The 57,671-nt window shown below is 72.4% G+C and carries 46 protein-coding genes and 1 pseudogene; 25 read left to right on the top strand and 22 right to left on the bottom strand.

Features of this window, described 5'->3' with window-relative positions; genetic code table 11:
- Nucleotides 1–23: 23 nt before the first annotated feature.
- The 4 genes from efeO to SGA01_RS33480 form a co-directional block, all read right to left on the bottom strand.
- Nucleotides 24–1,181 (bottom strand): iron uptake system protein EfeO, encoded by a 1,158-nt coding sequence (gene efeO / locus SGA01_RS33495; protein ID WP_141301392.1) that lies wholly within the window; start codon nt 1,179–1,181, stop codon nt 24–26.
- Between the two features lie 154 nt (nt 1,182–1,335).
- Entirely contained in the window at nt 1,336–2,253 is a 918-nt protein-coding gene (locus SGA01_RS33490; protein WP_141301390.1) for a heme ABC transporter ATP-binding protein, read from the bottom strand.
- Complete coding sequence (locus tag SGA01_RS33485) at nt 2,250–3,386, bottom strand: FecCD family ABC transporter permease (RefSeq protein WP_229917795.1); 1,137 nt, start codon at nt 3,384–3,386, stop codon at nt 2,250–2,252. The genes SGA01_RS33490 and SGA01_RS33485 overlap by 4 nt, the downstream gene beginning before the upstream one ends.
- Nucleotides 3,383–4,336: a heme/hemin ABC transporter substrate-binding protein gene (locus tag SGA01_RS33480; RefSeq protein ID WP_141301423.1), complete on the bottom strand. Its 954-nt coding sequence runs from the start codon at nt 4,334–4,336 to the stop codon at nt 3,383–3,385. The genes SGA01_RS33485 and SGA01_RS33480 overlap by 4 nt, the downstream gene beginning before the upstream one ends.
- A gap of 181 nt (nt 4,337–4,517) precedes the next feature.
- Between SGA01_RS33480 and SGA01_RS33475 the strand changes: the two genes are divergently transcribed.
- The 3 genes from SGA01_RS33475 (at nt 4,518) to SGA01_RS33465 (ending at nt 8,460) form a co-directional block, all read left to right on the top strand.
- A complete protein-coding gene (locus SGA01_RS33475; RefSeq protein WP_141301388.1) occupies nt 4,518–5,954 on the top strand; it encodes an HtaA domain-containing protein in 1,437 nt (478 codons plus the stop codon).
- A gap of 57 nt (nt 5,955–6,011) precedes the next feature.
- The gene (locus SGA01_RS33470) at nt 6,012–7,691 is read left to right on the top strand and encodes an HtaA domain-containing protein (protein ID WP_141301386.1); all 1,680 of its coding nucleotides are present in this window, start codon (nt 6,012–6,014) and stop codon (nt 7,689–7,691) included.
- Between the two features lie 97 nt (nt 7,692–7,788).
- Nucleotides 7,789–8,460: a PhzF family phenazine biosynthesis protein gene (locus tag SGA01_RS33465; RefSeq protein ID WP_141301384.1), complete on the top strand. Its 672-nt coding sequence runs from the start codon at nt 7,789–7,791 to the stop codon at nt 8,458–8,460.
- A 73-nt stretch (nt 8,461–8,533) separates the two neighbouring features.
- Here the strand turns inward: SGA01_RS33465 and SGA01_RS33460 are convergent, their stop codons facing one another.
- Nucleotides 8,534–9,184: a biliverdin-producing heme oxygenase gene (locus SGA01_RS33460; protein WP_055643906.1), complete on the bottom strand. Its 651-nt coding sequence runs from the start codon at nt 9,182–9,184 to the stop codon at nt 8,534–8,536.
- 114 nt (nt 9,185–9,298) lie between these two features.
- Nucleotides 9,299–10,156, bottom strand: a complete 858-nt coding sequence (gene map / locus SGA01_RS33455) for a type I methionyl aminopeptidase (RefSeq protein WP_055643907.1) — start codon at nt 10,154–10,156, stop codon at nt 9,299–9,301.
- A 61-nt stretch (nt 10,157–10,217) separates the two neighbouring features.
- On the opposite strand from map, the gene SGA01_RS33450 reads away from it, so the two are divergent.
- On the top strand, nt 10,218–10,451 hold the full coding sequence (locus SGA01_RS33450) for a hypothetical protein (RefSeq protein WP_141301382.1): 234 nt from the start codon (nt 10,218–10,220) through the stop codon (nt 10,449–10,451).
- A 24-nt stretch (nt 10,452–10,475) separates the two neighbouring features.
- On the opposite strand, the gene SGA01_RS33445 is transcribed toward SGA01_RS33450, so the two are convergent.
- The gene (locus SGA01_RS33445) at nt 10,476–11,828 is read right to left on the bottom strand and encodes an MFS transporter (protein WP_141301380.1); all 1,353 of its coding nucleotides are present in this window, start codon (nt 11,826–11,828) and stop codon (nt 10,476–10,478) included.
- A gap of 144 nt (nt 11,829–11,972) precedes the next feature.
- Nucleotides 11,973–12,575 carry a hypothetical protein gene (locus tag SGA01_RS33440; RefSeq protein WP_141301378.1) on the bottom strand — a complete coding sequence of 201 codons (603 nt, stop codon included), beginning with the start codon at nt 12,573–12,575 and terminating at the stop codon, nt 11,973–11,975.
- A 106-nt stretch (nt 12,576–12,681) separates the two neighbouring features.
- On the opposite strand from SGA01_RS33440, the gene npdG reads away from it, so the two are divergent.
- Both npdG and SGA01_RS33430 read left to right on the top strand, forming a co-directional pair.
- Entirely contained in the window at nt 12,682–13,404 is a 723-nt protein-coding gene (gene npdG / locus SGA01_RS33435; protein WP_141301376.1) for an NADPH-dependent F420 reductase, read from the top strand.
- Between the two features lie 39 nt (nt 13,405–13,443).
- Entirely contained in the window at nt 13,444–13,686 is a 243-nt protein-coding gene (locus tag SGA01_RS33430) for a hypothetical protein (RefSeq protein ID WP_174867596.1), read from the top strand.
- Nucleotides 13,687–13,725: 39 nt separating this feature from the next.
- Here the strand turns inward: SGA01_RS33430 and SGA01_RS33425 are convergent, their stop codons facing one another.
- Nucleotides 13,726–14,520: a site-2 protease family protein gene (locus tag SGA01_RS33425; protein ID WP_141301372.1), complete on the bottom strand. Its 795-nt coding sequence runs from the start codon at nt 14,518–14,520 to the stop codon at nt 13,726–13,728.
- Nucleotides 14,521–14,733: 213 nt separating this feature from the next.
- Here SGA01_RS33425 and SGA01_RS33420 point away from each other — a divergent pair, with 213 nt between their 5' ends.
- Nucleotides 14,734–18,096 (top strand): AfsR/SARP family transcriptional regulator, encoded by a 3,363-nt coding sequence (locus SGA01_RS33420; RefSeq protein ID WP_141301370.1) that lies wholly within the window; start codon nt 14,734–14,736, stop codon nt 18,094–18,096.
- A gap of 33 nt (nt 18,097–18,129) precedes the next feature.
- Here SGA01_RS33420 and SGA01_RS33415 read toward each other — a convergent pair whose 3' ends face one another.
- The 3 genes from SGA01_RS33415 to panB all read right to left on the bottom strand — a co-directional run bounded on the left by SGA01_RS33415 (nt 18,130) and on the right by panB (nt 20,972).
- Nucleotides 18,130–18,984, bottom strand: coding sequence for an ABC transporter permease (locus tag SGA01_RS33415; RefSeq protein ID WP_141301368.1), 855 nt, complete (start codon nt 18,982–18,984; stop codon nt 18,130–18,132).
- Nucleotides 18,981–19,976: an ATP-binding cassette domain-containing protein gene (locus SGA01_RS33410; RefSeq protein ID WP_141301366.1), complete on the bottom strand. Its 996-nt coding sequence runs from the start codon at nt 19,974–19,976 to the stop codon at nt 18,981–18,983. The genes SGA01_RS33415 and SGA01_RS33410 overlap by 4 nt, the downstream gene beginning before the upstream one ends.
- Before the next feature lie 132 nt (nt 19,977–20,108).
- Nucleotides 20,109–20,972 (bottom strand): 3-methyl-2-oxobutanoate hydroxymethyltransferase, encoded by an 864-nt coding sequence (gene panB, locus SGA01_RS33405; protein WP_055643917.1) that lies wholly within the window; start codon nt 20,970–20,972, stop codon nt 20,109–20,111.
- Between the two features lie 188 nt (nt 20,973–21,160).
- On the opposite strand from panB, the gene SGA01_RS33400 reads away from it, so the two are divergent.
- From SGA01_RS33400 to SGA01_RS33385, 4 genes and pseudogenes are all read left to right on the top strand, one after another.
- Complete coding sequence (locus tag SGA01_RS33400) at nt 21,161–22,867, top strand: DHA2 family efflux MFS transporter permease subunit (protein ID WP_141301364.1); 1,707 nt, start codon at nt 21,161–21,163, stop codon at nt 22,865–22,867.
- Nucleotides 22,868–22,904: 37 nt separating this feature from the next.
- Entirely contained in the window at nt 22,905–23,564 is a 660-nt protein-coding gene (locus tag SGA01_RS33395; protein ID WP_141301362.1) for a TetR/AcrR family transcriptional regulator, read from the top strand.
- Between the two features lie 273 nt (nt 23,565–23,837).
- Nucleotides 23,838–24,801: pseudogene (locus SGA01_RS33390) on the top strand (endonuclease/exonuclease/phosphatase family protein).
- Between the two features lie 120 nt (nt 24,802–24,921).
- Nucleotides 24,922–26,175 (top strand): MFS transporter, encoded by a 1,254-nt coding sequence (locus SGA01_RS33385; protein ID WP_141301358.1) that lies wholly within the window; start codon nt 24,922–24,924, stop codon nt 26,173–26,175.
- On the opposite strand, the gene SGA01_RS33380 is transcribed toward SGA01_RS33385, so the two are convergent.
- Entirely contained in the window at nt 26,141–27,901 is a 1,761-nt protein-coding gene (locus SGA01_RS33380) for an NAD+ synthase (protein ID WP_141301356.1), read from the bottom strand. The genes SGA01_RS33385 and SGA01_RS33380 overlap by 35 nt on opposite strands.
- 170 nt (nt 27,902–28,071) lie before the next feature.
- Between SGA01_RS33380 and SGA01_RS33375 the strand changes: the two genes are divergently transcribed.
- Both SGA01_RS33375 and SGA01_RS33370 read left to right on the top strand, forming a co-directional pair.
- A complete protein-coding gene (locus tag SGA01_RS33375; RefSeq protein WP_141301354.1) occupies nt 28,072–28,791 on the top strand; it encodes a DUF998 domain-containing protein in 720 nt (239 codons plus the stop codon).
- Nucleotides 28,788–29,594 (top strand): alpha/beta fold hydrolase, encoded by an 807-nt coding sequence (locus tag SGA01_RS33370; RefSeq protein WP_141301352.1) that lies wholly within the window; start codon nt 28,788–28,790, stop codon nt 29,592–29,594. The genes SGA01_RS33375 and SGA01_RS33370 overlap by 4 nt, the downstream gene beginning before the upstream one ends.
- Here the strand turns inward: SGA01_RS33370 and SGA01_RS33365 are convergent.
- The 4 genes from SGA01_RS33365 to SGA01_RS33350 form a co-directional block, all read right to left on the bottom strand.
- Entirely contained in the window at nt 29,579–29,998 is a 420-nt protein-coding gene (locus tag SGA01_RS33365) for a CBS domain-containing protein (RefSeq protein ID WP_055646350.1), read from the bottom strand. The two genes, SGA01_RS33370 and SGA01_RS33365, sit on opposite strands and share 16 nt — an antisense overlap.
- A 127-nt stretch (nt 29,999–30,125) precedes the next feature.
- On the bottom strand, nt 30,126–30,704 hold the full coding sequence (locus SGA01_RS33360) for a DUF305 domain-containing protein (protein WP_229917812.1): 579 nt from the start codon (nt 30,702–30,704) through the stop codon (nt 30,126–30,128).
- Between the two features lie 110 nt (nt 30,705–30,814).
- Nucleotides 30,815–31,462, bottom strand: a complete 648-nt coding sequence (locus SGA01_RS33355) for a thioredoxin-like domain-containing protein (protein WP_174867598.1) — start codon at nt 31,460–31,462, stop codon at nt 30,815–30,817.
- Between the two features lie 80 nt (nt 31,463–31,542).
- A complete protein-coding gene (locus SGA01_RS33350) occupies nt 31,543–31,884 on the bottom strand; it encodes a hypothetical protein (RefSeq protein ID WP_229917793.1) in 342 nt (113 codons plus the stop codon).
- Between the two features lie 278 nt (nt 31,885–32,162).
- Between SGA01_RS33350 and glnA2 the strand changes: the two genes are divergently transcribed.
- The 4 genes from glnA2 to SGA01_RS33330 all read left to right on the top strand — a co-directional run bounded on the left by glnA2 (nt 32,163) and on the right by SGA01_RS33330 (nt 35,464).
- Nucleotides 32,163–33,524: a gamma-glutamylpolyamine synthetase GlnA2 gene (gene glnA2, locus SGA01_RS33345; RefSeq protein WP_015033133.1), complete on the top strand. Its 1,362-nt coding sequence runs from the start codon at nt 32,163–32,165 to the stop codon at nt 33,522–33,524.
- Between the two features lie 122 nt (nt 33,525–33,646).
- The gene (locus SGA01_RS33340) at nt 33,647–34,186 is read left to right on the top strand and encodes an Imm21 family immunity protein (RefSeq protein ID WP_141301346.1); all 540 of its coding nucleotides are present in this window, start codon (nt 33,647–33,649) and stop codon (nt 34,184–34,186) included.
- Between the two features lie 42 nt (nt 34,187–34,228).
- On the top strand, nt 34,229–34,717 hold the full coding sequence (locus tag SGA01_RS33335; protein WP_174867594.1) for a GNAT family N-acetyltransferase: 489 nt from the start codon (nt 34,229–34,231) through the stop codon (nt 34,715–34,717).
- A gap of 33 nt (nt 34,718–34,750) precedes the next feature.
- The gene (locus tag SGA01_RS33330) at nt 34,751–35,464 is read left to right on the top strand and encodes a histone deacetylase (protein WP_229917790.1); all 714 of its coding nucleotides are present in this window, start codon (nt 34,751–34,753) and stop codon (nt 35,462–35,464) included.
- Here the strand turns inward: SGA01_RS33330 and SGA01_RS33325 are convergent.
- The 3 genes from SGA01_RS33325 to SGA01_RS33315 form a co-directional block, all read right to left on the bottom strand.
- Nucleotides 35,391–35,822 carry a VOC family protein gene (locus tag SGA01_RS33325; RefSeq protein WP_141301344.1) on the bottom strand — a complete coding sequence of 144 codons (432 nt, stop codon included), beginning with the start codon at nt 35,820–35,822 and terminating at the stop codon, nt 35,391–35,393. The genes SGA01_RS33330 and SGA01_RS33325 overlap by 74 nt on opposite strands.
- 19 nt (nt 35,823–35,841) lie before the next feature.
- Nucleotides 35,842–36,378: a pyridoxamine 5'-phosphate oxidase family protein gene (locus SGA01_RS33320; RefSeq protein WP_141301342.1), complete on the bottom strand. Its 537-nt coding sequence runs from the start codon at nt 36,376–36,378 to the stop codon at nt 35,842–35,844.
- 70 nt (nt 36,379–36,448) lie between these two features.
- Nucleotides 36,449–38,599, bottom strand: coding sequence for a PIG-L family deacetylase (locus SGA01_RS33315; protein ID WP_141301340.1), 2,151 nt, complete (start codon nt 38,597–38,599; stop codon nt 36,449–36,451).
- Between the two features lie 279 nt (nt 38,600–38,878).
- Here SGA01_RS33315 and SGA01_RS33310 point away from each other — a divergent pair, with 279 nt between their 5' ends.
- Nucleotides 38,879–41,881, top strand: a complete 3,003-nt coding sequence (locus tag SGA01_RS33310) for a bifunctional [glutamine synthetase] adenylyltransferase/[glutamine synthetase]-adenylyl-L-tyrosine phosphorylase (protein WP_141301338.1) — start codon at nt 38,879–38,881, stop codon at nt 41,879–41,881.
- Nucleotides 41,882–41,950: 69 nt separating this feature from the next.
- Here SGA01_RS33310 and SGA01_RS33305 read toward each other — a convergent pair whose 3' ends face one another.
- On the bottom strand, nt 41,951–42,871 hold the full coding sequence (locus tag SGA01_RS33305) for a phosphatase PAP2 family protein (protein ID WP_141301336.1): 921 nt from the start codon (nt 42,869–42,871) through the stop codon (nt 41,951–41,953).
- 108 nt (nt 42,872–42,979) lie between these two features.
- Nucleotides 42,980–44,002 carry a LacI family DNA-binding transcriptional regulator gene (locus SGA01_RS33300; protein ID WP_141301334.1) on the bottom strand — a complete coding sequence of 341 codons (1,023 nt, stop codon included), beginning with the start codon at nt 44,000–44,002 and terminating at the stop codon, nt 42,980–42,982.
- Nucleotides 44,003–44,380: 378 nt separating this feature from the next.
- Here SGA01_RS33300 and SGA01_RS33295 point away from each other — a divergent pair, with 378 nt between their 5' ends.
- From SGA01_RS33295 to pulA, 7 genes are all read left to right on the top strand, one after another.
- Nucleotides 44,381–45,658 (top strand): extracellular solute-binding protein, encoded by a 1,278-nt coding sequence (locus SGA01_RS33295; RefSeq protein ID WP_141301331.1) that lies wholly within the window; start codon nt 44,381–44,383, stop codon nt 45,656–45,658.
- A gap of 40 nt (nt 45,659–45,698) precedes the next feature.
- A complete protein-coding gene (locus SGA01_RS33290; protein WP_055643932.1) occupies nt 45,699–46,712 on the top strand; it encodes a carbohydrate ABC transporter permease in 1,014 nt (337 codons plus the stop codon).
- Entirely contained in the window at nt 46,709–47,605 is an 897-nt protein-coding gene (locus tag SGA01_RS33285; protein ID WP_371866251.1) for a sugar ABC transporter permease, read from the top strand. The genes SGA01_RS33290 and SGA01_RS33285 overlap by 4 nt, the downstream gene beginning before the upstream one ends.
- Before the next feature lie 50 nt (nt 47,606–47,655).
- Nucleotides 47,656–49,335 carry a glycoside hydrolase family 13 protein gene (locus SGA01_RS33280; protein ID WP_141301329.1) on the top strand — a complete coding sequence of 560 codons (1,680 nt, stop codon included), beginning with the start codon at nt 47,656–47,658 and terminating at the stop codon, nt 49,333–49,335.
- Nucleotides 49,323–50,402: a LacI family DNA-binding transcriptional regulator gene (locus SGA01_RS33275; RefSeq protein ID WP_141301327.1), complete on the top strand. Its 1,080-nt coding sequence runs from the start codon at nt 49,323–49,325 to the stop codon at nt 50,400–50,402. The genes SGA01_RS33280 and SGA01_RS33275 overlap by 13 nt, the downstream gene beginning before the upstream one ends.
- Nucleotides 50,403–50,537: 135 nt before the next feature.
- On the top strand, nt 50,538–52,253 hold the full coding sequence (locus tag SGA01_RS33270; protein ID WP_141301325.1) for a carbohydrate-binding module family 20 domain-containing protein: 1,716 nt from the start codon (nt 50,538–50,540) through the stop codon (nt 52,251–52,253).
- 80 nt (nt 52,254–52,333) lie between these two features.
- Nucleotides 52,334–57,628, top strand: a complete 5,295-nt coding sequence (pulA, locus tag SGA01_RS33265; RefSeq protein ID WP_141301323.1) for a pullulanase-type alpha-1,6-glucosidase — start codon at nt 52,334–52,336, stop codon at nt 57,626–57,628.
- The last annotated feature ends 43 nt before the right edge of the window (nt 57,629–57,671 follow it).

The raw sequence follows: 57,671 nt of genomic DNA, 5'->3' as shown, positions 1-57,671 counted from the left end.
CCGCGTCCCCGCTCTCTCGACCGTTACTTGACGACGGCGGCGGCGAGCTTGGAGAGCGGCTCGGCCAGCGCGTTGACGCCGTCCGAGAGCTCCTTGCGCGCCGGCGGACCGACCTTCTCGTAGGAGGTGAAGACGTAGCTGTTCTTGTCCGCGCGGTACTTGTCGAGCAGGGCGTTCAGCGAGGCGAACTGCTTGTCCAGCTCGGCGACCAGCTTCGGGTCGTTCTTCGTGGCGACCGGCTTGAGCAGGTCGAAGGACTTCTGCGCGCCCTCGACGTTCGCCTTGAAGTCGACGAGGTCGGTGTGGGAGTAGCGCTCCTCCTCGCCGGTGACCTTGCCGGTGGCGACCTCGTCCAGGAGCTCCTTGGCGCCGTTGGCCATCGAGGTCGGGGTGATCTCGGCCTTGCCGACCCGCTTCACCCAGTCCGCGAGGTCCTTGTCCAGGGTGTCCGCGAGCTGCTTCTCGGCGGCGCCGAGCTTCTTGTCCTTCCAGAGCGCCTTCTCCAGGCGGTGCCAGCCGGTCCAGTCCTTCGCCGGGTCCTGGCCCTCCTCCAGGCCGTCCTCGCGGACGTCGACCTTGGGGTCGATGTCACCGAAGGACTCGGCGACGGGCTCGGTGCGCTCCCAGCCGATGCGGGACTCGGCGTAGGCCTTCTTCGCGGCCTCGATGTTCCCGGCGCGGACGGCGTCGGTGAAGACCTTCACCTTGGGGAGGGTCGCGTCGGCCTGCGCCTGGACGTACTGGCGGTAGGCGGCGACGGCGGCGTCCATCTCCGGGGAGCGCTTGGCGCTCGCGGCGCCGGCGCCGGTGAGCTTGACCTGCTGGCGGATGCCGTCGCCGACCATGCCGGGCTTGCAGGCGATCGTGTAGTCGCCGGCCTTGATCTCGGCGGTGATCGTGGCCTTGGTGCCGGGGCCGATGTTCTCGCGCTCGGTGACGATCCGGTCGTCCGGGTGGAGGACGTAGACCTCGGTGACCTTGGAGCCGCGGTTCTCGACGGCGAGCGTCACGTGCCCGGCCGGGAACTCCTTCTTCGACACCTCGCAGGAGTCGTCCTTGGCGATCACGGTGACCGCGCCGTCCGCCCCCTTGGCGTCGCTCTTCTCGGCGCAGCCCGTGACGGCGGTCAGGGCGGCCGCGGTCGCGGCGGCGGTGACGACGGAGAAGCGGACGGCTCGCATGGGGACTCCAGGAAAGCGGGGACATGGGTGAGGCGGACCTAACTTAACCGAGGCTTACCTCAGCCATACCCACCCGTTCCGTGATTCAGCTCTCAGCTCCGCCGGGCCGGACACGGGCGGGTCACAGGCTCTCCATGGGGCTCTCATGGCGGGGTCAAGGACCGGTCAAGGAGGGTGAATTGTCCCTTTCGGGGAGTGGGGGCGACGCCGGACGCCGGTGCGGACCGGGCCGGACCGGTACGACGAGGGGGACCCCGGTCCGCGGGTGCGGGAAGACCTCCACCGGCTGCCGGTAGACCCGGCTCAGCACGTGAGCATCGAACACCTCGGAGGGCGGGCCCGCCGCCTCGATCCGACCGCCGTGCAGCACCGCGACCCGGTCCGCGTGGGCGGCGGCGAGCCCCAGGTCGTGCAGCACGACCACCACCGCGTCCCCGGCCGCCGCGCGCTCCCGGCAGACCCGGAGCACCAGTTCCTGGTGGCGCAGGTCGAGCGCGGCGGTCGGCTCGTCGAGCAGCAGGAGCCCGGTCCGCTGGGCCAGGACCCGGGCCAGCGCGACCCGGGCCCGCTCGCCGCCCGACAGCGCGGAGAACGGCCGCCCGGCGAAGGCCTCGACCTCGGTCGCCGCCATCGCGGCCGCGACCGCCGCCTCGTCCTCGTCCTCCCGCTCGGTGCCCGCCCAGGGCGCCCGGCCCATCCGTACGACCTCGGCGACAGGGAAGGGGAAGGTGAGCGCGGCGGCCTGCGGCAGCACCGCCCGGCGCAGGGCGAGTTCACCGGCCGACCAGTCGCCGGCGGGCCGCCCCCCGATCCGTACCTCCCCGGCGCTCGGGGCGAGATCGGCGGCGAGCGCGGCGAGCAGCGTCGACTTACCGGCGCCGTTGGGCCCCACCAGGGCCAGGACCTCCCCGGCCCGCACCCCGATCCCGACGCCGTCGAGCACCGCCCGGCCGCCGAGCGCGACCCGCAGCCCGACCGCCTTGGCGACGAGCTCGCCGGGCGCGGCGGGGGAGGGGAGCGTCCGGGCGCGCCGGTGCGGGAGCAGCCTGCGGAGGAGAACTGCCGATGTCATGCCCAACCACCTTGCCTGCGACGGGTCCTGCGGAGCAGCCAGAAGAAGAACGGGCTGCCGAGGAGGGCGGTGAGGACGCCCAGGGGGAGTTCGGCCGGGGCCGCGACCGTGCGGGCCGCCAGATCGCCGGCCGCGAGGACGACCGCGCCGCCCAGCGCGCTGCCCGGCACCAGGAAGCGGTGGCCGGGGCCGTTCGCCATCCGCAGCAGGTGCGGGACGAGCAGACCGACGAAGGTGATGATCCCGGCGACCGCCACCGCGGCCGCGGTGAGCAGCGCCACCACCAGGATCAGTGCGACCCGCAGCCGCTCCACGTCCACGCCCAGGTGCCGGGCGGGCCGTTCGCCGAGCGCGAGCAGGTCGAGCCTGCGGGAGTGGAAGGGGGCGACGGCCAGACCGAGGAGCGCGCAGGGCAGCACGGCGAGGACCTTGGGCCAGGTCGCCTGGGCGAGCGAGCCGAGCTGCCAGAAGGTGATCTGGGTGATCTGCGCGTTGTCGGCGAAGAAGAGGAAGAGGCCGATCAGCGCGCCCGCGAAGGCGTTCACCGCGATCCCGGTGAGGATCAGGGTCACCACCTCCGTACGGCCGCCCGAGCGGGACATCGCGTACACGAGCAGCACCGTCGCCAGACCGGCGACGAAGGCGCAGACGGTCACCGTCCAGTTCCCGAGGAAGGTGAGCCCGAGCGCGATGGCGCCGACCGCACCGACGGCCGCGCCCGCCGAGATGCCGATGACCCCCGGCTCGGCCAGCGGGTTGCCGAACACGCCCTGCATGAGGGCGCCCGCGCAGCCGAGCGAGGCGCCGACGAGGACGGCGAGGACGACCCGGGGGAGCCGGATGTTCCACAGGACGCTCTCGGCCGTGCGGTCGAGGGCGTGGCCGCCGAGCCCGATCCGGTGCTGGACGGAGGCGAGGACGTCACCGAGCGGGATCTCGTACGCGCCGATCCCGGCGGAGAGGAGGGAGAGGAGGAGCAGGGCGGCGAGGAGGGAGAGGGTGAGCACGGCGGACCGGCCGCGCCGCGGGGCGGGCGGTTCCGTCGCCGGGGGTTCGGCCGCCGGGGCTTTCGTCGTTGAGGGATCCGTCGCCGGGGGTTCCGGCGTGGTCGGGGCCTCCGGGAGCGCCGTCACTTCCGCTCCCCGTACATCTGGCGGACCAGGGACCTCAGGACCTGGTCGGTGCGCGGGCCGTAGTTGAGGAGGACGCCGTCGTCGACGGAGACGACCCGCCGGTCGGCGCCCGCCGGTGTCTGGGCGACGCCCGGGAGCTTCACCAGGCCGTCGACCCCGCCGACCGAGTCGAGTCCCTTGCGCATGACGAGGATCGCGTCGGGCGCGGCCTGCGCGAGGGCCTCGCTGGTGAGCGGGGTGAAGTCTTTGGTCAGGCCGGACTCCTTGCCCGCGTCGACCGCTCCGGCCGCTTCGAGCAGGGAGCTCGCGCCGGACTCGGCGCCGCCGAGCAGATAGACGGCGGCGGAGCCGCGGACGTAGAGGAAGGCGACCCGGGGCTTCTCCGCGTGGGCCGGGACGTCCTTCCGTACGGCGTCGATCCGCTCCCGGGTGCGTTCCTTGAGCGCGGTCCCCGAGTCGCGTACGCCGAGGGCGGCGGCGACCGCGTCGATGCGGGTGCCGACGTCCGCGAGCTCCTTGGCGGGCTTCACGACGACGAGAGGGATGCCCGCGTCCCGGATCTGGGCGACGGCCTCGGCCGGCCCGGTGGCGGACTCGGCGAGGACGAGGGTGGGCCGCAGCGAGAGCACGCTCTCGGCGGAGACGTCATGGGCGCGGGTCACCACCGGGAGGTCCGCGGCCTGTTCGAAGGTGGCGGTGATGTCGCGGGCGACGACCTTCCCGCCGAGGCCGAGGGTGAAGACGAGCTCGCTGAGGGAGCCGCTGAGCGGGACGATCCGCTCGGTCGAGGTGACGGTGACCGTGCGCCCGTCCGCCGAGGGGACGGTGACGGGCAGTCGGGGCGCGCCCGGGGCGGCGAGCGGCTCGACCCGGTCGGGGGCGGTGGAGGCCTCGGCGGCGGGCGCACCGCCGGTTCCGCTTCCGCCTCCGTCACCGCAGCCGGTCGCCATGAGGGCGAGGGCGAGCACTGCTGTCAGCGCTCCCGCGAGGCGAGTTCTGCGCACCGGACACCGTCCTGTCGTTCGTTCCGTCTGCCGCGTCCGGACCGGAGGGGTTCCGGCCGAAGCGCGATTCAGCTTAGGTTAGCCTTGCCTTACTTGCTAGCCCGCGACGCCCCCTGGAAGGGGTCCCATGCTGCTGTCCAGACCCGCCCGCGCGCTCGCCGTGGGCCTCTTCGCGGCCCTGCTCGCCGCCCTGATCCCGGCCCCGCCCGCCTACGCGGAGAGCCGCACGGTCCAGGGCGGGCGACTCGACTGGGGCATCAGGTCCTCCTTCCAGAGCTACGTCACCGGGCCCATCGCGCAGGGCAGTTGGGGCCTCGCCGGCGGCGCCGCCACGGTCGGCACCGGCCAGTTCCGCTTCCACTCCGCGCAGGGCTCGTACGACCCCGGGACCGGCGCCTTCGAAGCCGCCTTCTCCGGCGGCGTCCGCTTCACGGGCCACCGCAAGGCGGACGGCACGAACGAGCTCGACCTCACCATCAGCCGCCCCCGGGTCGTCGTCCAGGGCGGCCGCGGCACCCTCTACGCCGACATGGCGAGCAAGGCCAAGGGCAGCGGACGCGTGAGCGTCACGGCCCAGGTGCCGCTGGCCACCCTGGCCCTCGGCGGCATCGACATGCGCGGCGGCGGCAGCCCCGTCGCCCTCGGCGGCGTGCCCGCCACGCTCACCGCGCAGGGCGCCACGGCCTTCGCCGGCTACTACCCGGCGGGCACCCAGCTCGACCCCGTCAGCCTCACGGTCGACGTCCGGACCCCGCAGCGGACCGCGCCGACCACCGCGCCGGCCACACCGCCCGCCACCGAACCGACGACGACGCCCCCCACGAGCCCGTCGCCCACGGCGAGTTCCCCCACCGCGCCCGCGAGCACCGGCGCCCTCAGGACCGCCGCTGTCGACTGGGGTGTCCGTCGGACCTTCCGCGAGTACGTCACCGGGGCCATCGCCCAGGGGAAGTGGACCCTCGCCGGCGGCGCCCAGGACGGCGGCGCGCTCTTCCGCTTCCCGGCCGGCAAGGGCACGTACGACGCGCGGAAACAGACCCTCGACGCGGCCTTCGCGGGCAGCGTCCGCTTCACCGGCGCCCATCTCGACCTCACACTCGCCGGGGTCGCCGCGAAGGTGACCGGCGGCAAGGGCACGCTCAGCGCCGACGTCACCAGCGGCGGGACGACCACGAAGGCCGTGCCCCTCGTCACCTTCACCGCCGAGGACTTCGCCCCGAAGAACGGCCTCGCCGCCGTCACCGAGGCCCCCGCCACCCTCACCGAGGGCGGCGCCAAGGCCTTCGGCGGGATGTACAGGGCGGGGACCGCGATGGACCCCGTGTCGCTGGCCGTCACCGTCGACGCGACGGCGAAGCTGCCCGCGCTCCCGGACCTCGGCAGCGAGGCCACACCGTCCGCCGCCCCGGCGAAGGGATCCGGCCCGGCCGCCCCGGCCGCCGCCCCCGCCCCGGCGACCTCCACCGGCATGTACGCCGCGATCGGTGCGGGCGTGCTCCTCGCCGCCGCGCTCGCGGTCCTCGTCGCCGTACGCCGCCGCCGTACCGGCACCCCCGAGGCCTGACCCCCCGCGCCCCTCGGCTTCCCTCCCCCCCCCGCACCACCTAGGAGAACCCCCGACATGGCCACCCCCTTGCGCCGATCCGTCACCCTGGCCGCCGCCGTCGCCACGGCAGCCGCCCTCGGCACGGGTGCCGTCGCCCTGGCCCTGCCCGCCTCGGCGGCCGACGCCCCGCCCCCGATGGCGCTGAGCGACGGCACCCTGGACTGGGGCATCAAGCAGTCCTTCCGTACCTACCTGGCGCAGCCCTTCGCGCACGGGAAGACCACGCTCGAAGGCGGCGCGAAGCAGGCCTCCGGCAACGGCGTGTTCACCTTCGTCGAGGGCACCGGCACCTACGACACGGGCACGCACGCCACCGCCAACTCCTTCAAGGGCGGCGTCCGTTTCGAGGCCCACTCGGGCGCCCTCGACATCCGGATCTCGGACGTCAGGCTGACGACGAAGGGCTCGGCCGCGCCGACCGGCGAGATCCTCGCGGACGTCGTCACCAAGGAGAAGGACGGCACCGTCAGCACCCGCGACGACATCGCCTTCGCGGCGCTCGACATGAGCCGCGTCCGGCCGTCCCAGGGCGCGGGCGGCGCCATGGTGTTCAAGGACATACCGGCGAAGCTGACGAAGGACGGCGCCGCGGCCTTCGGCGGCTTCTACAAGGAGGGCGACGAACTCGACGCGGCCACGCTCACCATGAAGGCGGGCGCCCGGCCGACGACTACTCCGCCGACGACCCCGCCGCCGACCACCGAGCCCCCGACCACCCCGCCCGTCACGCCGCCGACCACGGCTCCGACGTCTCCCGCGCCCACCACCACGGCCCCGACGTCCCCTGCTCCGACCACCACCGCCCCGACGTCCCCGGCCCCCACCACCACGGCCCCGACCTCCCCGGCGCCGACGACCACCGCCCCCACGACGCAGCCGCCGACCGACCCGTCCGGCGTGGTCGACGGCCGGCTCACCTGGGGTGTGAAGCAGAGCTGGCAGCGGTACGTCGGCGAGATGTGCGGCGGCTCCGTCACCGCCTCCGGCGGGGCCGTGAAGCGGGGCTCCGCCTACGACTTCGGCTTCGTCAAGGCCGACCTCGACGCCGACGCCCGCAAGGCCGAGGCCGCCTTCTCCGGCAGGCTCGCCTTCGTCTGCGCCGCGCACGGCATCGACTGGACCGTCACCGACCTGAAGGTCGAGGCGACCGGCACCACCGGCACCCTGACCGCCGACGTCACCAGTGCGGTGGGCAAGCGGGACGACGTGGCCCTGGTCGACCTGGACCTGTCCAAGGCCGACTGGACCGTGGACAAGGGGCTCGTCACCCTCGCCGACATCCCGGCGAAGCTGACGGCGGCCGGCTCCGCGACGTTCTCGGCCCCGGGCGGCCAGGGCGGCTACCCCGCGGGCACCGCCATGGACCCGGTGACCGTGACCCTCGCGGCCGACAAGGGCGCCTCGCTGCCCTCGACCTCCGGCGGCTCCTCCACGACGGGCGGCTCCGGCACCACGGGCGGCTCGGGTTCGGCCGGCGGCTCGTCCACCACGGGCGGTGCGGGAACCGTCGGCGGCGCGGGCACGGCCGGGGGCGCGGGCACCGTCGGCGGCTCCGGTTCGGTCGGCGGCTCCGGCGCCCTCGCCGCCACCGGCTCGGGCACCCCGACCGGCCTCCTCCTCGCCGCCTCCGGCCTGATCGCCGGCGCGGGCGCGGCCGTCGTCATCACCGTCCGCCGCCGCACCACGGAGTCCTGAGCGACCCCCCTCCACCGCCACCCCCCTCAACAGGCAGGGCCGCACCCGATTCCCGGGTGCGGCCCTGCCCGCTGGGGCCGAGTGGTTGAATTCCGCCATGAACACGACCGCCACCACCGACATCGACGTCCTCCGGGTCTTCTGTGCGGGCGACGGCCGCCAGGGCAACGCCCTCGGAGTCGTACGGGATCCCCGCTACTACCCCGACGAGGCCTCCCGGCAGGCCCTCGCCAAGGAACTGGGCTTCAGCGAGACGGTGTTCGTGGACGACCCGGAGCGCGGGATCGTCGACATCTACACCCCCGGGACGCGGCTGCCGTTCGCCGGATACCCCCTCGTCGGCGCCGCCTGGCTGCTCGACCTGGAGGTCATCGTCCCGCCGGCGGGCGAGGTGTGGGTGCGCGGGGACGGGGAGTTCACCTGGATCGAGGCGCGCGCCGAGTGGGCGCCGCCGCGGACCCTGCGGCAGTACGGCTCCGCCGCCGAGGTGGACGCGCTGGAGGTGCCCGAGCCCGGTGAGTGGATCTACGCCTGGGCCTGGCAGGAGGAGGCCGCGGGCCGGGTCAGGGCGCGGGGCTTCCCGGGGCGCGGTGACGGCATCGACGAGGACGAGGCGACCGGCGCGGCGGCGCTGCTCCTGACGGCGGAGCTGGGACGCGCCCTGAACATCACTCAGGGCCGGGGGTCGCAGCTGCTCACCGCCCCCGGCCCTGACGGCATCGTGGAGTTGGGCGGACGAGTCCGCCTGGAGAGGACCTTCATGCTCTGAGCGCGCGTCCCGGACGCTCACGCTCCGAGCGCGGGGCCCGAGCGCACGGGCCCCGGGCGCGGGGTCCGGACGCTCACGCGCTCAGCGGGAACTCGCCCCCCAGCTGGTGGAAGACCGCGCTGTTGAAGTCGAAGGCGCGCTTGCACTCGTCGACGATCCGCTGCTTCTCCAGGTCGTCGGCGTTCACCCCGTCGAGCAGCTCCCGGTAGGTCCGCTTGAACGCGGCCGGGTTGCCGATCTCCTCGAAGACGTAGAAGCGCACGCCGTCGCCCTTGCGCGCGAAGCCCCAGGTCCGCTCCGCCTTGTCGCGGATGATCTGGCCGCCCGACAGGTCGCCCAGGTAGCGCGTGTAGTGGTGGGCCACGTAACCGGCGGGCCAGTCACGGGCGCACTCCGCGACCCGCTCGGCGTACGCGACGGTGGCGGGCAGCGGGGAGACCCCGGCACGCCAGTCGGGGCCCCGCAGATGGGCGAGGTCCTGCTCCAGGGCGGCCGTGCGGAACAGCTCGGCCTGTATGAACGGCCCGGCGACCGGGTCCTCGCGCAGCGCCTCCGCACCCTCCTCCAGGGCGCGGTACACGAACCACAGCTGCTCCGTGTAGCGGGCGTAGGCGTCGACGGCCAGGCGTCCGCCCAGGAGGTCGCCCATGAAGGACGAGGTCTCCGCCTCCGTGTGCTGCTCGTGCGAGGCCGTACGGATGAGCGTGGAGAAGGGCGTGTCCAAGGCGTGCCTCCGGGACCGATGGGACGGGAACCAGTGCAGATACTGCCAACTTAGGCTTACCTAAGTCAACTGGTTCCCGACGTCCTGTCGGTAAAGACGTACCCGTTCGAGGGCTCAGGGCAACGTCAGGATCTCGGCCCCGTTCTCGGTCACGACGAGCGTGTGCTCGAACTGCGCGGTCCGCTTCCGGTCCTTGGTCACCACGGTCCAGCCGTCGTCCCACATGTCGTAGTCGTGGGTGCCCAGCGTCAGCATCGGCTCGATCGTGAAGGTCATGCCGGTCTTGATCTCGGTGGTGTGGTGGGGGGAGTCGTAGTGCGGGACGATCAGGCCGGAGTGGAACGACGAGTTGATGCCGTGCCCGGTGAAGTCGCGCACGACCCCGTAACCGAAGCGCTTGGCGTACGACTCGATGACCCGCCCGATGATGTTGATCTGACGGCCCGGCCGGACGGCCTTGATGGCCCGGTTCAGGGACTCCCGGGTCCGCTCGACGAGCAGTCGCGACTCCTCGTCGACGTCGCCGCAGAGGTAGGTGGCGTTGTTGTCGCCGTGGACGCCGTTGATGTACGCCGTGACGTCCAGGTTCACGATGTCGCCGTCCCGCAGCACCGTGGAGTCCGGGATGCCGTGGCAGATGACCTCGTTGATCGAGGCGCACAGCGACTTCGGGAACCCGCGGTAGCCGAGGGTCGAGGGGTAGGCGCCGTGGTCGCACATGTACTCGTGGGCGACCCGGTCGAGCTCGTCGGTGGTGACACCCGGAGCGATGTGCTTGGCGGCCTCCTCCATCGCCTGTGCGGCGATGCGGCCGGCGATCCGCATCCGCTCGATGGTGTCGGAATCCTGCACCTCGGGCCCGCTGTACGGGGCCGGGGCGGGCTTCCCGACGTACTCGGGGCGGCGGATGGAGCCCGGGACGGAGCGGTGGGGGGAGAGCTCCCCCGGAACGAGAAGCGACTGGCCAGACATGTCAGCGAGTCTAACGACCGCGTCTGGGGCAGCATGGTCTCGGAGGAAGGAGCCGACGACGATGGCCCTGTTCAAGAAGCGCACGGCGGGCAAACCGGGCGAGTGGTACTACTGCCTGGAGCACAAGAAGGTCGAGGAGGGTCCGGAGTGTCCGGCGAAGAACCGATTCGGCCCGTACACCAGCCGTGAGGAGGCCTCCCACGCCATGGAGACCGCCCGCGAGCGGAACCTGGAGTGGGAGACGGACCCGCGCTGGCACGAGGGCAAGAGCCCGGACCAGAACCCCGAGGCGTGACCCCAGGGGGTGGCCGGGACCGGTTCAGACGGTGCCGGCCGACCCCTGGGACGCCCGGGCGACGGCCTCCTCCCGGGTGAGGGCCTCCTGCTGGGCCTTGCGGCGCAGCGAGTCCTCGTCCGTCTCGGAGTCGTACGTGAGCAGCTTCGGCAGCGCCAGGCAGAGCAGCCCCACCGAGGCGACACAGGCCACACCGCCCGACCAGACGGCCGCCCTGGTGCCGGTCCACCCGGCCATCACACCCGCCCGGACCTGGCCCAGCTGCGGGCCGACGCTGTAGGAGAGCACCTCGATGCCGGCGAGCCGCCCGCGCAGCTCCTCCGGGATCGTCTGGTTCCAGATCGTGGACCGGCCGAGACCGCTCAGCATGTCGCCGGCGCCCGCGAAGGCCAGGCAGAGCAGGACCAGCCAGATGTTCCCGAACCAGCCGGCCGCCGCGATGGCCAGACCCCAGCCGGCCGCGCCCCCGACCACGAGCAGCCCGTGCCGCCGGACCTTCGACGTCCAGCCGCTGGTCAGCCCGAGCACGAGCGAGCCGACCGAGCCGGCCGCGTACATCAGGCCGAGCGACCAGTCGGCGTCCAGCTCGTCCGCGAGGAACGGGAAGATCGTGTTCGGGAAGGCGAAGAACATCGCCGCGAGGTCGATCGCGTACGTGCCGAGCAGCACCGGCCGCGACCAGGCGTACCGCGCGCCCTCCGCGATGCCCCGCAGCGAGGGCTTCTCCGCGTCGTGCGCGGGCGGCGCGGGGGAGAGACGGCGGCACATCAGCACCGATGCCGCGAAGCCGACGATCGTCACCGCATAGGCCGGGGCGTGACCCGCGAACGCGACGACGAGTCCCGCGACCGAGGGGCCCGCGATCGAGCCGATCTGCCAGCGCAGCGAGTTGAGGGCCGCGGCGGCGGTCTGGTGCTCGTGCGGCACGATCCGGGCGAGCAGCGAGTCGAGCGCGGGACGCTGGAGCCCCGCGAGGGCGGAGACACCGGCCGCGACCACGTACAGCGGCCACAGCATCGGCTCCGGCAGCAGGGCGTTGAGCAGCAGGAGCAGGGCGAGCACGCCGAGCCCCGCCTCCGTCCCCACGATCACCTTCCGCCGGTCCACGGCGTCGGCGAGCGCGCCGCCGTACAGCCCGAAGACGACCAGCGGCACCAGCTCGACCGCGCCCATCGCCCCGACCGCGAGCGGCGAGTTGGTCAGCTCCTTGATCTGGAGCGGCAGGGCGATCATCGCCATCGCGCTGGCGAAGTAGGTCACGAGCCCCTGGCTCCACAGGAGCCGGAAGTCACGGGACGTACGCCAGGGCGCCAGATCGGGCAGCAGGGCGGAGATCTTGGCGGCGAGCGTGGAAGTGCGGGAAGAGGCGGAGGACACGAGGGGCCATGTTCCGGCCGAAGGACGCCCGGGGCAACCGAATAAGCCGGTCAGCGGGCCGCACAAGCCGGTCGGCGGGCCGTGCAGGCCGGTCGGCGGGGAGCGGAGAGTAGGGAGCCGGGGGCGGGCCGCCGGGACCCGCGCCTACCAGCGGGCCGGCGGCGGCGCCGTCAGGCGGTCGGCGAGGTCGGAGAGCCGGTCCCGGAAGCGGCGGCTCCCGCGCGGGGACGGCAGGCTGTTCTCGCCGGCCGCCGCGCTCACCAGGTGCTGCACCGTGTCCAGGTCGACCTCCGCCCCCTCCGCCACCGTGAGCGTCTCGTGGGCGAGCCCCCGCACCTCCGCGTCGCCGCCGTCGAGCGACAGCACCGTCGCCCCGGCCCGCCGGGCGTCGTGGACCCGCTGGAGCAGCCCCGCGTCCAGGCGCTCCGGCACCACCATCAGCAGCGTCGTCCCGCGCCCCGCCGCCGTCAGACGGCCGAGCCCGACCGCCAGATGCGCCGGATCGTCGGGCCGCGCCCGGTGCCGTACGAGCGTGGGCGCCAGCTCAGGGAGCCCCGACCAGGCCGCCTCGTCGACGAGGTGCGCCGCCAGGTGCCAGGGCTCGTACTCCTCCGTGCCGACGAGCAGCAGCCCGCCCCGGTGCGGCACGACCGAGGACCGGAGCGCCCCCGCGAAACGGCGGGCCGCCCCCGGCCACTCCGTCCCGGCGAGCACTTCCCGCAGCAACGCGACCCGTACGGCATCCATGGGGTGGCATCCTGCCCCAGCGGCGCCCCGCGTGTGGCCGGTTGTGGTCGGTTCCACCCGCACGGGACGGACCCCGGCGGCCCGACCGGTCGGTAATGTCGGGGCCATGACTTCCTCGACTGCCTCCACCGACTCCACCGCCGCCCCCAAGGCCGCCCCCAAGGACCCGTGGGACCTCCCCGACGTCTCCGGGCTCGTCGTCGGCGTCCTCGGCGGCACCGGCGAGCAGGGCCGCGGCCTCGCCTACCGGCTCGCCAAGGCCGGACAGAAGGTGATCCTCGGCTCCCGGGCCGCCGACCGCGCGCAGGCCGTCGCCGAGGAACTCGGCCACGGCGTCGAGGGCGCCGACAACGCCGAGTGCGCCCGCCGCAGCGACATCGTGATCATCGCGGTGCCGTGGGACGGGCACGCCAAGACCCTGGAGTCCCTGCGCGAGGAGCTCACGGGCAAGCTCGTCGTGGACTGCGTCAACCCGCTCGGCTTCGACAAGAAGGGCGCCTACGCCCTGAAGCCCGAGGAGGGCTCCGCCGCCGAGCAGGCCGCCGCGCTCCTCCCGGACTCCCGGGTGGCGGCCGCCTTCCACCACCTCTCCGCCGTGCTCCTCCAGGACACGTCCATCGAGGAGATCGACACGGACGTGATGGTCCTCGGCGAGGAGCGCGCCGACGTCGAGCTCGTCCAGGCCCTCGCCGGCCGCATCCCGGGCATGCGAGGGGTCTTCGCCGGCCGCCTGCGCAACGCCCACCAGGTCGAGTCGCTCGTCGCGAACCTGATCTCGGTCAACCGCCGCTACAAGGCCCACGCGGGACTCCGGGTCACCGACGTCTGAGCCCGGGCCACCGCCCCTAGGGAAGGACGGGTGGCGGGCATGGGGGACACTGGACGGGCACCAGCAGCCGTACCCGGACAGGAGCCGTCCCCCATGCCCCGCCTCGCCCTCTACGCCCTCGTGGTCTGCGCCCTGGCCGTCGCCGCGGCCGTCGTCTCCTTCGTCCAGGGCAGCTTCCTGGGCGTGATCTGGGTCCTCCTGGCGGGCCTCTCCTCCAACATGGCGTGGTACTACATCCGCCGCGCGAAGATCGAGAAGCAGGCCGCCGCGCAGGAGGCCTAGGCCCTAGGCCCTGTCCGGCGGATCAGGGTCGGACAGGACCTAGACCTGGCAGAACTCCGGCGTCTCCTGCCAGAACCGGAACAGCTGCGAACCGCAGTACCGGCTCTCCTCCGCCACCCCGAGGGCCCGCATCAGCGCGTCGATCGCGTCGAAGAAGGCGCCGTTGACCGCCGGCACGAACAGCAGCGCGATCACGATGAAGAAGCCGTACGGCGCGTACGGCTCGATCTGCCGCTTCAGCTTGTACGACAGCCAGGGCTCCACGATCCCGTAACCGTCGAGGCCCGGCACCGGCAGCAGGTTCAGGAGCGCGGCCGTGACCTGGAGGAACGCCAGGAACGCCAGCGCGTACCGGAAGGTCACGGGCACGCCGTCCAGCGCGTCCAGCCAGAACGGCGCCGTGCAGACCAGCGCGAACAGGACGTTCGCCAGCGGGCCCGCCGCCGAGATCAGGCTGTGCTTCCAGCGCCCCTTGATCCGGCCCTGCTCGATGAAGACCGCCCCGCCCGGCAGACCGATCCCGCCCATGATCACGAACAGCACCGGCAGGATGATGCTCAGCCAGGCGTGCGTGTACGCCAGCGGGTTCAGGGTCAGATAGCCCTTGGCCCCGACCGTGATGTCCCCGCCGTGCAGGGCGGTGCGGGCGTGCGCGTACTCGTGGAGGCAGAGCGACACCACCCACGCCGAGGTCACGAAGAGGAACACCGCCAGACCCGGCGAGGCGGCGAAGTCCGTCCACACCGCCCAGCCGGTGACGGCCATGACGGCGAGGATCGCCAGGAAGACGGGACTGATCCGCCGTTCGTGACGCCGAGTGGTGGCCGTGCTCATCGCGGGGACTCCCGGGTGCCGGAGGGCTGCTGTGCGGGAAACGTACCGGGTCCCGGCCTGGTTCCGGACCCGGATGCCGGGGCCGGATGCCGGGGCCGGCGTGCGGTCCGGGCGCCCCGGCCCGCTTCCGCCCCTCGGGCCGGGCGCCCGGGCCGTTCCCGCCCCGCGTGCCCTGGTACCGGGGACGGGAGGCTCCTCACGGAGAATGGGCGGGTGCGTTACTCCCTGCTCGGCCCGACCCTCGCCCGTACGCCCGACGGCGCCGACGTGACCGTCGGCGGTCCGCGCGTGCGCGCGCTGCTGACCGTCCTCGCCCTGCGGGCCGGGCGCACCGTGCCCGTGCCGGACCTCGTCGACGAGGTCTGGTACGGCGACGAGCCGCCCGCCGACGCCGTCGCCGCACTCCAGGCCCTCGTCGGACGGCTGCGCCGGGCCCTCGGCCGTACCGCGGTGATCTCGGCCGACGGCGGCTACCGGCTCGACGCCCGGCCCGAGGACATCGACGCCCACCGCTTCGAACGGCTCGCCGCCGAGGGAGTGGCCGCGCTCTCCGACGGGGACGCCGTACGGTCCGCCGCGCTCCTCGACGAGGCCCTCGGCCTCTGGCGCGGGCCCGCCCTCGCCGACCTGCCGGACCGGGAGGCGGAGGCCACCCGCTGGGAGGCCCGCCGCCTCGACGCCCGCCGGGCCCGGCTCGGCGCCGCCCTGGCCCTGGGCGAGGCGGCCGCCGCCTTGCCCGAACTGACCGCCCTCAGCGCCGCCCACCCGCTCGACGAGCCCCTCCAGGCCCTCCGCATCCGGGCCCTGCGGGACACCGGCCGCGCGGCCGAGGCGCTCGCCGCGTACGAGTCGGTCCGCCGCGCCCTCGCCAACCGCCTCGGCACCGACCCCTCCCCGGCACTGCGCGCCCTCCACGCCGAACTGCTCGCCCCGGCACCGCCCGCGCGGACGGCCGAGACCGAGCCGCCCGTGCGCGGCAACCTCCGGGCCCGGCTCACCAGCTTCGTCGGCCGGGACGAGGACATCGCCGCCCTCCAGGGGTCCCTGAGGACGGCCCGGCTCGTCACCCTGCTCGGGCCCGGCGGCGCCGGGAAGACCCGGCTCTCGCAGGAGGCCGCCGAGCGTGGGGCCGAGGCCTGGCCCGACGGCGTGTGGGTGGCCGAGCTCGCCGCCGTCACCGACCCGGAGGCCGTCCCCGAGGCCGTGCTCGCGGCCGTCGGCGCCCGGGAGACCGTGCTGCGCGGCGCGGGAGCCGAGGAGCTGCGCGGCGGGGGCGACCCGCTCGGCCGGCTCGTCGAGCACTGCGCGGGGCGGCGGATGCTGCTCCTCCTCGACAACTGCGAGCACCTCGTCGCGGCCGCCGCCGAGCTGGCCGAGACCCTCCTCGCCCGCTGCCCCGGACTGCGGGTCCTGACGACGAGCCGGGAGCCGCTGGGCGTGCCGGGGGAGGAGCTGCGTCCGCTGGGGCCGCTGCCGGCGGGGATGGCGTTGCGGCTGCTGGGCGAGCGGGGCGCGGCGGCCCGCCCCGGGTTCGGGACGGAGGAGGACCCGGAGGCCGCGGCCGAGATCGTCCGCCGCCTGGACGGGCTGCCGCTGGCGATCGAGCTGGCCGCGGCCCGGCTGCGGATGCTGACTTTGGGCCAGATCGCGGACCGCCTCGACGACCGCTTCCGGCTGCTGACCTCGGGCGCCCGGACCGTACTGCCCCGCCAGCAGACCCTGCGCGCCGTCGTCGACTGGTCCTGGGACCTCCTCGACGAGCCCGAACGGGCCGTCCTGCGCCGCCTGTCGGTCTTCACCGGCGGCAACGACCTGGAGGCGGCGGAGGCGGTGTGCGCCGGACCCGGACCGGCCGGAGCCGGACCCGGACCGGCTGAAGCCGGGCCGCCCGCCGTCCTCGCCGCCCCCGTCGTCCTCGACGCCTCCGCCGTCCTCGACGTGCTCGGCTCCCTCGTCGACAAGTCCCTCGTCGTCTCCGCCCCCGGCGACACCGGCATGCGCTACCGCCTCCTGGAGACGGTCGCCGAGTACGCGGGGGAGCGCCTCGACGAGGCCGGCGAGCGGGTCGCGACCGAGCGGCGCCACCTCACGTACTACCGGGAGCTCGCCCGCCGTACCGACCCCGACCTCCGCGGCTCCGGACAGGTCGCCGCCATCGCCCGGTTCGGGACCGAGTACGGCAACTTCCGCACCGCCCTGCGCCGGGCCGTCGCCGCCCGCGACGAGGACGAGGCGCTCGTCCTCGTCCACTCCCTGCTCTGGTACTGGCAGATGCGCGACCTGCGCACCGACGCCCTGCACTGGGCCCGGGCCGCCGCCGAGCTCGGGCCCGACCCGTTCACGCCGCCCGCCGCCCCCGTCGTCCCCCTGCACGAGCCGTGCACGGCCACGCCGCCGCCGCTCTCCGAGGAGCAGCGCTGGGAGGCCCGGCGCGGGGTGCGGCTGGTCGAGCTGCTCAACATGGACCACGAGACCGGACGCTGGACCAGCTCCGGGGGCGTGCACAGGCTCCGCGAGATGACCGCGGTCTACGAGCCCGGGCTGCCGCAGACCTGTCGGCTGCCCGGCTCCTTCGCCGTCTTCGCGGTCCTCATCATGGGAGAGGCCGGCCGGCTCCGCGAGATCCTCGACACGACCGTGGCGGCCTGCCGCCGCCACGGCTACGACTGGGAGCTCGCCAACGCCCTCCAGATGCGCGCCAACATGTTCGCCAACCGGGCCGACCGGGCCGACGAGGCGATCGGCAACGCCGACGAGAGCCTGGAGATCTTCGCCCGTCTCGACGATGCCTGGGGCGCGGCGGAGGCGCTCTCCGCGCGGGCCGAGGCCCGCGAGCGGCAGCTCGATTTCGAGGGCGCGGCCGAGGACTTCGCCGCCGCCATCGGCTACGCGGAACGGATCGGCGCCCAGTCGCAGATGGCGCTGTTGCGGGCCCGGTACGCCGGGACGCTCGTCGAGACGGGGCGGCTCGACGAGGGCGAGGCGATCCTGCGCGAGATCGTGGGCGGCGGCCACGGCTGGGGCCACGAACCCCTGCTCGGCGGACGCATCTTCCTCGCCCTGGCGCTCGGCCGCAGCGGTCGCACCGCCGAGGCCCGCGAGCACCTGCACGCGCTGCGGGGGGAGTTCGGCTCCGAGACCCTCTCCATCTTCGAGGGCTTCACGCTCGGCAGCCTGGGCTGGCTGGACGTCCTCGACGGACGGTACGCCTGCGCGCTCGCCCTCGCCGTGGAGGCGTACGAGCGCTCCCTGGGCGCGCTGTCGATGATGGTCGCGCCACAGATGCCGGCGGTGCACGTGGTCGTCGCGGCCTGGGCGCTCGCCGGACTCGGCGGCCCCTCCGCGCGGCTCGCGGCGACGCTCCTCGGGGCCCGGGAGAGCATCCTCCCGCCCGGCCACCTGCCGCCGCCGCTGGAGCAGGAGAACCTGGCCGCGGCCACGGAGCTGGCCCGGTCCGTCCTCGGCGAGGCCGAGTTCGCCGCGGCGCACGCCGAAGGCGACGGTCTCTCCCTGGAAGAGACCGCCGCCCTGCTCGGCAGCGCCGCCGACGCGATCAGTGAGCGCGCCGAGTCCTGACCCCCGTGTTCCCCCGTGTCCCCCGTGCCGGACTCAGGTCTTCTTGCGGAACTTGGTCACCGCGAGCGGCGCCGTCACGACCGTGATCACCACGGCCCAGCCGAGGGTCATCCACACCGAGTGGGCGACCGGACCGCCGTTGATCAGGTTGCGGGCGGCGTCGGCGAGGTTCGACAGCGGGTTGTAGTCGGTGAAGGTCTCCAGCCAGCCGGGCATCGACGTCGTCGGGGCGAAGATCGAGGAGCCGAACTGGAGCGGCATCAGGACGAGCATGGCCATGCCCTGGACGGCCTGGGCCGTCTTGAGGCTGAGCCCGAGCAGGATGAAGATCCACATCAGCGACGCTCCGAAGACCATCGACAGACCGATGGCGGCGAGGAGGTGGAGGAACGAGGTGTGGATCTCCAGGCCGAGCAGGAAGCCCATGCCGAGCAGGATCGCGGTGGCGATCAGCATCCGGCCGACCTCGACGACGATCTTGGCGATCAGGACGGAGGACCGGGCGATCGGCATCGTCCGGAACCGGTCCATGACCCCCTTCTTGAAGTCGTCGTTGATGCCCACACCGACGGCCATGGCGATGTTCATGCCCATCATCGCCATCAGGCCGGGCGTCACGTAGTTGACGTAGACGTCGTTGTTGCCCTTGCCCGAGATGGCGCCGCCGAAGACGTACACGAACAGCAGGATGAAGATGATCGGCATCATCACGGCGTCGAACATCGACTCCGGGTCCTGCTTGATCTGGAGGGCGTTGCGGCGGACCAGCGCGCCGATGTGGCGGAGGTTGGCCCGGAGCCCGATGCGCCCCTCGGCGGTCGGCGCGGGGCGCGCGGGCGCCGTCCGAGGTGCGTCGACGGGGGACTTGGTGACAGTGGTCGTGCTCATGCGGCGGCGACCTCCTCGCTGATCGCGTCGGACTCGGCGGTCTTCTGACCGGTGATCGCGAGGAACACCTCGTCCAGACTGGGCAGATGGGTCCCGATGTGCGCGATGCCGAAGCCGCGCGCGCCGAGCAGCGCCACGACGGCGGTCAGCTGCTGGTCGGTGAGGATCGGCACGTACAGCGCGCCCTCGTCGGGCACGACGGTCGAACCGGCGACGCCGTCGAGACCGGTCTCGCGGAGCGCGGCGGCCATGGCGGGCAGCTGGTCCGGGTCGACCGGGCGGATCTTCAGGGTCCGGCCGCCGACCTTCGCCTTGAGCTCGTCGACCCCGCCCTTGGCGATGACCTTGCCCTTGTCGACGACGGTCAGCTCGCTCGCGAGCTGCTCCGCCTCCTCCATGTACTGCGTGGTCAGCAGGACGGTGACGCCCTCGGAGACCATCCGCTGCACCTCGTCCCACACCTCGTTGCGGGTGCGCGGGTCGAGACCGGTCGTCGGCTCGTCCAGGTAGAGGACGGAGGGCTGTCCGATCATCGAGGCGGCGAGGTCGAGCCGGCGGCGCATACCGCCCGAGTAGTTCATCGCGGGCCGCTTGGCGGCGTCGGTGAGCGAGAAGCGCTCCAGCATCTCGTCGGACCGGCGGCGGGCGTCGGCGCGGGAGAGGTCGAGCAGCCGCCCGATCATGTAGAGGTTCTCCCAGCCGGAGAGCTTCTCGTCGACCGAGGCGTACTGACCGGTGAGGCCTATGGTGCGGCGCAGCTGGCGGGGGTGCTTCACCACGTCGTACCCGGCGACGGTGGCGGTCCCGGCGTCCGGGACGAGGAGGGTGGACAGGCAGCGGACGAGGGTGGTCTTCCCGGCGCCGTTCGGCCCGAGGACCCCGAGGACGGTGCCCTCCCGGACGTCCAGGTCGACCCCGTCGAGGGCCTTCGTCGCGCCGAAGTGCTTCACGAGGCCCCGGACCTCGACGGCGTTGGTGTGTGATCGCGTCATGGCAGCCACTACACCAGCCGCCACCGACAATCCCCCGACAGACGACCGACAGCCCGCCGATGGGGGATGTCGGCGGGCTGTCGGAGGTGCCGCAGTGGCTCCGGGGGACTCTCCGTGAGGGGAGTCCGTGAACTAGTGGAAGGTGTGCTCCTCGGCGGGGAACGCCCCGCCGGAGACGTCCTCCGCGAAGGCGCGCGCGGCGTCGCCGAGCGTCTCGCGGAGGTTGGCGTACTGCTTGGTGAAGCGCGGGACCTTGCCGCCGGTCAGACCGGCCATGTCGGTCCAGACGAGGACCTGCGCGTCGGTGCCGGCGCCCGCGCCGATGCCGATGGTCGGGATGTGCAGCGAGCGGGTGACCTCGGCGGCCAGCTCGGCCGGTACGAGTTCGAGGACGACCGCGAAGGCGCCCGCGTCCTGCGCCGCCTTGGCGTCGCTGAGCAGCCGGTGGGCGGCCTCGTCGGTACGGCCCTGCACCCGGTAGCCCATGGTGTTGACGGACTGCGGCGTGAGGCCGAGGTGGGACATGACGGGGATGCCGGCCTGGACCAGCAGCTCGGTCTGGGCCAGGGAGCGCTCGCCGCCCTCCAGCTTGACCGCGTGGACCCCGGCGTCCTTGATCAGCCGGGTGGCGTTGCGCAGGGCCTGGACGGGCCCTTCCTGGTACGAGCCGAAGGGGAGGTCGCCGACGACGAGGGCGCGCTGCGTGCCCCGGACGACGGCGGCGGAGAGGAACGTCATCTCGTCCATCGTGACCGGCACGGTGGTCTCGTAGCCGAGGTGACAGTTGCCCATCGAGTCGCCGACGAGGATCACGGGGATGCCGGCCTCGTCGAAGACGGAGGCGGTCATCGCGTCGTAGGCGGTGAGCATGGGCCACTTCTCGCCGCGGGCCTTGGCGGCGGCGATGTCGTGGACGGTGATGCGGCGCGTGCCCTTGCCGCCGTACAGCGCCTTGCTGCTGTCGGCGGGCGGTTTCTGGGCAGCCTGAAGCGTCATGGAAACGGCTCCTTCGTCATCTCGAGGCGCCCTGACGGCGTCCCCGGACCACATCCATGGTGGCACTTAGCCGGGCGGGCGGGGAAGTGGGCCGGAGTGGTGCTGTTCACACCCGCGCAACGTAAAGCCTCCGTCATGTCTTTCGATACGAGACGGTCTCGTATCGAAATGGGGCTAGGGTGGTCGGCATGTCGCAGCCGTCCCCTGCCCTCGCCCCGCCCCGAGTCCCCGAGGCCGTCCACCGCCGCCGCTGGGCCGTCCTCGGCGTCCTCATGCTCAGCCTGCTGATCGTCGTCCTCGACAACTCGATCCTGAACGTCGCGGTCAGGACGATCGCCGCCCCCGCGCCCACCGGCATCGGCGCCACCCAGAGCGAGCTGGAGTGGTCGATCAACTCCTACACGCTCGTCTTCGCCGGGCTCCTCTTCACCTCCGGCCTGCTCGGCGACCGCCTCGGCCGGAAGAAGGTGCTGCTCTTCGGCATCACCGTCTTCGGCATCGGCTCCGCCCTCGCCGCCTTCTCCGGCTCCCCGGGCGAGCTCATCGCCTACCGGGCCGTCATGGGCCTCGGCGCCGCGTTCGTCATGCCCGCGACCCTCGCCGTCCTCATGAACGTCTTCGAGCGGGACGAGCAGCCCAAGGCCATCGGCATCTGGGCCGGCAGCGTCGGCCTCGCCATCGCGATCGGACCCATCACCGGCGGCGTCCTCCTCGAACACTTCTGGTGGGGATCGATCTTCCTCGTCAACGTGCCCGTGGTGCTCCTGGCCCTCGCCCTCATGATCTGGCTCGTCCCCGACTCCCGGGACCCGAAGCCGGGCCGGATCGACATACCCGGCGTGCTGCTCTCCGTCCTCGGACTCGTCCTCCTCGTGTACGGGATCATCCGCGGCGGCGAGCTCGCGAGCTTCACCGACCTCACCGTCCTCGCCCCGGCCCTCGGCGGCCTCGCGGTCCTCGTCCTCTTCGTCCTCCACGAGCGGCGCAGCGACCACCCGGCCATCGACATGAGCTACTTCAAGCGGCCCGCGTTCTCGGCGGCCGTCGCCGCCATCGCACTGGTCTTCTTCGCGCTCATGGGCGTGACCTTCTTCTCCGCCTTCTACCTGCAGAGCGTCCGCGGCTACAGCGCGCTGCAGTCCGGGCTGCTCATCCTGCCGCTCGCCATCGCCCAGATGGTGTTCGCGCCCCGGGCCCGGCTCGTCGTGGACCGCTTCGGCGCCAAGGCCGTGTGCACCGCCGGCATGCTGCTCGTCGCCGCGGGCCTCGCCGCCTTCGCCCTCTTCGACGCCTCGACACCGGTCTGGGCGCTGGAGGTCGTCTTCTTCCTCCAGGGCGCCGGAATGGCGCACATCATGCCGCCGGTCACGGTCGCGATCATGCAGGCGCTGCCCCGCGAGAAGGCGGGCTCCGGCTCGGCGATCAACAACACCTTCCGGCAGGTCGGCGGCGCGATGGGCGTGGCCGTCCTCGGCTCGGTGCTCTCCTCCGTGTACCGCGGGGAGATCGAGGGACACCTCGGTGGCGTCCCCGAGGCCCTGCGCGACACGGCGGGCGAGTCCATCGAGGCGACGCTCGCGGTCGCTTCGAGGCTCGGCCCGGCCGGCCGGGACCTCGTGGCCCCCGCGTACGACGCCTTCCTCGACGCCATGCACGTCACGGCGGTCGCCTCCGCGGTGATCGCCCTGATCGGCGCGGCCGTGGTGGCCGCCTTCCTCCCGGGCCGTACGCCGCAGGCGACGGCGCAGGCCCCGGGCGCCGCCCCGGCCGGTTCCGGTTCCGGTTCCGGTTCCCGTGCCGGTGTCGCGGCGGACGATCCCGCTCCGGGAGGTGCCGCCCGGCGGGGCTCCGTACCCGCGCCCGGTGCCGAGGCGGGAGAATCGGCCCGTCGATAGGCCGACGGCCGGCCACCGGAGGAGAGGCGGAGCGCACGTGTCGCTGCAGGACGGCGGAATCCCGGAACCCCAGGACGACGGGGCCGGGCCCGCGCCCGCCGGTGAGCCCGGTCCGGCACGGCGCGGACGGCCGCGGAGCGAGGCCGCGGAGCAGGCGATCTTCGACGCGGCCATCGAGCTCCTGGAGGCCGGCACCCCGCTCGCCGAGCTGTCCATCGAGAAGCTCGCCCGCACCGCCGGCGTCGGCAAGGCCACCATCTACCGGCGCTGGCCCGGCAAGGAGGAGCTCTTCGTCGAGCTGCTCCGCTCCGTGGAGCTCCCGGACCCGGTGCTGCCCGGCACCTCGGTCCGGGACGACTTCGTCGCGCTCCTGGAGTCGATCCGCCAGCGGGGCCTCGCCAAGCGGACCTCCGCCCTCCTCCACAACGTGTTCTCGCAGATGCAGCTCTATCCGAAGCTGTGGGACGCCTACCACCACACGGTGATCGAGCCGCGCCGCCGCCTCGGCCTGGACGCGGTGCGGCGCGGGATGGAGCGGGGCGAGATCCGCGCCGACCTCGACGTCGAGCTCGTCAGCGACCTCTTCACCGGCCCCCTGCTCATCCGCACCGTCATCCGCCCCGGCGGCACCCTGGAGCCGGGCCTCGCCGAGCGGATCGTCGACACCGTCCTGGAAGGCCTGCGGCCCCGCACCTGATCCCGACCGGCGCCCGCACCGGACCCGCCCCCGACCCGCACCCGATCCCCACGAATGTGCGCGTTCTGTCACAGGCCTCCCGCCCGCGCCACCTGCAGGAACCCGCCACGCACCCGCACTCGTCCCTGGGGGAGTACGACGGACCCGGGATCGCCTAGTGTCGGCACCGGGTCACGCAAGACGGCAAGGCAGAGTTAAGGACAGTGCGATGGCGCGGGTGGACATGACGGAGACCGAGCACGGCGGTGGCGGGAACGGGCGCCCCGGTTCCGGATCCCGGTTCCGGACCGCCCTCGACGGCCTGCGGCGCGACCGCGGCATCTGGCGCCGCGGCATCCTGATCGCCGCCGCGGCGGTGGCACTGACCCTCCTGATGGTGTTCCACGCCGAGATCCCCAACACCATCGGCAACCTCGGCAGCCTGACCGAGACGTTCCTGCCGTGGCTGGGCCTCTTCGTCCCCCTGTTCCTCGTCCTCGCCCTGGTGCGCCGCTCCGCCACCGCCCTGATCGCCCTGCTCCTGCCGGCGGTGGTCTGGCTCAACCTCTTCGGCGGACTCGTCGCCGACAAGTCCGTCCCCGGCGGCGACCTCACCGTCGCCACGCACAACGTGAACGCCGACAACCCGGACCCCGAGGGCACCGCCCGCGAGCTCGCCGGGTCCGGCGCCGACGTGCTGGCCCTGGAGGAGCTCAAGGGCGACATGGTCCCGACGTACGAGCGCGGCCTCGCCGAGGCGTACCCGCACCACTCCGTCCAGGGCACGGTCGGCCTCTGGAGCAAGCTGCCCCTGCGCGCCGCGCAGCCCGTCGACATCCGGATGGGGTGGACCCGCGCCATGCGCGCCGACGTCGTGACGCCCAAGGGCGAGGTCGCGGTGTACGTCGCCCACCTGCCGTCCGTCCGGGTCAAGCTCAACGCCGGCTTCACCGCCAACCAGCGCGACAACAGCGCCAACGCGCTCGGCGAGGCCATCTCCCGCGACCGGCACGAGCGGATCGTCCTCCTCGGCGACCTCAACGGCACCATGAACGACCGCTCGCTCAACGCCGTCACCTCGCAGCTGCGCTCCACCCAGGGCGCCGCGGGCGACGGCTTCGGCTTCAGCTGGCCGGCGTCGTTCCCGATGGCCCGGATCGACCAGATCATGGTGAAGGGCGTCGAGCCCGTGTCGTCCTGGGCGCTGCCGGAGACGAAGAGCGACCACCTCCCGATCGCGGCCCGCGTGAAGCTCTGACCGCCCGAGGGGATGGACGAAGGGGCGAAACCTTCCCTTCATCCCCCGGAAGCCAGAGGGAAGAAACCACCTGAGAGTCTTTGTTCCGACGAAGAACTATCTTCTGGAAAGGCTCTCCCCATGCCCCTGGCGCTGCTCGCGCTCGCCGTCTCCGCCTTCGGCATCGGCACGACCGAGTTCGTGATGATGGGCCTCCTGCCCAACGTCGCCGACGACCTCGGCACCTCGGTCCCCACCGCCGGGTACCTCGTCTCGGCGTACGCGATCGGCGTCGTCGTCGGCGCCCCGCTGCTCACCGCCCTCGGCTCCCGGATCCCGCGCAAGCGGATGCTGCTCCTGCTGATGGCCCTGTTCGTCGTCGGCAACCTCGCCTCCGCGCTCGCCCCCGGCTTCGGCTGGCTCGTCGCCGGCCGGGTCCTCGCCGGGCTCCCGCACGGCGCCTTCTTCGGCGTCGGCGCGGTCGTCGCCGCCCGACTCGTGAGCGAGGACCGGCAGGCGCGGGCGGTGGCCACGATGTTCCTGGGCCTCACCGTCGCGAACATCCTCGGCGTACCGGCCGCGACCCTGCTCGGCCAGCACCTCGGCTGGCGGGCCACCTTCCTCGTCGTCACCGTCATCGGGCTGCTCGCCATGGCCGCGCTCGCCCGCCTCGTCCCGTACGTGCCCCTGGACGAGCGGCAGGGCCTCGGCCGCGAGGTGCGCGCCCTCGGCCGTCCGCAGGTGCTGCTCGGCCTGCTCACCGCCGTCTTCGGATTCGCGGGCGTCTTCGCGGTCTACTCGTACCTCGCCTCGATGACCACCGAGGTGATGGGCTTCGGCGAGTCCACCGTCACCGTCGTCCTCGCCCTCTTCGGCCTCGGCATGACGGGCGGGGCGCTCGCCGCGGGCCCGCTGACGGACCGGGCGCTCCGGCCGACCCTGTACGGCTCGCTCGCCGCCCTAGTCCTCGCCCTGGTCGCCTTCCGCTTCACCGTCCACGTGCCCTGGCTGGCCCTCGTCACGGTCGTCGTGCTCGGCGCGGTCGGCTTCATGACCACCACCCCGCTCCAGATGCTGGTCATGCGGAAGGCCAAGGACGCCCCGACGCTCGCCTCCGCCTCCAACCACTCCGCCTTCAACCTGGCCAACGCCGGCGGCGCCTGGGCGGGCGGCGCCGCGGTCGCCGCCGGCTGGGGCTGGACCTCGCCGGCCCTCGTCGGCGCGGGCCTCACGGCCGTCGGCCTCGCGGTCGCGGCGGTCGCGGGCCTGCTCGACCGCGCCGGTACGGCGCAGGGGGCCTCCCGCGTCGTGGCGGGAAGCCCCCAGGAGTCCACCGGGGCGGACCGGGCGGTTCCGGAGGTCAGGGGGACGGCGTCTCCCGCCAGCGGTTCGTGATCGGCAGCCGCCGGTCCTTGCCGAAGCCCTTCGCCGAGATCTTGGTGCCCGGCGGGTACTGGCGCCGCTTGTACTCCGCCGCGTCCACCATCCGCAGCGTCCGCGCGACGACCTCCTCGTCGAAGCCGGCCGCCACGATCTCGTCCTTGCCGCGGTCCGCGTCCACGTACAGCGCGAGGATCCCGTCGAGGACGTCGTAGTCCGGCAGCGAGTCCGTGTCCACCTGGCCCGGGCGCAGCTCGGCGCTGGGCGGCTTGGTGATCGAGCTCTCCGGGATCGGCGGGGTCATGCCGCGGTCCTCGGCGGCCCGGTTGCGCCAGCGCGCGAGCCGGAAGACGGTCGACTTGTAGACGTCCTTGACGGGCCCGAACGCGCCGACGGAGTCGCCGTACAGCGTCGAGTAGCCCACCGCCAGCTCGGACTTGTTGCCCGGCGCGAGGACGATGTGCCCTTCCTGGTTGGAGATGGCCATCAGCGTCGTGCCGCGCAGCCGGGACTGCAGGTTCTCCTCGGCGAGGCCGGTGAGTCCCAGCGAGGCCATGTACGCGTCGAACATCGGCTCGATCGACACCGTGCGGTAGTTGAGGCCGGTGCGGCGGGCCAGTTCGGCGGCGTCGCCGCGCGAGTGGTCGGAGGAGTACCTGGACGGCATCGACACCCCGTACACGTTCCGCGCGCCGACCGCGTCGCAGGCGATCGCCGCGACGAGCGCCGAGTCGATGCCGCCGGAGAGGCCGATCAGGACCGAGCGGAAACCGTTCTTCGCGACGTACGCGCGCAGCCCCACGACCAGGGCCGAGTAGATCTCCTCGTCGTCGTCGAGCCGGTGCGCGTACCCGCCCTCGAGCTCCGGCTCGTATGCCGGGAGCGGCTTCTCGGAGAGCACCACCCGGTCGATGCGCAGTCCGTCGTCGACGATGCCCTCAGGGGCGTCCGGCTCGGCGGCCGGCAGCTCCAGGTCGATGATCACACTGCCCTCGACGAACTGCGGGGCACGCGCGACCACTTCGCCCGCCGCGTCGACGACGATCGAGTCGCCGTCGAAGACCAGCTCGTCCTGACCGCCCGTCGACGCCAGGTACGCGGTGACGCAGCCGGCCTCGCGGGCCCGCCTGCGGACCAGTTCGAGCCGCGTGTCGTCCTTGTTCCGCTCGTACGGCGAGGCGTTGACCGACAGGAGCAGCCCGGCCCGCGCGGCGCGCGCCGCCGGGACGCGGCCGCCCTCCTGCCAGAGGTCCTCGCAGATCGCCAGGGCCACGTCGACGCCGTGGACGCGGACGACCGGCAGGGTGTCGCCCTGGACGAAGTAGCGGTACTCGTCGAAGACGCCGTAGTTGGGCAGGTGGTGCTTGGCGAAGCGCAGCGCCACCTCGCCGCGGTACAGCACCGCGGCGGCGTTCTCCGGCGACCCGGCGGGCCGGCCGAGCTTCGGCTCGGCCCGCTCGGAGCGGTCGAGGTAGCCGACGACGACCGGCAGCTCGCCGAAGCCCTCGGCCGCGAGCCGCCGGGCGAGGGCGCGCAGGGCGTCCCGGGAGGCCTCGACGAAGGAGGGCCGCAGGGCCAGGTCCTCGACGGGGTAGCCGGTCAGCGCCATCTCGGGGAACGCGACGAGATGCGCGCCCTGTCCGGCGGCGTGCCGGGTCCAGTGGACGATCGCCTCGGAGTTCCCGGCGATGTCTCCGACGGTCGAGTCGATCTGATTCAGGGCGAGGCGTAGTTGAGGCACCCGGCCAGTGTAATCGTCACACCGACGCGATGTCCCGGAAAACGCCCCGGCGCAGCGGCAAGGAGCCCCCCGGCCCGGCCCCGGGCCCGACATGCGCCCCGCCCGAGCCCTGCTGATCATGAGCCCATGACGACGGGAACCTTCCGGTACACCCTGACGTTCGAACGATCATGCCCGGAAAGGTGACGAAAGCGGCAGCCGTCCTCCTCGGCCTCGGCGCGCTCGCGTACACCTCCTGGGTCCTCGAAGTCCTCGTCCGGACCGGTCTCGACCCGGTCCGGACATACGTCTCCGAACTCGCCGCCGCCGACCAGCCCCTCGGCGGCCTCTTCCGCGCCACCGACCTGGTCGCCGGCCTCCTCGTCCTCGCGGGCGCGCTGACCGGGCTCGCCGCGAGCCGAGGACCCCGCAGCCCCCGAGGGTCCCGGAGCCCCCGACGACCCCGGCCTCACGAGCGCTGGGCGCTGGGCGGCTGGATCGCGCTCGCCGTCTTCGGCGCCGCCACCGCCGTCGACTCGCGGCTCCCGCTCAGCTGCGCCCCCACCGCCGACCCGGAGTGCGCGGCGCGCGAGACCGCCGGCCTGGTGCCCGCCACCCATACGGCCCACGCCGTCAGTTCGAGTCTCGCCGTGACCGGCGCCATCGCCGCGATGATCGCCCTGACCGTGGCCGCCCGCCGCTACGGCCGCCGGCGCCCCCTCGCGCGCACGGGCCCCGCCCTCGTCGTCCTGGAGCTCGCCGCCACGGCCTGGACCCTGGCGGCCGTCGCCGCCTTCGAGGCCGGCAAGGGCACGTGGGCGCTCGGCGCCGGCCAGCGGCTCCAGGTCCTCCTGGTGGCCGTCTGGCTCGCCGTACTCGCCGCCTCCCTCGTCAGGGAGCGGCCGCGATGACCTTCGTACGGATCGGGGGAGTCGCCCACCACGTGACCGTCGAGGGCGCGGGGCCCGTCTGCGTCCTGAGCGCCGGTCTCGGCCTCAGCTGGTTCGACTGGGACCGGGTCGTGCCGCTGCTCGCCCCGTACCGCACGGTCGTCCGCTTCGACCGCCCCGGCCACGGCCTCTCCGCCCCCGCCTCCGCCCCGCCGACGGCGGCGGGCGAGGCGGACAGGATCGGGTCGCTCCTCGACGCGCTCGGCGTCGGCCACCGGGACCCCGTCACCGTCGTCGGCCACTCCATCGCCGGATTCCACGCGGAGGCCTTCGCACGCCTCCACCCCACCCGTACCGCCGGGCTCGTCCTCGTCGACTCCTCGGTGGAGGAACACCCCCGCCCCGCCCGCACCGCCGCCGTCTCCCGGGCCCTCGGCAGGGCGCTCTCCGCCGCCGGGCTCCCGGCCGCGCTCGGCCCGGCCGTCCGCCGGGCGGCCGTGCGCAGCGACCCGGCGTCCCCGGCCCTGGTCCGCCGTGTCTACCGCACCTCGCGCGTCCTGCGCGGCACCCTCCTGGAGAACGCCCACTACGGCGCCGTCGCCGCCGAACTCCTCGACCTCCGGGACCGCTTCCCCCTCCCGCCCGGCCTGCCCGTCACGGTCCTCGCGGCCCCCGAAGGATCCGCCCGCTGGGAGCGCCGCCAACGCGCGCTGGCCCGACGGCTCGACGCCTCCTACGAGGCGGTCGTGCCGTCGGGCCATCTGGTCATGCTGGACCGCCCGGACGCGGTGGCCCGGGCGGTACTGCGTCAGGAGGCGGCGTAGACGCTCGTACAGAACGCCTTGATCTGCTCGTCCGACAGATGCTGGGCCAGGTCGGCCTCGCTGATCATGCCGACGAGCCGCTTGCCCTCGATGACGGGGAGCCGGCGGATCTGGTGGCTCTGCATCTCCTCCAGCACCGCGCCCACGTCGGCACCCGCCTCGACCCAGCGTGGCGTGCCCTTGGCCATCTCGCCGCAGGTGATCTTCGACGGATCGTGGCCCATGGCCACACAGCCGATGACGATGTCACGGTCCGTGAGGATGCCGCAGAGCCGCTCGTTCTCGTCGGCGATGGGCAGCGCGCCCACGTTGAGGTTGCGCATCATCTGGGCGGCGCGGTCGAGCGTCTCGTGTGCCGGGATCCACTGGGCCCCGGGGTGCATGATGTCCTTCGCCGTGGTCATGAGCCGCATACCTTTCGTCGAACGTCGTCGTACGAACGTCCCCGAGCCCACTCATTGTCGGCGCACGGCACGGCCCCCGCGACCGCAGCGGGTCACGGGGGCCGGACGGCCTCGCGGGATCAGGAGATCAGGCCCCGCGCTTCCGCAGCATGTCCGCCATCAGCAGGATCTCGGACTGCTGCGCCTCGACCATGCCCTGCGCGAGATCGCGCTCGACGCCGGGGACGCACCTGCTCACACAGCCCTCGGCCATGTGGACCCCGCCCTTGTGGTGCTCGGTCATGAGCTTCAGGTACAGGACCTCGGCCTCCCGGCCGGTGGCCTTGCGCAAGGCGTCCAACTGCGCGTTGGTCGCCATGCCGGGCATCAGCGCGCCGTCCGAGGGACCGCTGTCGCCCGAACCGCCCATGCCCATCCAGGCCATCGGCTCGACGCCGGACTGGAGCTTGGGCAGCCCCCACATGTCCAGCCAGCCGAGCATCATGCCCCGCTGGTTGGCCTGGGTGTTGGCGATGTCGTACGCGAGGCGGCGGACCGACTCGTCCTTGGTGCGGTCCCGGACGATGAACGACATCTCGACGGCCTGCTGGTGGTGGACGGCCATGTCCCGGGCGAAGCCGGCGTCCGCGGAGTCGGTGGCGGGGACACGCGGCGCCTCGTCACGCTCCGCCGAGGCGACCGTGACGGCGCCACCGGCGAAGAGCAGCGCGAGCGCGACGGCGGTGACCGCCGCCCACCGCGTCCGCGTGCCCCGGCGCCGCGCGCCGGCCGCGAACTCCGCCTCCTCGCGATCGAAGGACTCCTCGGTCACGCCGGTCACTGACCGACCCCGCCGGTGCAGGCGGCGCCCGGCTCGGGGGTCTGCGGGCCCTGGACGTACTTCGTGAAGAAGGCGTCGATACGCGGGTCGGCGGCGTTGTCCACGGTGACCTGCTTGCCCCAGGCGGACAGCATGATCGCCCCGGACTGGTCGTCCACGGGGCTCATCAGCGTGTACTTGGTCTTGCCGACCTTCGCGGCCAGCTTCTCCACGTCGGCCTTGTCGGCCTTCTTGCTGTACGTCACCCAGACGGCGCCGTGCTCCAGCGAGTGCACGGCGTTCACGTCGTTGATCGCCTTGTCGTAGACCACGCCGTCGCAGTTCATCCAGACCGGGTGGTGGTCACCGCCGACCGGCGGCTTCATGTCGTACTTCACGGCGGTCTCGACGTGGTTGCGGCCGAGCTTCTTCGCGTCCCAGCTCTGCTCGCTCTTGATGGGGGCCTTGGCGGCGGCCTCCTTAGCGTCCTGCTCGTCGGACTTCTTCATCAGCACGAAGGTGCCGAAGCCGACGAGACCCAGGACGACGATTCCGGAGACGCCGATGGTGATCAGACGGTTGCGGCGCTCGCGGGACTGCTCGGCGCGGCGCATCTCCTCTATTCGGGCGCGGCGGTCGGCGTTGGCGGAGCGGTTGGCGGCCATGGTGATGTCGTCCTTCTTCAGGGATGGGGGGTCGAGTTCGGTGCGGGACACGCGGGGGACGGGCGGGAGGCCCGCCGCCGCTATGTCCGGAGAACTTGAAGGACGTGCAGGTCCGGCGCGCGCGGCCGGATGCCGGAGCGGCGGGCCGGGCCGTCACCGGAGGGCGGGTCGAGGCGCGGGAGCCTGCCCTCCGCGTGGAGCGGGGGGTCGAGCGGAGGCGCGCTGAGCACCGCGGGGGAGAGGGAGGGGACGAGGGAGCAGCCGCCGCGGTCGTACGGGCAGATGTACTCGGCCACGACCGCCGACGTCCGCGGGCCCTCGTTCTCCGGCGCCGCCACGTGATGAGGATCGGTCCCGGGGCCGGGGCCCAGACAGACGAAGAGCGCGGCGAGGAGCGTCGCCACGGCACTCACCAGTGCCATGGGACGCGCGTGTCGGAACAGGCGTACGAGCCGCGTGGCCCCCATGGGCGGAGATCGTAGTGGGCGCGGACCCTCTGTGGGCCGAACGGGGTACCACTCGATGCCGCCGAACGCCCGAACGTCCCGCATGCCCCTCCGTCCCGTTACCTGCGTCACACCCGAGCAGGCACTATGGGTGTGCAACGTGCGCGAAACCATGTGGTGGGATGCTCAGGTGCCCCCCGATGTATCGGAGGCGGTGGGAGCAGGCGGCCTGACCAGCAAGGATGGGTGTGGAAATGGACAAGCAGCAGGAATTCGTGCTCCGTACGCTCGAGGAGCGCGACATCCGCTTCGTGCGCCTGTGGTTCACCGATGTGCTGGGCTTCCTGAAGTCGGTGGCCGTGGCGCCGGCCGAGCTTGAGCAGGCCTTCGACGAGGGCATCGGCTTCGACGGCTCGGCGATCGAGGGCTTCGCCCGCGTATACGAATCGGACATGATCGCCAAGCCGGACCCGGGCACGTTCCAGATCCTGCCGTGGCGCGCCGAGGCGCCGGGCACGGCGCGGATGTTCTGCGACATCCTCATGCCCGACGGCTCGCCGTCCTTCGCCGACCCGCGCTACGTCCTCAAGCGGGCCCTCGCGAAGACCTCCGACCTGGGCTTCACCTTCTACACCCACCCCGAGATCGAGTTCTTCCTCCTGAAGGACAAGCCGCTCGACGGCACCCGGCCCACCCCGGCCGACAACTCGGGCTACTTCGACCACACCCCGCAGAACGTCGGCATGGACTTCCGCCGCCAGGCGATCACGATGCTCGAATCGATGGGCATCTCGGTGGAGTTCTCCCACCACGAGGGCGCGCCGGGCCAGCAGGAGATCGACCTCCGCTACGCGGACGCCCTCTCCACCGCCGACAACATCATGACCTTCCGCCTGGTCATGAAGCAGGTGGCGCTCGAACAGGGCGTCCAGGCCACCTTCATGCCGAAGCCGTTCTCCGACTACCCCGGCTCGGGCATGCACACCCACCTGTCCCTCTTCGAGGGCGACCGGAACGCCTTCTACGAGTCGGGCGCCGAGTACCAGCTCTCCAAGGTGGGCCGCTCCTTCATCGCGGGCCTCCTGAAGCACGCCGGCGAGATCTCCGCGGTCACCAACCAGTGGGTCAACTCGTACAAGCGCATCTGGGGCGGCTCCTCCCGCACGGCCGGCTCGGGCGGCGAGGCCCCCTCGTACATCTGCTGGGGCCACAACAACCGCTCGGCCCTCATCCGCGTCCCCATGTACAAGCCGGGCAAGACGGGCTCGTCCCGCGTGGAGGTCCGCTCCATCGACTCGGGCGCCAACCCCTACCTGACGTACGCGGTCCTCCTCGCCGCCGGCCTCAAGGGCATCGAGGAGGGCTACGAACTCCCGGCCGGCGCCGACGACGACGTCTGGGCCCTCTCCGACGCGGAACGCCGAGCGATGGGCATCGAACCGCTCCCGCAGAACCTGGGCGAGGCGATCGCCCTGATGGAGAAGAGCGAACTGGTCGCGGAGACCCTCGGCGAGCACGTCTTCGACTTCTTCCTCCGCAACAAGAAGCAGGAGTGGGAGGAGTACCGGAGCGAGGTCACCGCCTTCGAACTCCGCAAGAACCTCCCGGTGCTGTAAGCACAGGTCAGAGCGGGTAGAGCCTGGAACTGACGATCAGGGCCGACGGTCGCGAACCGTCGGCCCTGAGCCGTCTCACTCGCCCCGGAGCGCTGTCAGAGGCCGGTGGCAGACTGCGGCGCATGACGGACTGGGTCTCATCCATGGGCGGGCCTCTCGTCGTGGTGCCGGTGACGGTGCTGCGGGAGTGGGGCGGGTGTACGGACGGAGGAATCATCGTCGGGGAAGGGGACGAGCCCGACGACTACGACCGGGCCTGCGGGGTCGATGAGTTGGCCGGGGTGATCGACGTCGGGACGGGTGGTGGGCGGGCGCTCGTTCTGGGGGACGAGCCCGCGATGACGATGTTCCTGCCCGAGCGGCGGGCGTTCGTGCGGTGGATCGGGGCGGACTCCGAGGAGGAGCTGGTCGCCGAGGCGGAGGCCGTGCTGGACGCCCCCGACATCCCGTGGGAGGAGTGCGGGGTCTGGGAGACGGACGGGGCCGCCGTGCTGATGGATTCGGCCGAGGCCGGTGCCGATCTCGGGGTGCCGTACCCCGGTGACACACGGATGCCTGAGCAGGCGGACGTCCCTGTTCCGGCGGGGCGGTGGCGGATCGGTGCGCATCACACGTCCGGCGAGTCGGCCTCGGTCGGAGTGGTGCGGCTGCTGCCGGAATGAAATGCGTTGCCCCGCAGGTGGGGAGCGGATCACACTGCCCCGGTGAAGATCAGTTCTGTCGCCACCGAGCGGCTTGTGTTGTATCCGATGACCGTGGGCGCCGCCGAGCGGGTCGTCGCCCAGGAACCCGGGGACGGGGATCTGTGGGCCGAGGGGTATCCCCGGGACGGGGACGTCCGGGCCCTCACCGGGTTTCTGCGGGGGGTCGCCGAGCGCGGTGATCCGGGGGTGTTCCGGCATTACGAGATTCGGCTCGACGGGGTCGTCGTCGGGGGGATCGGCTTCCACGGGCCGCCGGACGAGGTGGGGTTCGCGACCGTCGGGTACGGGCTCGTGCCCGGGGTGCGCGGGAAGGGGTACGCCTCCGAGGCCCTGCGCGCGCTCATCGAGGTGGCCCGGCAGGGCGGGGCCTCCGGGGTGAAGGGGGACGCCGACATCTCCAACCCCGACTCCCACCGCGTGATGGAGGCCGCCGGGATGCCCTGCGTGGCGGAGGACGACACGCTGCGCCACTTCTCTCTGGGGTTCTAGCCAGGGGAGGTACCCGCGCTAGCGTCTGACGGTGTGTCGGATGGTCCTCTCCGTGTCTGGTACGCCGCCTACGGCTCCAACACCCATGCCGAGCGCCTCGGGTACTACCTCGCCGGCGGCCGGCCGCCCGGAGCCGCGCGGGTGTTTCCCGGGTGCCGGGATCCGCGCGGGCCCGCGGCGTCGGTGGCCCTCCTGCTGCCGGGGTGCGTGTACTTCGCGACCGAGTCGTCCGTGTGGGGCGGCGGCCGGGCCTTCTACGACCCGGCGGCGGACGGCACCGCCTGGGGCGTCGCGTACCTGCTGACCGCCGGGCAGTTCTCCGACATCGCCGCACAGGAGATGTACCGGCCGCCCGGCACCGACCTCGACCTCACGGAGGTCCTCGCCACCGGGCGCTGCTCGCTCGGGCCGGGGCGGTACGAGACCCTCGTCTGCTGCGGGTTCCTCGACGGCGCTGCCGGGGACGGTGAGGGCGAGGGCCTGCCCGTGCTCACCTTCACCGCTCCGGCGGAGGGCGAACGGTCCGAACCGAGGCCGCCGTCCGCCGCCTATCTCCGGCACCTCGCCGCCGGGCTGCAGCGCACCGGGGCGTGGCGGCCCGACGAGGTCGCCGGCTATCTCGCCGGCTGCCCCGGCGCCGCCGGGCACTGGACCCCGCAGGCCGTCGCCGACCTCAGCGTTCCGACAGCTCCGACGGGGCCTCCTGGACGACCCAGCCGTTGCCGTCCGGGTCCTCGAAGGTCATGAACGAGTTCCAGGTGCCGCCCTTCCCGTCCTCCCAGCCCGTCGCTCCGACGTGCATCACGGACGAGACGTCGACGCCCCGGCCGACCAGTTCCTTCCGCGCCGCCTCGATGTCCGTGACACAGATCTGGAGGCCGTGCAGGGTCCCGGGGGCCATCTCCTTCGTGCCCGGCATCGCCGGCATGCCGTTCAGCAGGGCGATCGAACAGCGCGATCCCGGCGGCGTCGCCTGGATGATCCGCACGCCGGGCGCCACCTCGTCGTCCAGGTCGACCGTGAAGCCGCACTTGTCGCCGTAGAACTCCTTGGCCCGGTCCATGTCGGTCACGGGGACGGGGACGACTTCCAGGGTCCAGTTCACGCGTACTCCTCCGCACTCCTCAGAAACGCCAGCGGGTCTGGCCGAACGGCTCGCCCTTGGCGAAGCCGAAGACCGTACGAGGCGCGACCGCGAACACCAGGGCCGTACCACCGTCGCCCACGAACGCCCCGTCCCGCACCTCGAACCGCCAATCCGGGCCGTACTTCTCCACGTACGCCGCCGCGAGGGCCCGCAGCCGGTCCTCGTCCGTCACCCGCGCCGCCTCGCCCTCGACCACCAGGTCGAGGCCCTCGTCGAGGACACCCGAGCCGGTGGTGAGGACCACCGACGGGTTCTCCGCGAGGTTGCGGGCCTTGCGCTCGTCAGGACCGGTGCAGAAGTGCAGCGCCCCCGTCGACCAGACCGCGATGAGGGGGGTGACATGCGGGCGGCCCTCCGGGCGGACCGTCGTCAGCCAGAAGACCTCGGCCGCCGCGAGCCGGGCCGCCGCGTCGGACCAGGGCAGCGCGGCCGCCTTCGGGTCGCTGTAGCGGGAGTCGAGCGTCGTCTGCGGGTCGGGCGAGGTGCGCGGGTCGGGTGCGGTGTGCGGGTCCATGGCCGGCCGTCCTTTCTCCGTGGCCCCACAGCGGGTGCCACACAGGAGAGACCGGTCCGCCCGCCCGAACTCATCGGTCGGCGGGCGTCCAGTGCAGCCTGCCGTCCAGGCCGATCGCCGCGACCCCGTCCGTGCCCGCGTCGGGCGCCCCCTGGAACAGGAACCGCTCCAGCCGCCACGTCGGCCGTGTCCCGCCGCGGGCCAGCGGGGCCGTCGCCAGGACGCCCGTCCGGGAGCGGACCGCGAGCACGCCGTCGCCGCCCACCGAGGCACTGCCCTTGGACCCGCCCACCGAACCGCCGGTGGACCCGCCCATCGCCCCGCTGACCGGGCCGAAGCCCGCGACACCGCCCGCCAGCTCCCGCATCGGGGACATCAGGCCCGCGCCCGAGAAGTCGGCGGTCCGCAGGTCGTTCGAGGCCGGCTTGCGGAACCAGAGCCGTACGCCCTCGCCGCCCGGCGCCGCGCTCGCGCTCAGCGCCAGCGTCGTCGGCGGCAGGCCCGTGCGCACCGGACCCGTCAGCGGGCCGCCGGGGTGCTGCGCCGCCCACGCCAGGACGGTGTTCGGGGTGCTCGCGAAGACGAAGCCGCGGCCCGCCGCGTCGGTCGCCGCCACGGGGTCGCCGTGCACGTCGGCGCCGCCGAGCGTCCGCCACGGACCCCACACGCCGTCCGTGCCCCGCTCGCGCGCCGCGAGCAGGTGACCGCTGTCCCGCACGACCAGCGTCGTCCGGCCGTCGGGGCCCACGGTCACGGCGGGCGCGCTGATGTCGGAGGTGCCCTGGGCGTCGTCCCGCTCGGGCGTGCCGAGGGAGCGCCACGGGCCGAAGCCGCCGCCCACCGCGGTCTGCTCGGCCGTCACCACCTCGCGCCGGTAGTCCGACGGGAGGGCGCCGATCGTGGTCCGGGTGCCGAAGACGGCCAGGCGGCCGTCGCGCAGCACGGTGGAGGTGACCCCGCTGTCCAGGCCGCCGCCGGGCAGCAGCACCGGCCCCCGCCAGGCCGACGCGCCCGCCGCCTTCCGCCAGGTCGCGAGGCGCCCGTCGAGGACGGAGAAGGCGTGCAGCCCGCCGTCCCGGTCGCGCTGCACCCAGGAGGTGGAGGTGCCCCGGGCGTACCGGATCGTCTGCGCCCAGCCCCGCCCCGCGGGTCGCGCGGCCACCTTCAGGTCGCCGCAGCCCGCGAGCGTCCCGCAGTCGTTGACGCCGTCCAGCCACGCGTACGTCTTCAGGGTCTTCAGCTTCGCGCCCGCCGTCACGGGGTCGAGGGTGTGCGGCAGGACGCTGGTCGGGTAGCCGAGGTAGTTCTGCACGCCGACGTGCGGGTGCCCCGGGACCTCCGCGTACCGGGCGAGCGCGGCCTGCACGAACCGCGCCCCGTACAGGTGGTCCTGATGGTCCTGGTAGCGCTCCGAGCCGGCGACCTTGCCGGAGGTCGGGTCCTGCATCCGTACGAAGGTGGGCCGGAAGCGCTCGAGGACCCCGGTCACCGTCGCGACGACCTGCTCCTTCGTGTACGTGAAGTCCGCCGCGACCGGGGTGCCGGAGGCGCGCTGGGAGGCGAGCGCGGATATCCGGCCGTGCCACAGGCCGTTGAGGCTCTCGGGGCGGTCGCCGTTGGTCGCCCCGGCCTCGCGCATCTGCAACCACACCAGCTTGACCTGCGGCTTCGCCCGCAGGATGTCCAGCTCCGCGGTCGCACCGCCGGCCGTGGGGATCGCGACCCGGTCCCAGGGGCTGGTGCGGCTGCCGGTGGCCATCTCGGCGTACGCGGCACGGATGCCGTTCTGCCGGGCCTCGGCGTACCCCGCCTTGTCGGGCGCCGCCCCGGCGGCGTCGCGCGGGCGCGCGTTGACGCCGTCCGACTCGCCGGAGGTCAGGTAGACGGAGGTCAGGGGGTTGCCGGAGTGGATGGACTGGGAGGTGTCCGGGTTCATGAAGAACAGGTCGTCGTCGGGGTGCGCCACGAACTGCACCACGGACGCGCCGTCGACGGTGGCCGGCGCCTCGACACCGCGGACCTTCACCGGTGTTTCCGCGGGCGCCCGCGGAGGCACCGGGACCGACGCGGCCGCCGAGGAGCCCGGCGCCGTCGTCACCGACAGCAGACCGGCGAAGGTGCCGCCCACCAGGACGGTCGTCAGGGCCGTCGTGACGACCCTGCGGCGGGAGGGCCCGCGACGGGAGGGGGCGGCGGGACGGCGGGGGAGGCGGACGGGCATCGGTGGCGGCGCGCTTTCACAGGAGGGAGGACGAACAGGACGGCCGGAAGGGTGGCCGGCGACGGACGGGCATGCGTGCGGGTGCGCACGGACAACAAGACGGACTTTCAAGGAATACGGTTCACCCGGACCGAAAAGCGACCAATGTGCGAGATGTCACGTGTGATCCGCTTCGATCCGAAGGCCTGGGCGCCCCCGCCCCCCAATCCGGATAGGCTCGATCTCCCGGACCCGACCGTGGGAGACCCGGGTTCGGACGTGCTTGGAGGGAGCGGTCGGATGACGGTGCCGGGGCGCAGGAGCAGTACATTCTCCCGTCTGCTGCGACACGGATTCACCGATCCCTCGGGAGCCGAACGTCTCCTCGACGTACCCGAGCTGTCCGCCCTCCGCGGCGACGCCGTCCTCCTCGACGCCCTCGGTGCCACCGCGGACCCCGATCTCGCCCTCCGCGGCCTTGTCCGGCTCGTCGAGGCGCAGCCCGAGACCGAGCGGCAGACCCTCACCGCCACCCTGCTCTCCGCCAAGCCCTTCCGGGACCGGCTCCTCGGGGTGCTCGGCGCCTCCGAGGCGCTCGCCGACCACCTGGCCCGCCACCCCCGCGACTGGGAGTCCCTCGTCACGTACGAGGCGGCCGACCTGCACCCGGGCGTCGCCGAGTTCGAGCGGGGCCTCGCCGAGGCCACCGACGCCGTCTCGCTGCGGGTCGCCTACCGCCGCTGCCTGCTCGCCATAGCGGCCCGTGACGTGTGCGGCACCACCGACGTCGCCCAGACGGCCGCCGAGCTCGCCGACCTGGCGACCGCGACCCTGCGCGCCGCGCTCGCCATCGCCCGTACCGCCGCGCCCGCCGACGCCGCCCAGTGCCGGCTCTCCGTGATCGCGATGGGCAAGTGCGGCGGCCACGAGCTCAACTACGTCTCCGACGTGGACGTGATCTTCGTGGGGGAGCCCGCCAACGAGGTCGGCGACCGGGAAGGAGGCGAGGCCCAGGCGATCCAGGCCGCGACCCGGCTCGCCTCGCACCTCATGCGGATCTGCTCCGAGACCACCGTCGAGGGCACCATCTGGCCGGTCGACGCCAACCTCCGCCCCGAGGGCCGCAACGGCCCCCTCGTCCGCACCCTCTCCTCCCACCTCGCCTACTACCAGCGCTGGGCGAAGACCTGGGAGTTCCAGGCCCTTCTGAAGGCCCGCGCGGTCGCCGGCGACCCGGAGCTCGGCGCGCTGTACATCGACGCCGTCTCCCCGCTCGTCTGGCAGGCCGCCGAGCGCGAGAACTTCGTCCCCGACGTGCAGAAGATGCGCCGCCGGGTCGTCGACAACATCCCCGCCGCCCAGGTCGAGCGCGAGCTCAAGCTCGGCCCCGGCGGCCTGCGGGACGTCGAGTTCGCCGTCCAGCTCCTCCAGCTCGTGCACGGCCGCAGCGACGCCACGCTCCACAGCGGCAAGACCCTGGACGCGCTCGCCGCGCTCGCCGACGGCGGCTACGTCGGCCGGGCGGACGCGGCCCAGCTCGACGAGGCCTACCGCTTCCTGCGCGCCATGGAGCACCGCATCCAGCTCTACCGGCTGCGCCGCACCCACCTCGTCCCCGAGGACGAGGGCGACCTGCGCCGCCTCGGCCGCTCCCTCGGCCTGCGCACCGACCCCGTCGCCGCGCTCAACAAGGAGTGGAAGCGGCACGCCTCCGTCGTCCGCCGCCTCCACGAGAAGCTCTTCTACCGGCCGCTGCTCGACGCGGTCGCCCAGCTCGCCCCCGGCGAGATCCGGCTCAGCCCGAAGGCGGCCGGACAGCGCCTCGAAGCCCTCGGCTACCAGGACCCGGCCGCCGCCCTGCGCCATCTGGAGGCGCTCGCCTCCGGGGTGAGCCGCAAGGCCGCGATCCAGCGGACGCTGCTGCCCGTGCTGCTCGGCTGGTTCGCCGACTCGGCCGACCCGGACGCCGGCCTCCTCGGCTTCCGCAAGGTCTCGGACGCCCTCGGCAAGACCCCCTGGTACCTCCGGCTCCTCCGGGACGAGGGCGCCGCCGCCGAGAACCTCGCCCGGGTGCTCTCCGCCGGCCGCCTCGCCCCCGACCTGCTGCTGCGAGCCCCCGAGGCGGTCGCGATCCTCGGCGACCCGGAGGGCCTGAAGCCCCGCGACCGGGACCACCTGGAGCAGGAGGTCCTGGCGGCGGTGGGCCGCGCGGACGACGCCGAACAGGCCGTCGCGGCGGCCCGCGGGGTCCGCCGCAGGGAACTGTTCCGTACCACAGCGGCCGATCTCATCGGCTCGTACGGCACCGAGGACAACCCCCGCGAGCCCGACCCCGGCGCCCTGGTCGACCGGGTCGGGGAGGCCGTCACCGACCTCAACGCGGCGACGATCGCCGGCGCCCTGCGGGCAGCCGTGCGGGCCGAGTGGGGCGAGGAGCTGCCGACCCGCTTCGCTGTCATCGGCGTCGGCCGCTTCGGCGGCCACGAGCTGGGGTACGGCTCCGACGCCGACGTGCTGTTCGTGCACGAGCCGCGCGAGGGCGTCGACGAGCAGGAGGCGGCCCGGGCCGCGAACCGGGTGGTCGCCGAGATGCGGAGGCTGCTCCAGCTACCCACCGCCGACCCGCCGCTGCTGATCGACGCGGACCTCAGGCCCGAGGGCAAGAGCGGCCCCCTGGTCCGCACCCTGAAGTCGTACGAGGCCTACTACCGCCGCTGGTCCCTCGTCTGGGAGAGCCAGGCCCTGCTGCGGGCCGAGCCCATGGCGGGCGACCGGGAGCTGGCCGACCGGTTCATCGAGCTCGTCGACCCGCTGCGCTACCCCGCGGAGGGCCTCGGCGAGGACGCGGTCCGCGAGATCCGCCGCCTCAAGGCCCGGATGGAGTCCGAGCGGCTGCCGCGCGGCGCCGACCCGACGCTCCACGCCAAGCTGGGACGCGGCGGCCTGAGCGACGTCGAGTGGACGGTCCAGCTGCTCCAGATGCGGCACGGCTGGGCGGAACCGGGGCTACGGACGCCCCGCACCCGCGAGGCCCTCCGGGCCGCGCACGCGGCGGGCCTGATCCCGACGGAGGAGGCGCAGACCCTCGACGAGGCCTGGGTCCTCGCCACCCGCGTCCGCAACGCGGTGATGCTGGTCCGCGGCCGCCCCGGCGACACCTTCCCCTCCGACCCGCGCGAGCTCGCGGCGGTCGGCCGGTACCTGGGGTACGAGTCGGGCCACGTCGGCGAGATGGTCGACGACTACCGCCGCATCACGCGCCGCGCCCGGGCCGTCGTCGAGGAGCTCTTCTACGGGGCGTAGCCCTCCCGCGCGGGCGAGAGGGCTACGGCTGATCGATCGATCGACCGGCTGACTGACCGGCCTGTGCGGTTATCTTCGGGAACCGACCGGACGCTCCGCGTCCGTGTCCTCGCCCGCCCCGCGGTCCCCGTCCGTCGGCGTGGGGCGCGGCCCGCCCCGGGCCACGGTCACGGCCGGTTCCACCAGCTTGGGCAGCCGGTGTGGCCGGGAGCCGTACCAGAAGTACGAGACGAGGAAGCCGAAGGCCAGGCAGATCACGCCGCCGACCGCGTCCAGCCAGAAGTGGTTGGCGGTCGCGACGATCACGACGAGCGTGACCGTCGGGTAGAGCAGGCCCAGGATCTTCGCCCAGGGCGCCTTGGCCAGGAGGAAGATCGTCACGCCGCACCAGAGCGACCAGCCGATGTGCATCGACGGCATCGCCGCGTACTGGTTCGACACGTGCTTCAGGTTGCCCGAGGCCATCGAGCCCCACGTCTCGTGGACGAGGACCGTGTCGATGAAGTTCTGGCCCGGCATGAGCCGCGGCGGCGCGAGCGGGTACAGGTAGTAACCGACCAGTGCCACACCGGTGGTGGCGAACAGGACGGTACGGAACGCCGCGTAACGGCCCGGCTGCCATCGGTACAGCCACACGAGCACACCGATGGTCACGACGAAGTGCAGCGTGGCGTAGTAGTAGTTCATCGAGACGATCAGCCAGGTCACCGAGTTCACGGCGTGGTTGACGGCATGCTCGAAGGCGAGGCCGAGGGACTCCTCGGCCCGCAGGATCCAGTCGGCGTTCTCGAGCGCCTGGGTCTTCTGCTCCGGCACCGCGTTGCGGATGAGGGAGTAGGTCCAGTAGCTCACCGCGATGAGCAGGATCTCGAACCAGATCGTGGGACGCCGCGGCACGCGGGCGCGCAGGCGCGCGAACCTGCCGTCGGCCACGGTGGGTGGCGACGGGGTCGTCCGGTCGTCCAAACTCTTCACGGTCGTTTCACCCATAGGCAGAGAGTTTGCCAGATCCCGCCCCCTCGACCGATCATCCCCCGGTCGGGTTCCGGTCGCACCCGGTCCCCCTCAAGAAGGACACGCGACCCCGAGGGGCGTCCCTCAGGAGGGGGACGGGGCCGAGGCGGTCGAACCGCGAACGACCAGTTCAGGCATGAAGACGAACTCGGAGTGCGGTGCCGGGGTGCCCCCGACCTCTTCGAGCAGCGCGCGGACCGCGGCCTGTCCCATCGCCTGCACGGGCTGGCGGATGGTGGTCAGCGGCGGATCCGTGAACGCTATGAGGGGGGAGTCGTCGAAACCGACGACGGAGACGTCCCGGGGCACGTCCAGTCCCTGCTGCCGGGCCGCCCGGATCGCGCCGAGCGCCATCATGTCGCTCGCGCACACGACCGCCGTGCAGCCGCGGGAGATCAGCGCCCCGGCCGCCGCCTGCCCGCCCTCCAGGGTGTAGAGGGAGTGCTGGATCAGCGCCTCGGACTCCTCGGGGCCGAGACCGAGCCGCTCCTCCATGCCCTTCTGGAAGCCCTCGATCTTGCGCAGCACCGGCACGAACCGCTTGGGACCCACGGCGAGCCCGATCCGGGTGTGGCCGAGCGCGGCCAGGTGCGTCACCGCGAGCCGCATCGCCGCCCGGTCGTCGGGCGACACGAAGGGCGCCTGGACCTTGGGGGAGAAGCCGTTGAGGAGGACGTACGGGACGCCCTTGCCGCGCAGCTGGTCGTAGCGCGTCATGTCGGCGGTGGTGTCGGCGTGCAGTCCGGAGACGAAGATGATGCCGGCGACACCGCGCTCCACCAGCATGTCGGTGAGCTCGTCCTCGGTGGACCCGCCGGGGGTCTGGGCGGCGAGGACCGGCGTGTACCCCTGCCGGGTCAGGGCCTGCCCGATGACCTGCGCGAGCGCGGGGAAGATCGGGTTGTCCAGCTCGGGGGTGATGAGGCCGACGAGCCCGGCGCTGCGCTGACGCAGTCGTACGGGCCGCTCGTAGCCGAGGACGTCGAGCGCGGCAAGCACGGACTCGCGGGTGGCGGTGGCCACACCGGGCTTGCCGTTGAGCACGCGGCTGACTGTGGCTTCACTGACCCCCGCCTGGGTTGCGATGTCGGCAAGCCGCGCGGTCATGAGGATGGACTGTACCGGTCACAGCGCGTATTGCCCACCGAACGCCCGTAGGAGGGGATTCGGCAAGCTTCCATGAGATTCCGCTGGATTTCGCAAGCTCTTGCAGGGCTTGCGGGAGCAGCCGCCTGGGGCTGATGAGCGCTCCTGTGGTCGTTCTGTCCGGAAGTGGCCTGCTCCGGCCCCTGTCAACCAGCCCTTCGGACACCTTAGGGACACGCGGATGTAACGATCGCCGGGTCTTGCAGAAATTTCACGCAAGCTCTTTCGGCTCGTTTTCATCCCTGTTACGTTCCTGCCAACCCGGAGCGCCGCGAGGGAGCGGTCGCAATGAGGAAGGTTCCAGCCCCTCGTCTCCCCGGGATCACTGAAGGAGTTCACATGCGGCGTGGCATAGCGGCCACCGCGCTGGTCGCGGCCCTGGGCGTGACCCTGGCGGCGTGCGGTAGTGACAGCGGTTCGAACGGCGGCGGCTCGAAGGGCTCCGGCGAGCTCTCCGGCACCGTGACCTGGTGGGACACGTCCACGGTCGGCTCCGAGGACAAGGTCTTCAAGAAGGTCGCCGAGGACTTCAAGAAGAAGCACCCCAAGGTCACCGTCAAGTATGTGAACGTGCCCTTCGGTGAGGCGCAGAACAAGTTCAAGAACGCGGCCCAGTCCGGCTCCGGCGCGCCCGACGTCATCCGCTCCGAGGTCGCCTGGACCCCCGAGTTCGCGGACCTCGGCTACCTCGCCCCGCTGGACGGCACCCCGGCCCTCAAGAACTCCGAGGACTTCCTCAAGCAGGCCGCCGCCTCGACCCAGTACAAGGGCAAGACCTACGGCGTCCCGCAGGTCATCGACTCCATGGGCATCTTCTACAACAAGAAGATCTTCAAGGAGGCCGGCGTCGAGGTCCCCAAGACCATCGACGAGCTGAAGACCGTCTCCGCCAAGATCAAGCAGAAGACCGGCAAGCCCGGCCTCTACCTGCGCGGCGACGACGCCTACTGGTTCCTCTCCTTCCTCTACGGCGAGGGCGGCGACCTCGTCGACGCCGAGAAGAAGACGGTCACCGTCGACAACGCCGCCGGTGTGAAGGGCTTCAAGGTCGTCAAGGACCTGGTCGACTCCGGCGCCGCCAAGACCGACGCGACCGACGGCTGGAACAACATGCAGACGGCCTTCAAGGACGGCAAGGTCGCCATGATGATCAACGGCCCGTGGGCCGTCGCCGACACCTACGCCGGCAAGGAGTTCAAGGACAAGGCCAACCTGGGCATCGCCCCGGTCCCGGCCGGCTCCGCCGGCCAGGGCGCCCCGCAGGGCGGTCACAACCTCGCCGTCTACGCGGGCTCCAAGAACCTCGACGCGTCCTACGCCTTCGCCGAGTACATGACCTCGGCCGAGACGCAGGCGACGGTCGCCAAGGAGCTCAGCCTCCTCCCGACCCGTCAGTCCGTCTACATCAAGTCGGACGTCGCGACCAACGAGATGATCACGTTCTTCAAGCCGGTCGTCGACAAGGCCGTAGAGCGCCCCTGGATCCCGGAGACCGGCAGCCTCTTCGCGCCGCTCGTCACCGAGTACACCAAGGTCCTCACCGGCCAGACCTCCCCGGACGCGGGCGCCAAGGCGACGGGTGACGCCTACCGCAAGCTCCTGAAGGACTGGAAGTAGCAGGAAAGAAGCAGGAAGAGGAAGGAAGGCAGGCCGGCTGATGGCTGTGGACACCCCCAGCCAGTCGGTGGCGAAGGCCGCGGGCGACAGTGTCGCCCGCGGCCGGAGCCGCGGGACTGGTAAGCCGCGGGGCGCGGCGAAGCGCTCACTCTCCACCCACTGGTACGCCTGGGCGATGGTCGCCCCGGTGATCGTCGTGATCGCCGTGATCATCGGCTACCCGCTGATCCGCGGCATCTACCTGTCGCTGACGGACGCCAACGAGCGCAACGTCGCACGGTCGATCGGTGTCAACGAGATCCCGGCCACCTACGAGTTCGTGGGCCTGGACAACTACACCGAGGCGCTGACCGGCAACCAGTTCCTCTCCACCCTGGGCTGGACCCTGGTGTGGACGGTGTCCTGCGTCGCGCTGACCTTCGCCCTCGGTCTGGCCCTCGCCAACATCCTCAACCGCAAGATCGCCGGCCGCTCCGCGTACCGCCTGCTGCTGATCCTGCCGTGGGCGGTGCCCGGCTTCGTCTCCGTATTCGCCTGGCGCTTCCTCTACAACCAGGACAACGGCCTGCTCAACAAGCTCCTCGCGGGCGGCGGCATCGACGCCGTCCCGTGGCTGAACGACCCGACGTGGGCCAAGTTCTCGGTCATCCTCGTCAACGTCTGGCTCGGCGTCCCGTTCATGATGGTCGCCCTCCTCGGCGGGCTCCAGTCCATCCCGGGCGAGATGTACGAGGCCGCCGAGATGGACGGCGCCAACGCCTGGCAGCGCTTCCGGCACATCACCATGCCCGGGCTCCGCTCGGTGTCGACGACGGTGATCCTGCTCTCCACCATCTGGACCTTCAACATGTTCCCGGTGATCTTCCTGCTCACCCGGGGCGGTCCCGGCGAGGCCACCCAGATCCTCGTCACCCAGGCGTACAAGTTCTCCTTCGAGGTCAGCCCGCGGGACTTCGCCCAGTCGTCCACCTGGGGCGTCCTGATCCTGGTCCTCCTGATGCTCTTCGCCGCGGTCTACCGGCGAGTCCTCCGCAAGCAGGGAGAAGTCTGGTGACGACCACGACCCCCACCGCCCGTGGCACGCACCGTGCCGCGCCCCAGGCCCCGGCCAACGCCCCGCTGCGCGGCCGTCGCTCGCCGCTGGCCTCGGTCGCCCTGCACCTCACGCTGATCACGGCCTCCGTGATCGCGGTCTTCCCGGTGCTGTGGGTGCTCCTGACCTCCCTGAAGCCCGCCGAGTTCGCGATCACGACGGACTTCTTCAAGGAGACGACGCTCGAGAACTACACGAACCTCCTGAGGGACACGCCGTTCCTCACCTGGTTCGGCAACTCGCTGCTCGTCGCCGCCCTCACCACCGTCGTCGGCGTCTTCATCTCCGCCACCACGGGCTACGCCGTCAGCCGCTTCCGCTTCCCCGGCAAGCGCGGACTGATGTGGACCCTGCTCATCACGCAGATGTTCCCGGTCGCCGTCCTGATCGTGCCGATCTACAACATCATGTCGTCGATGGGCCTGCTCAACCAGCCGGTCGGCCTGGTCATCACGTACCTGACCATCGCCGTCCCGTTCTGCGCCTGGATGATGAAGGGCTTCTTCGACACCATCCCGCGCGAGATCGACGAGTCGGGCTACGTCGACGGACTCACCCCGTTCGGCACCTTCTGGCGGCTCATCCTGCCGCTCGCCAAGCCGGGCATCGCGGTGACCGCGTTCTACTCCTTCATCACCGCCTGGGGCGAGGTCGCCTACGCCTCCGCGTTCATGGTCGGGGACGAGAACCTCACGCTCGCCGGCGGACTCCAGAAGTTCGTCAACCAGTACGGCGCCCAGTGGGGCCCGATGGCCGCGGCCTCCGTGCTCATCGCCGTCCCCGCCGCCCTGGTCTTCCTCTTCGCCCAGCGGCACCTCGTCACCGGCATGTCCGCCGGTGCCGTCAAGGGCTGACGGCCCTGAGCACCCCGCCCGAAAACACCTCCTTACCTCCCAGGGAAGACATGACCCAGCATCTCGCCACCCCGGCCGACGTCCCCACCACCGGCACGCACACGGGCTGGTGGAGAGAAGCGGTGATCTACCAGGTCTACCCGCGCAGCTTCGCCGACGGCAACGGCGACGGCATGGGTGACCTGGAGGGTGTCCGCAGCCGGCTGCCGTACCTCAAGGAACTCGGCGTCGACGCCGTCTGGCTCTCCCCGTTCTACGCCTCGCCGCAGGCCGACGCCGGGTACGACGTCGCCGACTACCGGGCCATCGACCCGATGTTCGGCTCCCTCCTCGACGCCGACGCCCTGATCCGCGAGGCCCACGACCTGGGGCTCCGGATCATCGTCGACCTCGTCCCCAACCACTCCTCCGACCAGCACGAGTGGTTCCAGCGGGCCCTGCGCGAGGGCCCGGGGTCGCCGCTGCGCGAGCGCTACCACTTCCGCCCCGGCAAGGGCGAGAACGGCGAGCTGCCGCCCAACGACTGGGAGTCCATCTTCGGCGGCCCCGCCTGGACCCGCACCGAGGACGCGGACGGCACCCCCGGCGAGTGGTACCTCCACCTCTTCGCCCCGGAGCAGCCCGACTTCAACTGGGAACACCCGGCCGTACGCGACGAGTTCCGCTCCATCCTGCGCTTCTGGCTCGACATGGGCGTCGACGGCTTCCGGGTCGACGTCGCCCACGGCCTCGTCAAGGCCTCCGGGCTGCCGGACATCGGCGCCCACGACCAGCTGAAGCTGCTCGGCAACGACGTCATGCCCTTCTTCGACCAGGACGGCGTCCACGAGATCTACCGCACCTGGCGGCAGATCCTCGCCGAGTACGACGGGGAGCGCATCCTCGTCGCCGAGGCCTGGACCCCGACCGTCGACCGCACCGCGAACTACGTGCGCCCCGACGAGATGCACCAGGCCTTCAACTTCCAGTACCTGGGCACCCACTGGGACGCGGCGGAGCTCCGCTCGGTCATCGACGCCTCGCTCGACGCGATGCGCCCGGTCGGCGCCCCCACCACCTGGGTGCTCTCCAACCACGACGTCACCCGGCACGCCACCCGCTTCGCCAACCCGGCGGGCCTCGGCACCCAGCTCCGCGAGGCCGGCGACCGAGAGCTCGGCCTGCGCCGGGCGCGCGCCGCGACCCTGCTGATGCTGGCCCTGCCCGGCTCGGCCTACGTCTACCAGGGCGAGGAGCTCGGCCTGCCGGACGTCACCGACCTGCCCGACGAGGTCCGCCAGGACCCGTCCTTCTGGCGGGCCAGCGGCCAGGACGGCTTCCGCGACGGCTGCCGGGTGCCGATCCCGTGGACCGCCGAGGGCTCCTCGTACGGCTTCGGCGCCGGCGGCTCCTGGCTGCCGCAGCCCGCGACCTGGGGCGCGCTGAGCGTCGAGGCGCAGACCGGCGACCCCGGCTCCACCCTGGAGCTGTACCGCAGCGCGCTCGCCGTGCGCCGCGAGCGCCCCGAACTCGGTGCGGGCGAGAACGTCGAGTGGCTGGAGGCACCCGAGGGTGTGCTCTCCTTCCGCCGCGACGGTTTCGTCTGCACCGCCAACACCACCGGCCGGGCCATCTCCGTCCCGCTGCCCGGCCGGTTCCTCCTTTCCAACGAGGAGATCCGAGTCGTCGCTGTCGACGACGAAGACACGGTGGAGCTGCCCGCCGACACCACCGTCTGGTGGGCGGTGTGACGATCCCCCTGCCGCGGGGCGCCGGAAACGGCGGCCCGCGGCTCGCGGACATCGCGGCCCAGTCCGGCGTCAGCGAGGCCACCGTCAGCCGTGTCCTCAACGGCAAGGCGGGGGTGGCCGGCGCGACCCGGCACAAGGTGCTCGCCGCGCTCGACGTGCTCGGCTACGAGCGCCCCGTACGGCTCAAACGCCGCAGCGCGGGCCTCGTCGGGCTCGTCGTGCCCGAGCTGACCAACCCGATCTTCCCGGCGTTCGCGCAGGTCGTCGAGCAGGTCCTCGCCGGCCACGGCTACACCCCGGTCCTCTGCACGCAGATGCCCGGCGGCGCCACCGAGGACGAGCTCGTCGAGCAGCTCGTGGAGCGCGGGGTGGCCGGCATCGTCTTCCTCTCCGGGCTGCACGCGGACGCCTCCGCCGACCCGGCCCGCTACGCCCGGCTGACGGACCGGGGCGTGCCGTACGTCCTCATCAACGGCTACAACGAGCACATCGACGCCAACTTCGTCTCCCCGGACGACCGGGCCGCCGCCCGCATGGCCGTGCGGCACCTGGTCGAGCTGGGCCACGAGCGGATCGGGCTCGCCATCGGCCCCACCCGGTACGTGCCCTCGCGCCGCAAGGCCGAGGGCTTCACCGCCGAGCTGTACGAGCTCCTCGGCATCGAGCGGGCCGAGGCCGAACGCTTCATCAGGCCCACGCTGTTCGGCGTCGAGGGCGGGCACGCGGCGGCCGACATCCTGCTCCGCGAGGGCTGCACCGGCATCGTCTGCGGCTCCGACCTGATGGCGCTCGGCGTGATCCGCGCGGTCCGCGCCCTGGGCCTCGACGTGCCCGGGGACGTCTCCGTCGTCGGCTTCGACGACTCGCCGCTCATCGCCTTCACGAGCCCGCCGCTCTCCACCGTGCGGCAGCCGGTGCAGGCGATGGCGACGGCGGCGGTCGGCGCGCTCCTGGAGGAGATCGAGGGGAACCCCGTGCAGCGCACGGAGTTCGTCTTCCAGCCGGAGCTGGTGGTCCGCGGGTCCACCGCGCAGCCGCCCAGCAGGGTGCCGCAAGTCCTTTCGTAACAACTTGCGTTGTGGGGTCCGCGGGGGCGTCCGGAGGGTTGACCGGGCGTCGGGGCACTCGTACGGTCACGGCTGAAAACAGTTGCTGACATTTTCAGCAACTTCTTGCGACATCGACGTCGTACAGGAGGAAGCATGGCCAGAAGGACCGTGGCAGCTGCACTCGCCCTCGTGGCGGGAGCCGCTGCGGCCGTCGCGGTGAACGCCCCCGCGCAGGCCACCCCGCCCGGCGAGAAGGACGTCACCGCGGTGATGTTCGAATGGAACTTCGCCTCCGTGGCCCGGGAGTGCACCGAGCGCCTCGGCCCCGCCGGATACGGATACGTCCAGGTCTCCCCGCCCCAGGAACACCTCCAGGGCGGCCAGTGGTGGACCTCGTACCAGCCGGTCAGCTACAAGATCGCCGGACGTCTCGGTGACCGCGCCGCCTTCAAGAACATGATCGACACCTGCCACGCGGCCGGCGTCAAGGTCGTGGCCGACTCCGTCATCAACCACATGGCGAACGGCTCGGGTACGGGAACGGGCGGGACCTCGTTCTCCAAGTACGACTACCCGGGCCTCTACTCCGGCTCCGACATGGACGACTGCCGCTCCTCGATCTCCAACTACGGGGACCGCGGCAACGTCCAGAACTGCGAACTGGTCCAGCTCCCCGACCTCGACACGGGCGAGGACCACGTCCGCGGCAAGATAGCCGGCTACCTCAACGACCTGCTCTCGCTCGGCGTCGACGGCCTCCGCATCGACGCCGCCAAGCACATGCCGGCCGCCGACCTCGCCAACATCAAGTCCCGGCTGACGAACCCCAACGCCTACTGGAAGCAGGAGGCCATCTTCGGCGCCGGCGAGGCCGTCTCCCCGAGCGAGTACCTCGGCACCGGAGACGTCCAGGAGTTCCGCTACGCCCGCGACCTCAAGCGCGTCCTCCAGGGCGAGAAGCTCTCCTACCTGAAGAACTTCGGCGAGGCCTGGGGCCACATGCCCTCCGGGCAGTCCGGCGTCTTCGTCGACAACCACGACACCGAGCGCGGGGGCGACACCCTCAGCTACAAGGACGGCGCGAACTACACCCTCGCCTCCGTCTTCATGCTCGCCTGGCCCTACGGCTCCCCGGACGTCCACTCCGGCTACGAGTGGACCGACAAGGATGCCGGACCGCCCAACGGCGGCCAGGTCAACGCCTGTTACACCGACGGCTGGAAGTGCCAGCACGCCTGGCGCGAGATCTCCTCCATGGTCGGCTTCCGCAACGCGGCGCGCGGCCAGTCCGTCACCGACTGGTGGGACAACGGCAACAACGCGATCGCGTTCGGCCGCGGCACCAAGGCCTACGTGGCCATCAACCACGAGTCCTCGGCGCTCACCCGCACCTTCCAGACGCGGCTCGCCCCCGGCTCCTACTGCGACGTCCAGTCGAACACCGCCGTGACGGTGAACGCGTCCGGCCAGTTCACCGCCACCCTCGCCGCCAACACGGCCGTGGCCCTGCACGTGAACGCGACGAACTGCGGCTCCGGTACGAACCCGACCACGCCGCCGACGACGCCGCCCGCCACCTCGGGCGCGTCCTTCAACGCCAACGCCACCACCACGGTCGGCCAGAACATCTACGTCACCGGCAACCGCGCCGAGCTCGGCAACTGGGCCCCGGCCTCCGCCCTCAAGCTCGACCCGGCCGCGTACCCCGTCTGGAAGCTGACCGTCGGCCTGCCCGCCGGAACCTCCTTCGAGTACAAGTACATCCGCAAGGACGCCGCCGGAAACGTCACCTGGGAGTCCGGTGCCAACCGCACCGCGACCGTCCCCGCCTCGGGCCAGATCGTCCTGAACGACACCTTCCGCAACTGACCTTCCTCTCCTTGCAGGGCCGCCCCACGTGGGGCGGCCCTCCCACCCGTACCCCCGTCCCTCCTCCAGGGAGCACCTCCGTGACACCGAAGAGAACGGCGGTCGCGCTCGCCGCCGCCCTGTGCGCGGCCCTCGTGCCCGCCGTCCCCGCGGCCGCCGCGCCCCGGCCCCCCGCCCCGCCCTCCGACCGGACGCTCGCGGCCCAGCCCGCCCGCCAGGACCTCACCCGCGAGCAGTTCTACTTCGTCCTGCCGGACCGGTTCGCCAACGGCGACACCTCCAACGACCGCGGCGGCCTCACCGGCAGCCGCACGCAGACCGGCTTCGACCCGGCCGACAAGGGCTTCTACCAGGGCGGCGACCTCAAGGGCCTGACCCAGCGGCTCGACTACATCAAGGGCCTCGGGACCACCGCCATCTGGATGGCCCCGATCTTCAAGAACCGGCCCGTGCAGGGGGAGGGGAAGGACGCCTCCGCCGGCTACCACGGCTACTGGATCACCGACTTCACCCAGGTCGACCCGCACTTCGGGACCAACGAGGACCTGGAGAGGCTGATCGCCGCCGCCCACGCCAAGGGCATGAAGGTCTTCTTCGACGTCATCACCAACCACACCGCCGACACCGTCGACTACGCCGAGAAGAAGTACGGCTACCGCCCCAAGGGCGCCTACCCGTACCTCGACAAGGACGGCCGCCCCTTCGACGACCGGGACGCCATCGGGAAGGTCGACACCGGCTCCTTCCCGTACACCCCCGTCGAGAAGGCGAACACCAAGGTCCCGTCCTGGCTCAACGACCCCACGATGTACCACAACCGCGGCGACTCCACCTGGGCCGGCGAGTCCGCCGAGTACGGCGACTTCGTCGGACTCGACGACCTGTGGACCGAGCGCCCCGAGGTCGTCGAGGGCATGAAGAAGATCTACGAGAAGTGGGTCCGCGACTTCAAGATCGACGGCTTCCGCATCGACACCGTGAAACACGTCGACCTGGACTTCTGGACCGAGTGGGCCACCGCCCTCGACGCGTACGCCAAGAAGCGGGGCCGCGAGGACTTCTTCATGTTCGGCGAGGTCTACTCCGCCGACACCACCGTCACCTCCCCGTACGTCACCCGGGGCCGCCTCGACGCCACCCTCGACTTCCCCTTCCAGGACGCGGCCCGCGCCTTCGCCTCCCAGGGCGCCGGCGCCGACCGCCTCGCGAAGGTCTTCGCCGAGGACTACCGGTACACCACCGACAAGGCCAACGCCTACGAGCAGGTGACCTTCCTCGGCAACCACGACATGGGCCGGATCGGCACCTTCCTCAAGCAGGACAACCCGAATGCCTCCGACGCCGAACTGCTCCGCCGGGCCCGGCTCGCCAACGAGCTGATGTTCCTGTCCCGCGGCAACCCGGTGATCTACTCCGGCGACGAGCAGGGCTTCACCGGCGCCGGCGGCGACAAGGACGCCCGCCAGCCCCTCTTCGCCGCCCAGGCCGCCGACTACCTCGACGACGACCAGCTCGGCACCGACCGCACCCACGCCACCGACGCGTACGACACGAAGCACCCCGTCTACACGTCCGTCGCCGAACTCTCCCGCCTGACCAAGGCCCACCCGGCCCTCCGCGACGGCGTCCAGCAGGAGCGGCTCGCCGAGGGCTCCGTCTACGCCTTCTCCCGTACGGACGCGAAGACGCGGACCGAGTACCTCGTCGCCACCAACAGCGCCACCACCGAGAAGACCGTCACCGTCCCCGTCGACTCCGCCGCCTTCCGTGCTCTGTACGGGGGTCAGGGCGCCGTCGCGGCGAAGGACGGCACCGTCACCGTCACCGTCCCGGCGCTCTCCTCGCTCGTCCTCAAGGCCGACGCCCCGCTCCCGGCCCCGGCCGCGAAGCCCACCCTCTCGCTGAAGGCCCCGGCCGCCGGCGCCACCGGCACCGTCGAGATCGGCGCCGACGTCGCCGGCGGCGGCCTCAACCGCGTCGTCTTCGCCGCCCAGACCGGCAACGGCCCCTGGCAGGTCCTCGGCACCGCCGACCACGCCCCCTACAAGGTCACCCAGCACGTGACCGCCGCCGCCGGCACGGCCCTGCGCTACAAGGCCGTCGCCGTCGACTCCTCCGGCCGCACCACGAGCGCCACCGCCACGACCACCGCCGGACAGGTCCCCGCACCCGAGAAGCCGGTCGCCGTCCAGCGTACGTACGCCGTCGTCCACTACCAGCGCGAGGACGGGAACTACGACGGCTGGCAGCTGAAGGCCGCCGGCCAGGAGGCCGCCTTCACCGGCCGCGACGCCCACGGCGCTTTCGCCTGGGTCAAGGTCCCCGAAGGCGCGTCCACCGTCGCGTACACCGTCGAGAAGGACGGCGCCGCCGACGGCCCCCAGCGGAGCATCACCCTCGGCCGCACCGGCGAGGTCTGGATCACGCAGGGCCAGGACGGCCAGTCCGACACGAACCCGGCACCGGCCCCGCAGGACAAGACCAAGGCCGTCATCCACTACCAGCGGCCCGACGGCAACTACGACGGCTGGGGCCTCCACACCTGGACCGGCGCCGCCCAGCCCACCGACTGGTCCAAGCCGCTGATGCCGGTCCGCGTCGACGCGTACGGCGCCGTCTACGAGGTGCCGCTGACCGAGGGCGCGACCTCCCTCTCGTACATCCTCCACAAGGGCGACGAGAAGGACCTGCCCACCGACCAGTCCCTCGACCTGGCCACCTACGGCCACGAGATCTGGGCGCTCTCCGGACAGCAGAAGTACCTCCTCCCGACCGTCGGCGGCGCCCCGAACCTCGACCTCACCAAGGCCGAGGCCCAGTGGATCGACCGGAACACCGTCGTCTGGAAGGTGAAGACCACCGACGCCACCAGCCAGCAGCTGGTGTACGCGAAGGACGGCGGGATCTCCGTCACCGACGGGGCCCTCAGCAGCGAGGGCCAGTGGCTCCGGCTCGCCCCGGCCGCCCTCACCGACGCCCAGAAGGCCAAGTACCCGCACCTCAGGGACTACCCGGCCTTCACCCTCGACGCACGGGACGCCGACCGCGTCCGTGACTCCCTGCGCGGCCAGCTGCTCGCCACCCAGCGCGCCGCCAACGGCGCCCTGCTCGCCGCCACCGGCGTCCAGACGGCGGGCGTCCTCGACGACCTGTACGCGAAGAACGCCGCCGGTGCCGCCTTCGGCCCCGTCTTCCGCGGCGGCAAGGTCGGCCTCTCCGTCTGGGCCCCCACCGCCCGGTCCGTCGCCCTCGAACTCGACGGCCGGACCGTGCCCATGCGGCGCGACGACAGCTCCGGCGTCTGGTCCGTCACCGGCCCCAAGAGCTGGACCGGCAAGCCCTACCGGTACGTCGTGAAGGTCTGGGCCCCCAGCGTCCAGAAGGTCGTGGAGAACAAGGTCACCGACCCCTACTCCACCGCCCTCACCACCGACTCCGCCCGCAGCCTCGCCGTCGACCTCACCGACCCGAAGCTCGCCCCGTCCGGCTGGAAGGGCCTGAAGAAGCCGGCCGCCGTGCCGCTGCGCGACGCCCAGATCCAGGAGCTCCACATCCGCGACTTCTCGATCGCGGACCCGACGGCGAAGGCCGACCACAAGGGCACCTACCTGGCCTTCACCGACCGGAACAGCAAGGGCTCGCAGCACCTCAAGGCGCTCGCCGCCTCCGGCACCTCCTACGTCCACCTCCTCCCGGCCTTCGACATCGGCACCATCCCCGAGAAGAAGTCCGGACAGACCGCCCCCGCCTGCGACCTCAAGGTCTACGCCCCCGACTCCGAGGAGCAGCAGGCCTGCGTCGCCGCCGCCGCGGCCAAGGACGCCTACAACTGGGGCTACGACCCGCTGCACTACACCGTCCCCGAGGGCTCCTACGCCACCGACCCCGAAGGCACCCGCCGCACGGTCGAGTTCCGGCAGATGGTCCAGGCCCTCAACGGCGACGGCCTGCGCACCGTCATGGACGTCGTCTACAACCACACCGTCGCCGCCGGACAGTCCGACAAGTCCGTCCTCGACAAGATCGTGCCCGGCTACTACCAGCGCCTCCAGGCCGACGGCTCCGTCGCCACCTCCACCTGCTGCGCCAACACCGCGCCCGAGAACGCCATGATGGGCAAGCTCGTCGTCGACTCGGTCGTCACCTGGGCCAAGGACTACAAGGTCGACGGCTTCCGCTTCGACCTCATGGGCCACCACCCCAAGGCCAACATCCTCGCCGTGCGCAAGGCCCTCGACGAGCTCACCGTCGCCCGCGACGGCGTCGACGGAAAGTCGATCGTCCTCTACGGCGAGGGCTGGAACTTCGGCGAGATCGCCGACGACTCCCGCTTCGTCCAGGCCACCCAGAAGAACATGGCCGGCACGGGCGTCGCGACCTTCTCCGACCGCGCCCGCGACGCCGTGCGCGGCGGCGGACCCTTCGACGAGGACCCGGGCGTCCAGGGCTTCGCCTCCGGACTCTTCACCGACCCCAACTCCTCCACCGCCAACGGCAGCCCGGAGCAGCAGAAGGCCCGGCTGCTCCACTACCAGGACCTGATCAAGGTCGGCCTCACCGGCAACCTCGCCTCGTACACCTTCACCGACACCTCCGGGCGCACGGTCAAGGGCTCCGAGGTCGACTACAACGGCGCCCCCGCCGGCTACGCCGCCGCCCCGGGCGACGCCCTCGCCTACGCCGACGCCCACGACAACGAGACCCTGTACGACGCGCTGGCCTTCAAGCTCCCTGCGGACACCTCCCCGGCCGACCGGGCCAGGGCCCAGGTCCTCGCCATGGCGACCGCGACCCTCTCGCAGGGCCCCGCGCTCTCCCAGGCCGGCTCGGACCTGCTGCGCTCCAAGTCCCTGGACCGCAACTCCTACGACAGCGGCGACTGGTTCAACGCGATTCACTGGGACTGCCGCGACGGCAACGGCTTCGGCCGCGGCCTGCCCCCGGCCCCCGACAACAAGGCCAAGTGGTCCTACGGGAAGCCGCTGCTCGTCAATCCGGCCCTGACGGTCGGCTGCGAGCAGATCGACGGCGCCTCCGCCGCCTACCGCGACCTGCAGAAGATCCGTACGACCGAGCCGGTGTTCTCGCTGGCCACCACGGGCCAGGTGCAGGACGCCCTGACCTTCCCGCTCTCCGGCCGTGACGAGACCCCCGGCGTCATCACCATGCGCCTCGGCGACCTGGTCGTCGTCCTCAACGCGACCCCGCGGAGCACCTCGCAGAAGGTCGCCGATCTGGCGGGCCAGGGCTACGCCCTCCACCCGGTCCAGGCGAACGGCGCGGACGCCGTCGTGAAGTCCGCCTCCTACGAGGCGACTTCGGGCACCTTCACGGTCCCGGCCCGGACGGTGGCGGTCTTCAAGACCGCGAGCTGATCACGGGCTGACCGCGAGCCGATCGCGGGCGGACCCGGGCCCC

The sequence above is a fragment of the Streptomyces gardneri genome (assembly GCF_006539185.1).
GTDB classification, from domain to species: domain Bacteria; phylum Actinomycetota; class Actinomycetes; order Streptomycetales; family Streptomycetaceae; genus Streptomyces; species Streptomyces gardneri.
Note: the sequence above shows the minus strand (reverse complement) of the source record. Positions and strands in the feature narration are given on the sequence as shown.

Bases quoted from the DNA above. Each gene is read 5' to 3' on its own strand.
- efeO (WP_141301392.1), bottom strand. From the start codon at position 1,181: ATGCGAGCCGTCCGCTTCTCCGTCGTCACCGCCGCCGCGACCGCGGCC.
- SGA01_RS33490 (WP_141301390.1), bottom strand. From the start codon at position 2,253: ATGACATCGGCAGTTCTCCTCCGCAGGCTGCTCCCGCACCGGCGCGCC.
- SGA01_RS33480 (WP_141301423.1), bottom strand. From the start codon at position 4,336: ATGGCGACCGGCTGCGGTGACGGAGGCGGAAGCGGAACCGGCGGTGCG.
- SGA01_RS33475 (WP_141301388.1), top strand. From the start codon at position 4,518: ATGCTGCTGTCCAGACCCGCCCGCGCGCTCGCCGTGGGCCTCTTCGCG.
- SGA01_RS33470 (WP_141301386.1), top strand. From the start codon at position 6,012: ATGGCCACCCCCTTGCGCCGATCCGTCACCCTGGCCGCCGCCGTCGCC.
- SGA01_RS33465 (WP_141301384.1), top strand. From the start codon at position 7,789: ATGAACACGACCGCCACCACCGACATCGACGTCCTCCGGGTCTTCTGT.
- map (WP_055643907.1), bottom strand. From the start codon at position 10,156: ATGTCTGGCCAGTCGCTTCTCGTTCCGGGGGAGCTCTCCCCCCACCGC.
- SGA01_RS33450 (WP_141301382.1), top strand. From the start codon at position 10,218: ATGGCCCTGTTCAAGAAGCGCACGGCGGGCAAACCGGGCGAGTGGTAC.
- SGA01_RS33440 (WP_141301378.1), bottom strand. From the start codon at position 12,575: ATGGATGCCGTACGGGTCGCGTTGCTGCGGGAAGTGCTCGCCGGGACG.
- npdG (WP_141301376.1), top strand. From the start codon at position 12,682: ATGACTTCCTCGACTGCCTCCACCGACTCCACCGCCGCCCCCAAGGCC.
- SGA01_RS33430 (WP_174867596.1), top strand. From the start codon at position 13,444: ATGGGGGACACTGGACGGGCACCAGCAGCCGTACCCGGACAGGAGCCG.
- SGA01_RS33425 (WP_141301372.1), bottom strand. From the start codon at position 14,520: ATGAGCACGGCCACCACTCGGCGTCACGAACGGCGGATCAGTCCCGTC.
- SGA01_RS33415 (WP_141301368.1), bottom strand. From the start codon at position 18,984: ATGAGCACGACCACTGTCACCAAGTCCCCCGTCGACGCACCTCGGACG.
- SGA01_RS33410 (WP_141301366.1), bottom strand. From the start codon at position 19,976: ATGACGCGATCACACACCAACGCCGTCGAGGTCCGGGGCCTCGTGAAG.
- panB (WP_055643917.1), bottom strand. From the start codon at position 20,972: ATGACGCTTCAGGCTGCCCAGAAACCGCCCGCCGACAGCAGCAAGGCG.
- SGA01_RS33400 (WP_141301364.1), top strand. From the start codon at position 21,161: ATGTCGCAGCCGTCCCCTGCCCTCGCCCCGCCCCGAGTCCCCGAGGCC.
- SGA01_RS33385 (WP_141301358.1), top strand. From the start codon at position 24,922: ATGCCCCTGGCGCTGCTCGCGCTCGCCGTCTCCGCCTTCGGCATCGGC.
- SGA01_RS33375 (WP_141301354.1), top strand. From the start codon at position 28,072: ATGCCCGGAAAGGTGACGAAAGCGGCAGCCGTCCTCCTCGGCCTCGGC.
- SGA01_RS33370 (WP_141301352.1), top strand. From the start codon at position 28,788: ATGACCTTCGTACGGATCGGGGGAGTCGCCCACCACGTGACCGTCGAG.
- SGA01_RS33365 (WP_055646350.1), bottom strand. From the start codon at position 29,998: ATGACCACGGCGAAGGACATCATGCACCCCGGGGCCCAGTGGATCCCG.
- SGA01_RS33355 (WP_174867598.1), bottom strand. From the start codon at position 31,462: ATGGCCGCCAACCGCTCCGCCAACGCCGACCGCCGCGCCCGAATAGAG.
- SGA01_RS33350 (WP_229917793.1), bottom strand. From the start codon at position 31,884: ATGGCACTGGTGAGTGCCGTGGCGACGCTCCTCGCCGCGCTCTTCGTC.
- glnA2 (WP_015033133.1), top strand. From the start codon at position 32,163: ATGGACAAGCAGCAGGAATTCGTGCTCCGTACGCTCGAGGAGCGCGAC.
- SGA01_RS33340 (WP_141301346.1), top strand. From the start codon at position 33,647: ATGACGGACTGGGTCTCATCCATGGGCGGGCCTCTCGTCGTGGTGCCG.
- SGA01_RS33320 (WP_141301342.1), bottom strand. From the start codon at position 36,378: ATGGACCCGCACACCGCACCCGACCCGCGCACCTCGCCCGACCCGCAG.
- SGA01_RS33315 (WP_141301340.1), bottom strand. From the start codon at position 38,599: ATGCCCGTCCGCCTCCCCCGCCGTCCCGCCGCCCCCTCCCGTCGCGGG.
- SGA01_RS33310 (WP_141301338.1), top strand. From the start codon at position 38,879: ATGACGGTGCCGGGGCGCAGGAGCAGTACATTCTCCCGTCTGCTGCGA.
- SGA01_RS33305 (WP_141301336.1), bottom strand. From the start codon at position 42,871: ATGGGTGAAACGACCGTGAAGAGTTTGGACGACCGGACGACCCCGTCG.
- SGA01_RS33300 (WP_141301334.1), bottom strand. From the start codon at position 44,002: ATGACCGCGCGGCTTGCCGACATCGCAACCCAGGCGGGGGTCAGTGAA.
- SGA01_RS33295 (WP_141301331.1), top strand. From the start codon at position 44,381: ATGCGGCGTGGCATAGCGGCCACCGCGCTGGTCGCGGCCCTGGGCGTG.
- SGA01_RS33290 (WP_055643932.1), top strand. From the start codon at position 45,699: ATGGCTGTGGACACCCCCAGCCAGTCGGTGGCGAAGGCCGCGGGCGAC.
- SGA01_RS33280 (WP_141301329.1), top strand. From the start codon at position 47,656: ATGACCCAGCATCTCGCCACCCCGGCCGACGTCCCCACCACCGGCACG.
- SGA01_RS33270 (WP_141301325.1), top strand. From the start codon at position 50,538: ATGGCCAGAAGGACCGTGGCAGCTGCACTCGCCCTCGTGGCGGGAGCC.